This is a genomic window from Secundilactobacillus odoratitofui DSM 19909 = JCM 15043 (assembly GCF_001434895.1).
Taxonomy (GTDB): Bacteria; Bacillota; Bacilli; order Lactobacillales; family Lactobacillaceae; genus Secundilactobacillus; species Secundilactobacillus odoratitofui.
On sequence record NZ_AZEE01000027.1, the window covers coordinates 384,538 to 442,208 of the forward strand.

At 44.5% G+C, this 57,671-nt stretch carries 52 protein-coding genes (1 of these 52 running past the window's edge); 18 read left to right on the forward strand and 34 right to left on the reverse strand.

Annotated features, from left to right (window positions below; genetic code table 11):
• Positions 1-134: 134 nt before the first annotated feature.
• Together FD04_RS04090 and glpK are read right to left on the reverse strand one after the other, a co-directional pair.
• Positions 135-635: a DUF1440 domain-containing protein gene (locus tag FD04_RS04090; protein WP_056947216.1), complete on the reverse strand. Its 501-nt coding sequence runs from the start codon at positions 633-635 to the stop codon at positions 135-137.
• A gap of 188 nt (positions 636-823) precedes the next feature.
• On the reverse strand, positions 824-2,338 hold the full coding sequence (gene glpK, locus FD04_RS04095; RefSeq protein ID WP_056947218.1) for a glycerol kinase GlpK: 1,515 nt from the start codon (positions 2,336-2,338) through the stop codon (positions 824-826).
• 234 nt (positions 2,339-2,572) lie between these two features.
• Between glpK and FD04_RS04100 the strand changes: the two genes are divergently transcribed.
• Positions 2,573-3,136, forward strand: coding sequence for a sugar O-acetyltransferase (locus FD04_RS04100; protein ID WP_054699138.1), 564 nt, complete (start codon positions 2,573-2,575; stop codon positions 3,134-3,136).
• 150 nt (positions 3,137-3,286) lie between these two features.
• On the opposite strand, the gene FD04_RS04105 is transcribed toward FD04_RS04100, so the two are convergent.
• The gene (locus tag FD04_RS04105) at positions 3,287-3,544 is read right to left on the reverse strand and encodes a hypothetical protein (RefSeq protein WP_054699137.1); all 258 of its coding nucleotides are present in this window, start codon (positions 3,542-3,544) and stop codon (positions 3,287-3,289) included.
• A gap of 149 nt (positions 3,545-3,693) precedes the next feature.
• Here FD04_RS04105 and FD04_RS04110 point away from each other — a divergent pair, with 149 nt between their 5' ends.
• Positions 3,694-4,431 carry a gamma-glutamyl-gamma-aminobutyrate hydrolase family protein gene (locus FD04_RS04110; RefSeq protein ID WP_054699135.1) on the forward strand — a complete coding sequence of 246 codons (738 nt, stop codon included), beginning with the start codon at positions 3,694-3,696 and terminating at the stop codon, positions 4,429-4,431.
• Positions 4,432-4,483: 52 nt separating this feature from the next.
• On the opposite strand, the gene FD04_RS04115 is transcribed toward FD04_RS04110, so the two are convergent.
• Positions 4,484-5,356 carry an alpha/beta hydrolase fold domain-containing protein gene (locus FD04_RS04115; RefSeq protein WP_056947220.1) on the reverse strand — a complete coding sequence of 291 codons (873 nt, stop codon included), beginning with the start codon at positions 5,354-5,356 and terminating at the stop codon, positions 4,484-4,486.
• Between the two features lie 7 nt (positions 5,357-5,363).
• The gene (locus FD04_RS04120; protein ID WP_054699132.1) at positions 5,364-6,014 is read right to left on the reverse strand and encodes an NAD(P)H-binding protein; all 651 of its coding nucleotides are present in this window, start codon (positions 6,012-6,014) and stop codon (positions 5,364-5,366) included.
• A gap of 166 nt (positions 6,015-6,180) precedes the next feature.
• Between FD04_RS04120 and FD04_RS04125 the strand changes: the two genes are divergently transcribed.
• The gene (locus FD04_RS04125) at positions 6,181-6,978 is read left to right on the forward strand and encodes a tyrosine-protein phosphatase (protein ID WP_054699130.1); all 798 of its coding nucleotides are present in this window, start codon (positions 6,181-6,183) and stop codon (positions 6,976-6,978) included.
• A 327-nt stretch (positions 6,979-7,305) separates the two neighbouring features.
• Positions 7,306-8,235, forward strand: coding sequence for an alpha/beta hydrolase (locus tag FD04_RS04130; RefSeq protein ID WP_054699128.1), 930 nt, complete (start codon positions 7,306-7,308; stop codon positions 8,233-8,235).
• A gap of 420 nt (positions 8,236-8,655) precedes the next feature.
• On the opposite strand, the gene FD04_RS04135 is transcribed toward FD04_RS04130, so the two are convergent.
• A complete protein-coding gene (locus FD04_RS04135; protein ID WP_056947499.1) occupies positions 8,656-9,639 on the reverse strand; it encodes a GMP reductase in 984 nt (327 codons plus the stop codon).
• A 15-nt stretch (positions 9,640-9,654) separates the two neighbouring features.
• The gene (locus FD04_RS04140; protein ID WP_054699126.1) at positions 9,655-10,953 is read right to left on the reverse strand and encodes an adenylosuccinate synthase; all 1,299 of its coding nucleotides are present in this window, start codon (positions 10,951-10,953) and stop codon (positions 9,655-9,657) included.
• Between the two features lie 305 nt (positions 10,954-11,258).
• Between FD04_RS04140 and purB the strand changes: the two genes are divergently transcribed.
• Complete coding sequence (purB, locus tag FD04_RS04145) at positions 11,259-12,554, forward strand: adenylosuccinate lyase (RefSeq protein ID WP_056947223.1); 1,296 nt, start codon at positions 11,259-11,261, stop codon at positions 12,552-12,554.
• A 76-nt stretch (positions 12,555-12,630) separates the two neighbouring features.
• Here the strand turns inward: purB and FD04_RS04150 are convergent, their stop codons facing one another.
• Together FD04_RS04150 and FD04_RS04155 are read right to left on the reverse strand one after the other, a co-directional pair.
• Positions 12,631-15,348: an FtsX-like permease family protein gene (locus tag FD04_RS04150; RefSeq protein WP_056947226.1), complete on the reverse strand. Its 2,718-nt coding sequence runs from the start codon at positions 15,346-15,348 to the stop codon at positions 12,631-12,633.
• Positions 15,349-15,358: 10 nt separating this feature from the next.
• A complete protein-coding gene (locus tag FD04_RS04155) occupies positions 15,359-16,063 on the reverse strand; it encodes an ABC transporter ATP-binding protein (protein ID WP_054699117.1) in 705 nt (234 codons plus the stop codon).
• 130 nt (positions 16,064-16,193) lie between these two features.
• On the opposite strand from FD04_RS04155, the gene FD04_RS04160 reads away from it, so the two are divergent.
• The 3 genes from FD04_RS04160 to FD04_RS04170 all read left to right on the forward strand — a co-directional run bounded on the left by FD04_RS04160 (position 16,194) and on the right by FD04_RS04170 (position 19,187).
• On the forward strand, positions 16,194-16,805 hold the full coding sequence (locus FD04_RS04160) for a TetR/AcrR family transcriptional regulator (RefSeq protein WP_054699116.1): 612 nt from the start codon (positions 16,194-16,196) through the stop codon (positions 16,803-16,805).
• A gap of 116 nt (positions 16,806-16,921) precedes the next feature.
• Positions 16,922-18,046: a GGDEF domain-containing protein gene (locus FD04_RS04165; RefSeq protein ID WP_056947229.1), complete on the forward strand. Its 1,125-nt coding sequence runs from the start codon at positions 16,922-16,924 to the stop codon at positions 18,044-18,046.
• Between the two features lie 16 nt (positions 18,047-18,062).
• On the forward strand, positions 18,063-19,187 hold the full coding sequence (locus tag FD04_RS04170; RefSeq protein WP_056947231.1) for a GGDEF domain-containing protein: 1,125 nt from the start codon (positions 18,063-18,065) through the stop codon (positions 19,185-19,187).
• Positions 19,188-19,248: 61 nt separating this feature from the next.
• Here the strand turns inward: FD04_RS04170 and nhaC are convergent, their stop codons facing one another.
• A complete protein-coding gene (gene nhaC, locus FD04_RS04175; RefSeq protein WP_420806512.1) occupies positions 19,249-20,646 on the reverse strand; it encodes a Na+/H+ antiporter NhaC in 1,398 nt (465 codons plus the stop codon).
• 401 nt (positions 20,647-21,047) lie between these two features.
• Between nhaC and FD04_RS04180 the strand changes: the two genes are divergently transcribed.
• Positions 21,048-21,437: a hypothetical protein gene (locus FD04_RS04180; protein ID WP_054699108.1), complete on the forward strand. Its 390-nt coding sequence runs from the start codon at positions 21,048-21,050 to the stop codon at positions 21,435-21,437.
• 105 nt (positions 21,438-21,542) lie between these two features.
• Here FD04_RS04180 and FD04_RS12870 read toward each other — a convergent pair whose 3' ends face one another.
• Together FD04_RS12870 and FD04_RS04185 are read right to left on the reverse strand one after the other, a co-directional pair.
• A complete protein-coding gene (locus FD04_RS12870) occupies positions 21,543-21,674 on the reverse strand; it encodes a hypothetical protein (RefSeq protein ID WP_268873319.1) in 132 nt (43 codons plus the stop codon).
• Positions 21,658-22,521, reverse strand: coding sequence for an aldo/keto reductase (locus tag FD04_RS04185; RefSeq protein WP_054699106.1), 864 nt, complete (start codon positions 22,519-22,521; stop codon positions 21,658-21,660). The genes FD04_RS12870 and FD04_RS04185 overlap by 17 nt, the downstream gene beginning before the upstream one ends.
• Before the next feature lie 185 nt (positions 22,522-22,706).
• Between FD04_RS04185 and FD04_RS04190 the strand changes: the two genes are divergently transcribed.
• The gene (locus tag FD04_RS04190) at positions 22,707-23,408 is read left to right on the forward strand and encodes a hypothetical protein (RefSeq protein ID WP_054699104.1); all 702 of its coding nucleotides are present in this window, start codon (positions 22,707-22,709) and stop codon (positions 23,406-23,408) included.
• An 89-nt stretch (positions 23,409-23,497) separates the two neighbouring features.
• Here the strand turns inward: FD04_RS04190 and FD04_RS04195 are convergent, their stop codons facing one another.
• Together FD04_RS04195 and FD04_RS04200 are read right to left on the reverse strand one after the other, a co-directional pair.
• Complete coding sequence (locus FD04_RS04195; RefSeq protein ID WP_056947236.1) at positions 23,498-24,373, reverse strand: DMT family transporter; 876 nt, start codon at positions 24,371-24,373, stop codon at positions 23,498-23,500.
• A 153-nt stretch (positions 24,374-24,526) separates the two neighbouring features.
• Positions 24,527-25,681: an ArgE/DapE family deacylase gene (locus tag FD04_RS04200; RefSeq protein WP_056947239.1), complete on the reverse strand. Its 1,155-nt coding sequence runs from the start codon at positions 25,679-25,681 to the stop codon at positions 24,527-24,529.
• Positions 25,682-25,812: 131 nt separating this feature from the next.
• Here FD04_RS04200 and FD04_RS04205 point away from each other — a divergent pair, with 131 nt between their 5' ends.
• From FD04_RS04205 to FD04_RS04215, 3 genes are all read left to right on the forward strand, one after another.
• On the forward strand, positions 25,813-26,322 hold the full coding sequence (locus FD04_RS04205) for a YbhB/YbcL family Raf kinase inhibitor-like protein (RefSeq protein WP_054699102.1): 510 nt from the start codon (positions 25,813-25,815) through the stop codon (positions 26,320-26,322).
• Between the two features lie 22 nt (positions 26,323-26,344).
• Positions 26,345-26,848, forward strand: a complete 504-nt coding sequence (locus FD04_RS04210; RefSeq protein ID WP_054699100.1) for a universal stress protein — start codon at positions 26,345-26,347, stop codon at positions 26,846-26,848.
• Positions 26,849-27,058: 210 nt separating this feature from the next.
• A complete protein-coding gene (locus FD04_RS04215; protein ID WP_054699097.1) occupies positions 27,059-28,669 on the forward strand; it encodes an APC family permease in 1,611 nt (536 codons plus the stop codon).
• 427 nt (positions 28,670-29,096) lie between these two features.
• Here FD04_RS04215 and FD04_RS04220 read toward each other — a convergent pair whose 3' ends face one another.
• The 9 genes from FD04_RS04220 to nrdD form a co-directional block, all read right to left on the reverse strand.
• Entirely contained in the window at positions 29,097-29,972 is an 876-nt protein-coding gene (locus tag FD04_RS04220; protein WP_056947242.1) for an AraC family transcriptional regulator, read from the reverse strand.
• A gap of 785 nt (positions 29,973-30,757) precedes the next feature.
• Complete coding sequence (locus FD04_RS04225; protein ID WP_054699092.1) at positions 30,758-31,201, reverse strand: universal stress protein; 444 nt, start codon at positions 31,199-31,201, stop codon at positions 30,758-30,760.
• A 77-nt stretch (positions 31,202-31,278) separates the two neighbouring features.
• Positions 31,279-32,394 (reverse strand): GGDEF domain-containing protein, encoded by a 1,116-nt coding sequence (locus tag FD04_RS04230; RefSeq protein ID WP_056947245.1) that lies wholly within the window; start codon positions 32,392-32,394, stop codon positions 31,279-31,281.
• Between the two features lie 29 nt (positions 32,395-32,423).
• Complete coding sequence (locus FD04_RS04235; protein ID WP_056947248.1) at positions 32,424-33,842, reverse strand: PH domain-containing protein; 1,419 nt, start codon at positions 33,840-33,842, stop codon at positions 32,424-32,426.
• Entirely contained in the window at positions 33,829-34,302 is a 474-nt protein-coding gene (locus FD04_RS04240; RefSeq protein WP_054699083.1) for a PH domain-containing protein, read from the reverse strand. The genes FD04_RS04235 and FD04_RS04240 overlap by 14 nt, the downstream gene beginning before the upstream one ends.
• Before the next feature lie 209 nt (positions 34,303-34,511).
• The gene (locus FD04_RS04245) at positions 34,512-36,119 is read right to left on the reverse strand and encodes a putative polysaccharide biosynthesis protein (RefSeq protein WP_056947251.1); all 1,608 of its coding nucleotides are present in this window, start codon (positions 36,117-36,119) and stop codon (positions 34,512-34,514) included.
• Positions 36,120-36,331: 212 nt separating this feature from the next.
• Complete coding sequence (locus FD04_RS04250) at positions 36,332-37,522, reverse strand: MFS transporter (RefSeq protein ID WP_056947254.1); 1,191 nt, start codon at positions 37,520-37,522, stop codon at positions 36,332-36,334.
• 235 nt (positions 37,523-37,757) lie between these two features.
• Entirely contained in the window at positions 37,758-38,345 is a 588-nt protein-coding gene (gene nrdG / locus FD04_RS04255; RefSeq protein ID WP_054699081.1) for an anaerobic ribonucleoside-triphosphate reductase activating protein, read from the reverse strand.
• A 28-nt stretch (positions 38,346-38,373) separates the two neighbouring features.
• Positions 38,374-40,572, reverse strand: coding sequence for an anaerobic ribonucleoside-triphosphate reductase (gene nrdD / locus FD04_RS04260; RefSeq protein ID WP_056947257.1), 2,199 nt, complete (start codon positions 40,570-40,572; stop codon positions 38,374-38,376).
• Between the two features lie 283 nt (positions 40,573-40,855).
• Here nrdD and brnQ point away from each other — a divergent pair, with 283 nt between their 5' ends.
• Positions 40,856-42,184, forward strand: coding sequence for a branched-chain amino acid transport system II carrier protein (gene brnQ / locus FD04_RS04265; protein ID WP_056947259.1), 1,329 nt, complete (start codon positions 40,856-40,858; stop codon positions 42,182-42,184).
• A gap of 222 nt (positions 42,185-42,406) precedes the next feature.
• Here the strand turns inward: brnQ and FD04_RS04270 are convergent, their stop codons facing one another.
• The gene (locus FD04_RS04270) at positions 42,407-42,814 is read right to left on the reverse strand and encodes a DUF2255 family protein (protein ID WP_054699079.1); all 408 of its coding nucleotides are present in this window, start codon (positions 42,812-42,814) and stop codon (positions 42,407-42,409) included.
• 124 nt (positions 42,815-42,938) lie between these two features.
• Here FD04_RS04270 and FD04_RS04275 point away from each other — a divergent pair, with 124 nt between their 5' ends.
• Complete coding sequence (locus FD04_RS04275) at positions 42,939-43,814, forward strand: LysR family transcriptional regulator (RefSeq protein ID WP_056947263.1); 876 nt, start codon at positions 42,939-42,941, stop codon at positions 43,812-43,814.
• Positions 43,815-43,935: 121 nt separating this feature from the next.
• On the opposite strand, the gene FD04_RS04280 is transcribed toward FD04_RS04275, so the two are convergent.
• The 3 genes from FD04_RS04280 to pepI form a co-directional block, all read right to left on the reverse strand.
• Entirely contained in the window at positions 43,936-44,586 is a 651-nt protein-coding gene (locus tag FD04_RS04280; protein ID WP_054699076.1) for a LysM peptidoglycan-binding domain-containing protein, read from the reverse strand.
• A 334-nt stretch (positions 44,587-44,920) separates the two neighbouring features.
• Positions 44,921-46,153, reverse strand: a complete 1,233-nt coding sequence (locus tag FD04_RS04285; protein ID WP_082603117.1) for an acyltransferase — start codon at positions 46,151-46,153, stop codon at positions 44,921-44,923.
• A 697-nt stretch (positions 46,154-46,850) separates the two neighbouring features.
• A complete protein-coding gene (gene pepI, locus FD04_RS04290) occupies positions 46,851-47,729 on the reverse strand; it encodes a proline iminopeptidase (RefSeq protein ID WP_054699074.1) in 879 nt (292 codons plus the stop codon).
• Positions 47,730-47,895: 166 nt separating this feature from the next.
• Between pepI and FD04_RS04295 the strand changes: the two genes are divergently transcribed.
• Genes FD04_RS04295 through FD04_RS04305 form a run of 3 tightly spaced genes read left to right on the forward strand, consistent with a single transcriptional unit; the run spans position 47,896 to position 49,605 of the window.
• Positions 47,896-48,417 (forward strand): GNAT family N-acetyltransferase, encoded by a 522-nt coding sequence (locus tag FD04_RS04295; RefSeq protein WP_191981749.1) that lies wholly within the window; start codon positions 47,896-47,898, stop codon positions 48,415-48,417.
• Positions 48,418-48,436: 19 nt separating this feature from the next.
• On the forward strand, positions 48,437-49,129 hold the full coding sequence (locus tag FD04_RS04300) for a B3/B4 domain-containing protein (protein ID WP_056947270.1): 693 nt from the start codon (positions 48,437-48,439) through the stop codon (positions 49,127-49,129).
• A 17-nt stretch (positions 49,130-49,146) separates the two neighbouring features.
• The gene (locus FD04_RS04305) at positions 49,147-49,605 is read left to right on the forward strand and encodes a MarR family winged helix-turn-helix transcriptional regulator (RefSeq protein WP_056947273.1); all 459 of its coding nucleotides are present in this window, start codon (positions 49,147-49,149) and stop codon (positions 49,603-49,605) included.
• A 513-nt stretch (positions 49,606-50,118) separates the two neighbouring features.
• Here FD04_RS04305 and FD04_RS04310 read toward each other — a convergent pair.
• The 7 genes from FD04_RS04310 to FD04_RS04340 all read right to left on the reverse strand — a co-directional run.
• Positions 50,119-50,967: a MetQ/NlpA family ABC transporter substrate-binding protein gene (locus tag FD04_RS04310; RefSeq protein ID WP_054699071.1), complete on the reverse strand. Its 849-nt coding sequence runs from the start codon at positions 50,965-50,967 to the stop codon at positions 50,119-50,121.
• 19 nt (positions 50,968-50,986) lie between these two features.
• Positions 50,987-52,138, reverse strand: coding sequence for an ArgE/DapE family deacylase (locus FD04_RS04315; protein ID WP_056947276.1), 1,152 nt, complete (start codon positions 52,136-52,138; stop codon positions 50,987-50,989).
• 25 nt (positions 52,139-52,163) lie between these two features.
• Positions 52,164-52,862: a methionine ABC transporter permease gene (locus FD04_RS04320; protein WP_056947279.1), complete on the reverse strand. Its 699-nt coding sequence runs from the start codon at positions 52,860-52,862 to the stop codon at positions 52,164-52,166.
• Positions 52,862-53,947 carry a methionine ABC transporter ATP-binding protein gene (locus FD04_RS04325; RefSeq protein ID WP_056947281.1) on the reverse strand — a complete coding sequence of 362 codons (1,086 nt, stop codon included), beginning with the start codon at positions 53,945-53,947 and terminating at the stop codon, positions 52,862-52,864. The genes FD04_RS04320 and FD04_RS04325 overlap by 1 nt, the downstream gene beginning before the upstream one ends.
• A gap of 31 nt (positions 53,948-53,978) precedes the next feature.
• Complete coding sequence (locus FD04_RS04330; protein ID WP_056947284.1) at positions 53,979-55,352, reverse strand: M20/M25/M40 family metallo-hydrolase; 1,374 nt, start codon at positions 55,350-55,352, stop codon at positions 53,979-53,981.
• A gap of 875 nt (positions 55,353-56,227) precedes the next feature.
• The gene (locus tag FD04_RS04335; RefSeq protein ID WP_056947286.1) at positions 56,228-57,109 is read right to left on the reverse strand and encodes a zinc ribbon domain-containing protein; all 882 of its coding nucleotides are present in this window, start codon (positions 57,107-57,109) and stop codon (positions 56,228-56,230) included.
• A 14-nt stretch (positions 57,110-57,123) separates the two neighbouring features.
• Positions 57,124-57,671, reverse strand: the 3' portion of a protein-coding gene (locus FD04_RS04340) for a zinc ribbon domain-containing protein (protein WP_056947289.1). The gene runs 472 nt beyond the window's last position; the window shows 548 of its 1,020 coding nt (coding positions 473-1,020); its start codon lies off the right edge, out of view; the stop codon is at positions 57,124-57,126.

Consider the following 57,671-nt stretch of genomic DNA (forward strand, 5'->3'; position numbering starts at 1 on the left):
ACATCCGTATAGAAAAACAATAAATAAGTGGTCATCACTTGAAAGACTAAGTTATCGGCTGCATCGCTTAACCCATAACTGATTCGTTCAGGCCACTTTGTTTGCCAAGCCTGTTTCAAAACTGGTCACCAACTTTATTTTGAATTGGTAAGTTCGTGATAGAGTTCATCACTGATAATGTGATTCGTCCACATCCAGGCCATGTGACCCAACGCTTCTGAAAAATGTTCTTCGGCTGGTTGATCCTTAGCACTTGGGACAGTCTGCATCGCAGGCATGATACCGAGATGAAATGCCCCCCACACGCCCAAACCAAATAAGGTTCCTTGAGCCGTCCGAATACTTGGCGCATAGTGACCAGCCACGCTATACAGCACGCCAAACGTTGTTGAAAACCCAAAGTGAATCAAATAGCTTACCCAAGGTAACTTCTCACCCGAATAGGTGTACGTTGCATGGGTCACCGCAGCTGGCACCCCAGCCTGTTCAAGTAACCGCTGAGGCGGATTAGTCTGGTTTCGAGCTGCCGTTCGCGGTGGTAAGATGTTCTCCCAGCCGAGTTTAACGAGTCCCGACACCACACCTGCAGCTGTACCAGCAATAATTGCTGCTTTTAAATTAACTTGTGCCATCATGCATCCCCCTTTATTATTTACGCTTTCTAGCATACCAGTTGTGGACAATTTAGTTTAGTCGAAAGTCTTGTTATTTACCTCACAACTCAAAAATTCATCGGTACCGTTACTCAACTTGCTGTTAAAAAACGGTCGCAGCCAAAATTTCGGCTACAACCGTTTTATTCGTGATCAAGCACCACCATCACTTAATGTTTAACTTTAAACGCCCGCGTCGCGTCAATTGCAACGTGCCAGCCATCGTACAGACGCTGACGCTTCTCTTCTGCCATGTCGGGTTCAAACGTTCGTCCTGCTGCGTGGATCTGGGTAACTTCATCTAAATTCTGCCAGTAACCAACTGCTAGTCCAGCGCAAATGGCGGCACCCAGTGCAGTAGTCTCCTCTTCGCTAGAACGAATGATTGGCAAGTTCAAAATGTCAGCTTGGAATTGCATCAAGTATCGATTTCGGGATGCACCGCCATCAGCTAGCACCTCCATGACTGGCATTTCGGTATCCTGCCGCATTGTTTCGATGATATCGCGAGTCTGATAAGCAATGGACTGCAAAGTGGCCTTCACAAAATCACTGCGATTCGTACCACGAGTCAACCCAAATACTGCACCCCGTGCATCTTGATCCCAGTATGGTGCACCCAACCCGTTAAAGGCGGGCACCACATAGACCTCATCATTATTGGTTGAAGCCATCGCAACTTGTCGAGATTGAGGCACGTTATCAATGATCTTCATGCTCTCATGGAGCCAGTTCACCGCAGTTCCGGCGACGAAAATTGACCCTTCGAGAGCGTAAGTCATGTGACCGTCCAAGTCATAGGCAATCGTCGTTAACAGTTTATGATCAGAAAATTGTGGCTTCGACCCAGTATTCATCATAATAAAGGCGCCGTCGCCATAGGTATTTTTAACTTCACCAGATTTAAACGCCATTTGACCAATTAGGGCGGCCTGTTGGTCACCGACTAACCCACAAATTGGCACTTCAACCCCGTAAAACTGGTAATTTTTAGTCGTGCCGTACACCTCTGAACACGAACGAATCTCAGGTAGTAGTTGCTTCGGAATATTCAGCAATTTTAAAATTTCATCATCCCAGTTTAAATCATGAATGTTAAACATCATGGTTCGACTGGCATTGGTGTAATCAGTAATGTGTAGCTGACCGTCTGATAGCTTCCAGGTCAACCAGCTATCGATGGTTCCCATCAACAGCTCGCCTTTTTCGGCCCGTTCTTGCGCGCCAGGAACGTTATCTAACAACCACCGCACCTTAGTTGCTGAGAAGTAAGAATCAATCACGAGACCCGTATGCTCATGAATGAGTTCCTCATAACCATCTGCCACCATCTGCTTAGCAATGGGCGCAGTCTGTTTAGATAACCAGCCAATCGCATGGTAAATTGGTTGACCGGTTTTTTTATCCCAAATCACCGTGGTTTCACGTTGACTCGAAATACCAATACCATCAATGTATTCCGGGTGCACCCCAGCATCGATCAGCGCAGTCGCAATAACCGACTGCACTGAATTCCAGATTTCGTTGGCATCCTGTTCAACCCAACCGTTGTGCGGATAATATTGTGGGAAAGTCTTTTGGCTCTCAATCACCTTGCGTCCCGAATGGTCAAACAGCATTGCCCGTGTAACGGACGTACCTTGGTCAATTGCGAGAATATAATGTTCCGGCTCCTTCATTGCCATATCGATTCAATACCTCCAGCTTTGTGATTACGAAAACGTTTTCAAAACTAGCTTTACTTTATCACATTCACAAAGTACATGTCATTAACGAGCGTTTAAATTTTACTTAAGCATCTGGTGATATTGACATAATATCGATGTGATTTATATTAAAGAATCAATGCCAACTACTGAAATTTGCTTGACTTAGACCTCAGTTTAAGTGATATCTTTAAACTTGAAAGGACTGGTTAGATGTCTTCTGAATTAGAGAAACTCATTGCTGGAGAATGGTACTGTTTTACTGATGAAGCGGTCGCTGCAAGAAAAGCCCGTGCAGCAAAGCTTTGTCAGGAATTCAACGCCATTCCCGCAACACAACCGGAAAAACAAACCGAAAAGGTACAAGAAATTTTTGGCAGTTATGGTGAAAACATTTCCGTTCAAGCCAACTTTAACTGTGATTACGGCAAAAATATTCACGTTGGTCACGATTTCTTAAGTAACTACAATTTAACGATTCTTGATATAGCGCCCGTCAACATTGGCAATAATGTGATGATTGGACCTAACTGTGGTATCTATACTGTCAACCACCCCATGACGGCTAAAGGACGTCGTCAATACCTGGCACAAGCAAAACCCGTAACGATTGGCAACGATGTGTGGTTCGGTGGCTCTGTCACCGTATTACCTGGCGTTACGATCGGTAACAATGTAGTCGTTGCTGCCGGTGCAGTCGTCACTCACGATGTGCCAGACAATACGCTCGTTGCTGGTGTGCCGGCTAAGGCTATTCGGCAGTTGACGGAGGAGTAAGATTAGTTGCGGCGCTTTGCCATTATCTAGTCGAAACGCGAAAAATGAAACAGCACCCGGCCGTATAACAACGCCCACCATAAAAACCAAGTTCGGGTTTTTATGGTGGGCGTTATTATACTCTGGGTGCTACCCGTTTCATTTTTTGCTCTATCTCTTTATCTTCACCCGCACATCAGCTGGTTTATCCGTGTCCGTTGGGTGGAGTTCTTCTTGATAGTCAAAATCTGCTTTTTGGAAATAGTTCTTTACTTCCGCGTTAACGGTTTCGAGGCTCCGCGTATCATTGTCCTGTTGCTTGATCAACAATGTATATTCGTTGGCGTCTTCGTCAGCGTTTTCAAATTCGTAGATCACTGCTACCGTGTTCAGAATCTCTTGAATTAACTGTCGTTCTGTCATTGCCATTTTTTCTACCTCTATTTAAATTTAGTTACATTACAAATGTAACGCTGATTGCTCCGAATGTTAAGTCAGCCGCGTGCAACAATTGCTTTTTGCGCCGATATCTGCTAACGTTGTCTCATCATAATCACATAATTTAAGGGGGAATTGTTTTGCGACCACGAATCGCTTTACCGGCTGATACACTTGCCGAAGCTACTAATATCATAAATGAACGCAACGCTGCGTTCGCACCACGCCCCGCCATCGAAGCCGTCGTGAAGGCCGGTGGTGTCCCCGTTATTTTTCCCAGTGTCGATCCAAAGGACGTTACCGATTACATGGATCTGTTCGACGGCGTTGCCTTTTTAGGCGGCTATGACGTTGACCCCACCTTCTACGGTGAAGAACCTCGTGAAAAGCTAGGTGTTACATATCGAAAACGCGATTTGTTTGAAATTGAATTATTGAAACAGTCAGTCGCCAAAGGTAAAGCCATTTTCGGCATCTGCCGTGGGCTTCAGTTAATCAACATCGGCCTTGGCGGTACCGTTTACCAAGATCTCTCACAAAACCCGCATGCCACCTTGAAGCACTCTCAGGAGGCGGCTGGTAATATGCCTTCTCATCACGTATCGGTCGCACCGGATAGTCGGTTGTTCAAGATTGTCGGTGAACGACCTTACGTTAACTCTCGACACCACGAAGCCATTAAGGACGTTGCACCAAGCTTACAAATCACCGCTCGTGCAGATGATCAAGTTGTTGAAGCAGTGGAATCAATTGATAATGATCAAATTCTGGCCGTACAATGGCATCCTGAAAACATGTACAAGCACCACGACGACTCAAAGGCACTCTTTGCGGATTTAGTTGCCCGCAGTCTCAAAGTTGCCCAGCGAACACGTTAATCAATTAAGGCACTGTCACGTCACAGCAATTGTGAGGTAACAGTGCCTTAATTTATTTAAACATTTGCTGTAATCGATGAAAAACTTGGTGGCTTTCAGGTAGCCCGTGCCACAGCAAAAAATCGTGCAGCATGTTTTTAAGTTCATGTACGTCGACTTGCGTACCATCCGCCTGTTTCAATTTTTCCGCCAATATCTGGTGATCCGGCAATAATAGTTCAGTAGTCCCATACCACAAACTAATTTCACCCAGATGATCAAGTTCGCCGTTAATTGGACTCACGAGCGGATCTTCTAACACTAAATTACCAGCATAGTTAGCCGCCACCGTGCGCATGGCCTGAAGTGGTAACTCAGGATCACCTTGATTTCGTGCCTCAATTTCTGGATCTCGCATGGCCAAGTCTGCCCACGGTGAAATCAGAAGTGTTCCCTTCGGCATCGGTAACTGCTTAGCACGCAATTGTTGCAGCAATACTAAAGCGAGCCCCGCCCCTGAAGAATCGCCCAGCCAATAAAAGTAATCATCGGGATACGCAAGTTGTAACTCTTGATAAGCTTCAAGCGCTGCCGGCACTGTTTGGACTGCCGTACTCTCCGGTGCCAGCGGAAAATCAACCATTGTTGCAGTGGCACCCAATTTATCCGCAATCAGTTCCATCCACTGACGGTGACTCTCAGTTGTGGGAACAGTGTAGGCACCACCATGAAAAATAACCACGTGCTGATGTGTTGGTTCGGTTGGCATTAATGTCACCAAGCGACTATTTGGCAGCGGCACTGTCCGGACCTGGTCGGGTTGTTTAAATTTACCCGGTGCCAATTCATCCGTGCGCCTGCCAGGATGTAAAAAACTAGTCGCCACCTGCTGCTTTAGACGACTGCGTTTCGTCTTAAATAAGAGCCAATCTCCGCGTAAACTCATTGCTTTGCTAATCCTCCTGATTCCGAACAGTAAACCGTTCTCGTCGATGCTGCGGCGCTTCGATCTCATCTAAGATAGCAAGCGCCATATTGCCGTTTGATAATTCTGATTTGCCAGCCGAATCAAACATGATTTCATCAGTACCCATCACGTACCCAGTAGTTGGACCAGGGCCAAAATTACGTTGTGGGGAAATGGCGACCCAATCCACATTATCGATCATTTGTAGAAAATGATATTCGTAGGTCTGGTTTAGCGGTACACCAATCCAGTCTTCATGTCCCGGTGTTTTTAGTAATTGATCTAACAAGCGCTTGCCATCGGGCATCTTTAGACTAGCAGCGCCGATAATCAAAACCAAACGTGTAGTTGTCGTCCGCAAATCATGAACCAGCTTGGTCAGTAAATCGAGGTGCAGATAGGCAATCGGTGACCCCATCGGTACCGCAAAGGCATCGACAACAACATCAAAATCCGTTAATTCAGCCGCTGTGAGTTCAAAAGCGTCCTTAACGAGTAAACTGGCGTCGTCACCCAACACCGCCTGGCCCTTTTCTGCGTTGCGGACAATCGCCGTTGGCTGATGACCACGCTTGAGCGCTTCTTGATAGACTGCCGAACCCGTTTTACCATTTCCGCCAATAATCCCGATTTTCATGCTGATCAGTCCTTTCAAAACTAAATTGTTGCAATTATTATAGCGCTTTCAAACTTTAAACTAAAGCAAAGCACAACCACCGGCGTGCTCAAATATACACCTTGGCCCCAACTGCGTTACAATAGTTATCAGAGATTTCATTTAATCGACACAAGGAGGCTTTCCGATGCAGCAAACCAATCAACGATTACTAAAGATGGACCATGGCTACAACTTCCGTGAACTGGGTGGCTACCAAACTGCCGACGGTCACACAGTCAAGTGGCAGCGTGTGATCCGCACGGCAACCCTCGCCTTTCTATCAAAACAAGATCAACAATCACTGGTTGACTATGGCGTTAACGTCGATATTGATTTCCGGTCTAACGCCGAAGTCGCCAAGTCCCCGGACCTCATTCCTGCGTCAATCAGTTACCACCATCTGCCCGTTTTTCCAGAGGATCAGACCGAAGTTTCAAAATCTGAGGCTGAAATAAAAGCAGAACTCGCTAAACGCGAGGAAAATGGCTATCAACATATGCTGGATACTTATCAGGAAATGATTACAACTAGCCAATCACATCAGGCTTACCAAGCCTTCTTTGCAGCCTTGCTTGCCAACACGAGTGACAAGCAAACGCTACTTTTCCATTGCACAGCTGGTAAAGACCGTACTGGTATGGGCGCTGTTTTCCTACTATCGGCACTTGGTGTACCTCATGAACTCATTAAACAAGATTATCTACTTACCAACGAAGCACTGTCACCACTTATTACAGATCGGTTAACCAAAGCTCAAAATGAAGGGATTACGGGAACAACTCTCGAATCAATCAAGGCCCTGATGACCGTTTCAAGTGACTATTTTGATACAGCGATGGCTGCTGTTAAGGCACAGTACGGCGATATGGCCCACTTTTTGACGGATGCCTTGGCGCTGTCAGATCAGGACATTGCTGATTTGAAGCAACTTTACCTTGATTGAGTGGCTTGGATAGGTATATACTGGCTAATTATTTGTTCAGAATATTCACCTCTCTGATTTTACATTGACTAAACCCCAGATAGGCTTCCTGACTTCGTCGGGTCGTGCGACAAAGGTCAACACCCGGCCGTGTAGACAACTTAATCAAATATTCAAGTTCAGAATATTCGCTTTTCTAATTTTACATTGACTAAACCTGCGACAAAAATCAACGACCGGCCATGTAAGCAACATCTTCAAATATTCAAGTTCAGAATATTCGAAGATGTTGCTTACACTCTGGTCGTTAACCGATTTTTGTCTCACTCTAAATAATAGGAGACCGCATTGAAAAAATCACTTTTAAAACTTGGTTTACCCCTGACTGCTGTTGCAGCTGGGACACTTTACATGAGCAACAAACTCTTTGACATTGCATTTAAACGCGTGAAAGAAGTACCAGCAACTTCCGAAGAAAAGCAAAAGTATGCTGACCAGTACTACGCGTACGTCGACTGGTTTCGCCACATTCCCCAAGAAACTTGGTACCTCAACGAACACGACCCTAAGAAACGCTTAGTTGCAACGTTTATCCAGCACCCTGATCACCTCAAAAAAACCGTTGTTATTTCTCACGGCTATAAAGGTAATCGCGAAACGATGGCCAACTATGCCAAAATGTTTTATGACATGGGCTATAACGTGTTGCTTCCCGATGATCGCGCCCACGGTGATAGCGCCGGCGAATATATCAGCTTTGGTTGGTTAGACCGATTAGACTACCTTAGTTGGATCAATAAGCTATTGGCCGTCAAAGGTGAAGACGAACGAATCTTGCTCTTCGGCGTTAGCATGGGTGGCGCTACCATGGAAATGCTGTCAGGCGAAAACTTACCGACTCAGGTCAAAGCCATCATCGCTGACTGCGGTTACTCCAGCATCAAAGAAGAGCTGATTTACCTCCTAAAGGAACAATATCACCTGCCAGAATATCCGTTTGAGCCAATGGTCAGCACGATTAATCGTCAACGCTTAGGCTACTATCTCGGTGACGTTTCATCTAAAACACAGTTGGCTAAGAATCGTCGGCCAATTTTATTCATCCATGGCGGTAAGGATACCTACGTTCCCGTCCACATGGCCTACGAAAACTATCGGGCAACCAAAGCACCAAAACAGCTTTGGATCGTCAAAAATGCGACCCACGCCGAAAGCTTCTGGTATAACCCCGAAGCGTACAAGCAACGCGTCACATCATTCCTAAAAACTTATTTTTGAGATAAGTTCACAAATATAGCAATCGTCGTTCACATTTTTATCACATCTAGTTGGTATATTTAAAGCATAGCAAAGGCAACTTGCTATAAGCTTCAACGAAGTACCAACCTTACTTCCTTGATTAATTAGTTTCTCCCCCCTAGAGACTAATTAAATTGCTTGCATGAAGGATCATCCTCCTCCCCTAGATCCGATTGATGCACCACTTCGATTGCTTACCCCCTTAGGTGATCGAAGTATCCAAACTCGAAGTTGTACTTCGATTTCTCATATATAAAAAGCCAACTCGTCGGAGTTGGCTTTTTATATGGATTGGGAAACGCTACTTTTTAAACTCAAGCGAAAACGCCGTCGGTCCCAAACTCTGGAACTGACGGCGTTATTCGTTACATAAAAATTTCTAATCGAAGCTCATCAGTCTTAGTAAGAATCGCCGTTCATCACGGAATTCTTGACGACCACGTAATCGACAAGTCGAATATCCATCAACTTGCGCCCCCCGGCGTAGGAAATGGAACTTTGTAAATCTTCCTTCATCTCTTCAAGAGTGTCAGCAATATCGCCACGATAAGGGACTAACATTTGTTTACCCTCAACGTTTCGGTACGCACCCTTTTGCGTTTCGGAGGCAGAGCCCCAGTATTGCTTAAAGGTTTTACCGTCAATTTTAATCATACTGCCTGGTGACTGTAAGTGCCCAGCCATCAAGGACCCAATCATGACCATGCTGGCACCAAAGCGAATTGATTTGGCAATGTCGCCGTTATAACGGATACCGCCATCAGCAATGATTGGTTTTTTCGCAGCTTTAGCACACAGACGAATAGCAGCTAACTGCCAACCACCCGTACCAAACCCAGTTTTAAGTTTAGTAATGCAGGCCTTGCCAGGTCCAATGCCGACCTTAGTCGCATCAGCACCGGCATTCTCTAATTCACGGACTGCTTCAGGTGTACCAACGTTCCCAGCAATCACGAAACTATCAGGCAGATTTTGTTTGATGTGTTGAATCATGCGAATCACAGAGTTCGAGTGACCATGGGCAATATCAATTGTGATATATTCAGGCACGTCTTTAGCCGCTGCTAATTCGTTAATGAAATCAAGTTCATCTTGTTTAACGCCAACACTAATCGAAGCAAACAAGCCTTGTTCATGCATCATTTTAACAAAATCATGTCGCGTTTCTGGTTGGAAACGGTGCATCACATAAAAGTAATCATTCTGTGCAAGCCAAATGGCAAGTTCATCGTTAATGACCGTCTCCATGTTAGCTGGCACAACCGGAATCTTAAAGGTCCGTGGGCCAAACTTAACGGAAGTATCAGCCTCAGAACGACTGTCGATGATGCACTTATTAGGGACTAGTTGGATATCTTCGTAGTCAAATACTTCTGGGTTCATCATTAACATTACTCCTTACTTTGCGTCGGTATCTTGCCAAGCGTCAATTAAGACGTTGGTTTGTGTCCGATCTGGGCCAACTGAGAACGTTGCAATATCAACACCAACGAGTTCAGCTAAACGTTTCACGTAGTTTTGGGCGTTAACAGGTAAATCTTCAAACTGCTTAACGCCAGTGATATCTTCATCCCAACCTGGGAATTCTTCATAAACTGGTTTGCAGTTATTCAATTCCTTAAGGCTAGCTGGGTAATGATAAATGGTTTTACCATCAAGCTCATAAGCCGTTGCAATCTTCAAAGTCTTGAGTCCGGTTAAAACGTCTAAACAGTTCAGTGAAAGATGCGTTAAACCAGAAACACGTTTAGCGTGACGCATCACGACTGTATCAAACCAGCCAATTCGGCGTGGTCGCTTCGTAACAGTGCCATATTCATGACCTGCTTCACGGATAAAGTCGCCCGTTTCGTCGTTTAATTCAGTTGGGAATGGGCCGTCGCCAACTCGTGATGTGTAAGCCTTACATGCCCCAACAACTTCGTCAATCTTAGAAGGGCCGACACCATTACCGATTGTAACGCCCCCAGCAACAGGGTTCGAACTCGTCACAAATGGGTAGGTGCCGTGGTCGATATCCAGCATGACACCTTGCGCGCCTTCGAATAAGACGTGCTTGCCAGCATCGATGGCATCATTAATAACAACTGACGTATCAGTCACATAATCCTTCAATTCTTGACCGTAGTTATAGTAAGTTTCAAAAATTTCGTCAAATTGAAGTGGCTCATGATCGTACAACTTCGTGATTAACTGATTCTTTTCAGTTAAGTTTTGACGGAGCTTTTCTTCAAACGTATCCTTCTCTAATAAATCAGCAACCCGGATACCGATTCGTTCGGCTTTATCCATGTAAGCTGGTCCAATACCCTTGTTGGTAGTCCCAATCTTAGCTGACTTTGCTTGTTCTTGTAATTGATCAATGAGGATGTGATAAGGCAAAATAACGTGTGCCCGGTTCGAAATTCGTAAATTATCGGTTGGAACATTACGATCGTGTAAGTAGTGAAGTTCTTCCACTAATGACTTAGGGTTAAGAACCACACCATTACCGATTACGCTTAACTTGTCTGAGTAGAAGATCCCAGATGGAATTAAGTGTAACTTATATGTTTCACCTTTAAAGACAATGGTATGACCGGCGTTGTCGCCGCCTTGGTAACGCGCAACAACATCCGCTTGCTTGCTCAAAAAGTCGGTAATCTTACCTTTACCTTCGTCGCCCCATTGGCTTCCTACTACTACTATCGATGACATTAGAACACCTCATATCTAAAAATTGCTAAGCTGTTAAACACGAACAACCCAGCAATTAACATTCTACCAATTTCAAATCACCAATGCAAGCTAAAATACGAATATTTTGAATGGTATAGGAATTAATGTTCTTAAATGTAAGCAATTAGACTAATATCATAACTAATATACAAATTGTAAGCAAATTGTGTTTTCAATCTACTATACAGGGACACTCATAATATGTTATTATTTTAGAGGAAATTCAACCAAGAATTTCAATTAATGTTCGTAATTTGACGATAAAATCAGAAATGAGGATGAAGATGCTCGAAAGATATACACGTCCAGAAATGGCAAAGATTTGGTCACTTCATAACCAATACCAATCATGGTTGGAAGTTGAGATTGCAGTTGATGAAGCCTGGGCTAAGCTGGGGGTTGTTCCCCAGGCCGACGTTGATCTGATCAACGCTAACGCCACCTTCGATGAAAACCGCATCGCCGAAATCGAGGCTGTAACGCATCACGACGTTGTCGCCTTCACACGAGACGTTTCCGAATCACTTGGTGAAGAACGCAAGTGGATCCACTATGGTATGACGAGTACTGACGTTGTTGACACCGCTCAAGGCTACCGTCTTAAGCAGGCTAACGAATTGTTACGAGCAGATTTACTTCATTTAAAAGAAGTTATTAAAAAACAGGCACTTAAGTATAAAGATACGGTCATGATTGGCCGAACCCACGGTGTTCAAGCTGAACCAACGACGTTTGGCTTAAAATTGGCCCGCTGGTATTCAGAAGTTAACCGGGATATTGAACGTTTCGATGCTGCCGCTGCTGAAGTTGAAGCTGGCAAAATCAGTGGTGCCGTTGGAACTTTCGCAAACGTGCCACCTTTCGTTGAAGAGTACGTGTGCGAAAAGTTAGGCTTGCGGGCCCAAGAAATCACTAGTCAGGTCTTACCGCGCGACTTGCACGCTAATTACATCGCAACCTTGGCTTTAATTGGCACGAGTCTAGAGGAATTCGCCACTGAGATTCGAGCACTGCAGCGTTCTGAAATCCATGAAGTAGAAGAACATTTCAACAAGGGCCAAAAAGGGTCATCCGCTATGCCACATAAGCGTAACCCCATCGGCTCTGAAAACATCACTGGATTGGCCCGTGTCCTGCGTGGCCACGTCCAAACCGCCTATGAAGATGTGTCACTATGGCACGAACGTGATATTTCACATTCATCTGCCGAACGCATCATTTTACCTGATACGACAGCAACCCTGGACTACATGCTGAACCGTTTCAGTCGCATCGTTGAAAACTTAACGGTTTTCCCTGAGCGCATGAAGCACAACATGACGTTAACTTACGGCTTGATTTATAGCCAACGCGTGTTGCTTAAGTTAATCGACAGCGGTTTAACTCGTGAAACAGCCTACGACTTGGTACAGCCATTAACCGCTCGTGCCTGGGACGAAGGCTTACAATTCCGACCACTTGTTGAGGGTAACGAGACCATCATGTCACACCTTTCTCAAGCTGATATCGATGACGCGTTTGACTACCACTACCACATCCGTCACGTTGACGAAATTTTCGACCGGATCGGTTTAAAATAACTTAATAGGTCACACAAAAGGAGCTCACGCCAGTTACATTGGCATGAGTTCCTTTTAATGTGGTTAATTGTAGCGCTTAATCCACCGACTTCAACGCTTCTAACATATCCACGCTTTGAATCTTGTGGTTCATCATCACCATGATCACCAGCGAGAAAAGCACGGTTAATCCGACCGAAATGCCGACGTTTAGCCAGGTCAACCCTGGTGCCACCATCGCAGTTGACGGTGGCAGTAACCCCATAATGTAGGCGTGAAAGGCGTACCCGACACCCACACCAACGAGGATCCCGACCCCAGTCAAAATATTAGTTTCACGATAAATATACATCAGAACTTCTTTTGGATAGAAACCTAGCACTTTCAGGGTTGAAAGTTCCCGAACCCGTTCTGACACATTGATATTTGTTAACGTATAAAGTACTACCAGTGACAGTAAGGAAGCACTTAAGACCAACACCAAAATTAAGTTGTTGAGGTTACTCAAAATATTAGTAATCGTTTGTTTAGCATCTTGTGACCGGACCGTTTGAACGGCCGCTTCGTGCTGATTAAACTGCTTTGCAAAATCATTAACCTTGCTCGTTGTTGATTTCTTCAAGCTGACTAGGTAAGCATTCATGGTTGCTGCGTGACCATAAACTTTCGTGTAGTACGTTTGATTCATGTAGACATCGTGACCGGCATACATTGTCGTAATACCTGCCACTTTAATTTGATGAGCAGTACCATCGGTATCCTTAAGTTTAAAGGTATCGCCCACCGAAACACCCTGTAATTTGGCTAATTTTTGGGAAACAATCGCGCCATGATTAGATAGCTGACTTCGTTTACCAGATGAAACGTCCCGTAATTTGATGTATTGATCTAACTGCGAAGGTGTTTTAGGGACCATCAGTGACACCGACTCACGCGAATCTGAATTAGCAGTAGTTGCATAAACGTTCTCAAAATAAACGGCCGTTTGCCGCTTAACAGTCGAAGCATCAGTCACTGATTGCTGAGCCTTTTTCACCGCCGTTTGAGTCGCGTTCGGATTATACACTGCCACCAAATCATACTGACTAATTTGACTAAACTGGCGATTGACGATGGTATTCAGTGAGTCCCGAATACCAAAGCCAGTAATCATCAACGCAGTCGCACCGGCCACGCCAATAATGGTCATTAACATTCGACCCTTGTACCGAAACAGATTGCGGGCAGTCACCTTATACGAAAAACTTAATTTGCGCCAAATTGGTGTGACGCGTTCAAGTAGAATGCGTGAACCACTCACTGGTGCCTTAGGCAACATCAGTTCAGCTGGCACTAACTTAAGTGATTGCCTTGCCGCTAACCAAGATGCTAGCACTGTGGAAAGAAGCGCTAGCAGCAATCCCAATCCGACCAGGCCTGGATGTAGGGCTAACTTTAACGTGCTGAAATTAAAGTTGGCCGTATACGCCCGAAAAATGATTCGAGGCAAAGTTACAAGTCCTAGGTAGCTCCCAATGATTGTCCCAGTAAGCGCAGTTCCCACACTATAAATCAAGAACTCGCGCATCACTTCACCCTTGGTATATCCTAAGGCACGCAGCGTTCCCATCTCAATCCGCTTTTCTTCAACCATTCGTCTCATGGTTGTAAAACAAACCAGGATTGCAATCAAGAAGAAAAAGGCTGGGAATGACTTACCAAGTGCGTCGATTCGTGAAGCGTCTTCACCATAGTTGTTATAGCCATCATTGTAGTTGTTTCGACTCTCGATATTTAGAGTCACGTCGTCTAACGTTGCCTTTTGTGCACGAGCGTCCGCAACTTTTGACTTAGCCGTCGTTAACGCCGTCTGCTTTGTCTTTAACGCCTTTTTTTGTGCAGTAAGCTTTTGTTGTTGCGTCTTCAATTGCGTTAAAGCCGTCGAACTGTTAGCCGCTTGGGCTTGTTTAAGTTGTGCCGTTAGTTGTGTTTGGGCCGTTGTTAGTCGCTTTGTTGCAGCTGTCAGGGCGCGCTCATTACGTTGAATTTGCGCCTCAGCAGTTGAAATTTCATCATTTAAATCATTTCGTAAGCTTGTCACCCTGGCACAATTTCGTCGATTGAGCGTCTTTTGCAACTTATCCGTGAGCGTTGCGGCATGGTGCTCATAAGCCGTTGAATATGCCTCACCCTTAGTTTTCGTGAAGGCTAATCGAGCAACGTTTGGCTTCGTACTTTTAAAAGCCGATGCCTTGACATACGCAAAACCATATAGGCTACCATTACCAAGACTGGTGCTCCCTAACTTATCCTTTTTTAAATACTCAGTTGAGGTCGCGAATCCGACAATGGTGTACGTTTTGTGATTCAAACCACTTGTTTTGCCAGCTTTACCAGTTGCTAAAGTAATCGTATCCCCTAGCCGGTAACGGCCTCGCAGCTGGTTACTCAACACGATCTGGTCATCAGTCTTAGCTTGGTGCCCCTTTGTCAGAGTCATTTGCGATAACTTGTCAGGATTGCTTTGAATTCGAAGTGCGTGTGAACTATTTTTGATCACCATATCAGTGGTGTGACCAAATTCAACCGTTTTAATGCCGTCCAAGTTTTGAATTGTTGAACGATCCTTTGCATTTAAGGCAACTGTTGAGCTAACCTCAGCGTCGGCCAGATGTTCGGCCGTATAGGCTTGCTGCGCGGTGTGTCGCATATTGGGGCCAGTTGCATTTAAGCCAATTAAAACGAAAACGCCTAGCATCAGTAACGCCGAGACCGAGATAAACCGCGCCCGTGACATCTTAAATTCACGAGCAATATTTTTAGATAACATTTTCATCGTCGTTCGCCTACCATTCAAGTTCTGCCACTGGTGTTGGCCGATTATTATGAGTGTCAGCCTTAACACGACCATCCGCAATTTCAATCACATGATCTGCCATCGGGCGAATCATCGAGTTGTGCGTCACGATAATCACATTCTTACCGGAATTTCTCGTAAAATCCTGAAAGAGCTGGAGAATTTTCTTACCAGTCTTGTAGTCAAGCGCCCCAGTCGGTTCATCAGCCAGCAATAAATCCGGGTTTTTAGCAATCGCTCTCGCAATGGCAACCCGTTGCTGTTCGCCACCGGATAACTGAGCGGGAAAACTTTGTGTTCGGTCTGATAACCCGACCGCCGTTAACGCCTCATCAGCTGCCATTGCGTGATCAGCAATTTCAGAGGCTAACTCAACGTTCTCCGCAGTCGTTAAATTTTGAACGAGATTATAAAATTGAAATACAAACCCAACCTGTTTACGTCGATAAGTCGTTAAGCCTCTAGCATCGAGTTCACCCAATTCAACACCATTTACAATTACCGAGCCACTTGTCAGCGGATCCATACCTCCAAGTACGTTTAATAGCGTTGATTTGCCCGCACCTGATGCACCTAAGATGATGGTTAGTTCGCCTGGTGCAATCTCAAAGCTAATATTCTTGTTTGCAGTTACCGCATTAGCCCCCGTGCCGTAGGTTTTGGTCTCATTTTTAACGGAAATAAAATTAGTCATTGCCTTCTCCCTCCAAACGATTAATAATGAACAACGTGTTAATTAAATTACTCGTTCATTAAACCACATCACTTACTTTTTTCTATGCACAAAATCACTGAAAAGTGTTTAGTAAACTTAGGAGGTCCACATGACAACCCATGAAGAACAGGTTGCGCAAACACACGCGGCCATAATTGACGCACTCGTAACTGTCGGCAAGACTAAACCACTCAACCGCATCACCATTAGTGACATTACAAGGACCAGTGGCATCAGTCGTGGCACTTTTTACCTCCACTATCTCGATAAGGATGATTTGATCAACCAGCTCACAGATCAATTTATTGACCGTCTTCAAACGTTGTTAGATGAAGAGATGCACGGCGCAATGGCTTATCAAAACCTCGTTACTGGTCAGCCATACCCAGTTGTGATTGACGTCCTTGATCTCGTCGCAGCAAATAAGCCCCTGCTTCGCTTTTTACTGGGGGTTAACGGTGATCCTGCTCTATACAGGCACATCATCGAAATTCTGCAATCTGCCATTCTGGCCGAGCTTTCCAACGTTAAAGGTCGGCCAAACTTTCGCAAGGATATTCCGCAATCCTACGCGTTAAGCCTTGTCACCAACGCCATCATGTCAATCGTCACCACCTGGCTGATGGGTGATGACACTCTAGATAAGCAGGCGGTCGCAGCCATCATCATGCGAACATTGTACTTATCGCCATATGAAATACTTGGTATCGAACGGCAATAGTATCAACTCACAAACTATTTATCATCTTATCAATCAAATTCGAAAATCGGCCCCAATTCTATTTCCTATTTGCTATACTTGAAGTAGTAGCAATGTTTACGAAAGCAGGCTAGATTATGGGTGGTAACGCCGTCTATTATTTTTTAATGCAGGTCTTTTTCACACTGGGATTCACCGTTGTCTTCCAGCACTTGTTTCAGACCTCTGAAAAACGTTTGATGAAGCATCATTGGCTGCAACGTTCGCAACTCGAACTTTACGTGGCACTGTTTGTTTGCTTCACTGTCGTGTTACTGCGAGCTTTTTCGTTCCACCTTACTGGCCAGGTCTATTGGGTTTTGATGAACTTACACCTCATCACGATCAATTACAGCGCTGTGATGCTGGAATCACCATTTAGCTTTGCCTTAGTCACGGTTGCCTCTGCCATCGTATTGGCAAGCACCGGCGTTCTATCTTCGACCATTGCTTGGGTAATTTTCGCAGCGGTCATGCTCTTACTTTTCTTCCAACACCTACGCATTCGCCAATTTGATCAACACCCTGCACTATATTTGATCTACCCGAGTATCTTAGGCGCGCTCGTCTGGTTCGGTGTCACAACCATTTTTGGCAGTCAATACTACTTAACTTGGCCACAGACGTTTATGCTCATGGTGAGTTACACCATCTCGATTATTGCAGCGATGCTTTATACCCTTCAGGTCCACCATGCCAGCCAACTCAACTCAAAGTTCGCACGGGCTGCTAAATACGACCGGTTAACTGGTTTTAAAAATTGGAATGCCTTTCGAAATGATATTGAGAGTCGATTTTCAAAAATCAAATCGCCGACAAACTTAATTATTGCGACGTTTGATATTGACCACTTTAAGCAAATTAATGATCAACACGGTCACTTAGCAGGTAACCAGGCTCTCATTGCATTGACGGACAACCTAAGCGCCTTTTTGGCCACGACTGATTTAACTTATAGTTGCTATCGGACCGGGGGCGAAGAATTTACGATTTTGTTCGAAAATTCGACACTCCCGCAAGTACAAACCCTATGTCATCAGTGGCAGCAACAAGTTCGCGAATTACGTGTCCGCTATGCACAAGCTGATATTCATCTCACCGTGTCGATTGGGCTGACTCAAAGCCGGCCACACGATCGCAATGCAACCGCCGCTTTTCAACGTGCCGACAAAAACCTTTATCAGTCAAAAAACAATGGCCGTGACCAACTCACGACCAGTTAGAAAGGAGAACCCCAACATGCTACTTTATTGGATTGGTTTTTACATCACGATAGCAACCTGCATGTTATTGGGGTTCATCATGCTGTTCCAACGTCTCTTGTATCAAACCCGGCAATACGGTATTCGACATCATTTGCTTAAACTTGACCGTCTGGAAATTGCGGTGGTTACAATGTCAGCCCTTTCGCTACTGATTTTGAGATTAGCTGCAACACCCAGTCTGCCGAACATGGGGTTTTGGTTCGCCATCAACCTCCAATTGTTAGTGTTGATCTATAGCTGTCTTCATCTCAAAACACTAATGAGTTACATTGTCCTCACGCTTGTCAGTTTTATTTGCTTTGTGACCACGGGTAACTTAGGCATTCTGCTCTTCATGGAAGTCTTTCTCATGATTTTGGCGGTGATTGCGCTGCCTGAATTCATTCAGCTGTCAGCCAAGTACACCCTGCTCTTCCACTTAGCTATGACCGTTTTGATTGGGACAATCTTCTGGTTTACCCTGCAGCTTTTATCAATTACCACGGTACACGTCACGATTACAATGATTGCGACTTTTATTGTTGCGTCAGTTTTTGCGCAACTCTACAACCGCTTCGCAAGTAGCGATAGCCAGCCAAATGAAACACTCGCGTACGCCGCTTACCATGACGCACTGACCAGTGTGAAGAACTGGTCGGCTTTTCGTGACGAATTCAACCGAAGCTTCACAGCCAACGCCTCAACCGGATTGGTCATTGCGACGCTTGATATTGACCATTTCAAAGCCATTAATGATCAATATGGTCATTTAGTTGGTAATCAAGTACTCGTGGTGTTTGCCAATACCATGATTGAGGCACTTCGGCCATATCACTTCGATAACTATTTTTATCGGACCGGCGGCGAAGAGTTCAGCATCATTTTCCCAAGAACTGATTTAGCCACTGCCAACATGATTTGCGACGTTTGCCAGGCTCAGATTCGACAACTTAAAATTCCGTTGCAGGGCAATATTATCTCACTCACAGCGTCAATTGGCCTCACCGAGAAACAAGCCCATGATCGTGATGCCACGGCCACTTTCCAACGTGCCGACCACTACTTATATTTATCAAAACAGCACGGTCGCAACCGAACAACCAACACAGAATTTTGCTAATGAAAAACGTGCCAATCGATCCTCAATAACTTGAAGACTGATTGGCACGTTTTTTGACACGTTATTGCGTAACTGTTTTTGTGACTGTCATCTTTTTTAGACCGATACCCGTGTAGCCACTTAAGATTGAAAAAACGGGCGATAGTAAACTAAAGAAACAAAATGGCAGGAAGGCTAACGTACTAACACCAAGCGTACCGGCCGCAAAGGAACTGGCCACACCCCATGGTACTAAGTAGTTAATCACGGTGCCACCATCTTCCAACACTCGACTAAGGGCAAGGTTATCAAGGCCGTGATCGTTAAATGCCTTTTTAAACGCCTTACCAGGCAAAATAGTGGAGAGGTACTGCTCGCCAACAAACAAGTTAACCGCAATACCACCTAAGACGCCGGCCGTAACAAGGTCGCCATTACGGTGAAGCCGTTTGGTTAAGGGCTGCATTGCAATTTGAATTAAATCGAATTTCATTAACAAGCCACCCAACGACAAGGTCATAATAATCAATGATACAGTACCCATCATGGACGTGATCCCACCACGACTTAACAGCGCATCGACCGCCTGATTACCAGTGTGTGAGACGAACCCCGACTCCATCATGGTAACCAGCGGCTTAACTTTCATCGTTGGTTGTTCAATAAAGATCATCACAACGGCAATCGCAATGTTTAACAGTAGCGTCGCAATCGCCGGAATTTTTAAGAAGGCACACACGAACATGACGATGATTGGTAGGGCCGCCCACCAACTGATGGTAAAGTGGGTTGTCAACACGTTAACGGTCGTTTGAACCTTGCCTAACGCGTCTCCGCTGGCCGTACCGTAGCCCAAAATAGCGTACAAGGTCAGCGATACTAAGAACGCTGGAATCGTCGACCACATCAGATTTTTAATGTGTTTAAACAAATCAGCACCAGCAATCGCTGAAGCTAGGTTCGTTGAATCAGACAGTGGCGAGGTTTTATCGCCAAAGATGGCACCAGATATGATTGCACCGGCCACTAACGCTGGATTTAAACTCATCGTCGTGCCCATCCCAAATAACGCAATACCAACCGTGGAGATCGTGGTAAAGGCACTCCCAATTGAGGTCCCAATCAATGCGCAGACCAAGAATACTGATGGCACAAACCACTGCACGCTCAACAGCTTAAACCCCGCTACCATCAGTGATGGAATAATCCCAGCTGCAATCCAAACACTAATCAGTACCCCAATCAAAATAAAGATAAAGAGTGGCACGATTCCCGTTGTTACACCCTCTGTAATGCCTTGATGAATTGCATCCCAGGAAAAGTGACGAATCTTCGCCCATAAAATAACCAGCGCAATCACCAGTAAAACTGGAATCTGTGGGCTAATGCCAAACCCAATCACGCCAACCCCCATTACAACTAACATCATCAGTAAAACCGCAATTGCTTCACCGAATTTAACTTGCTTTTGTTTTCCCATCGTCATTCATCCCTTCAATCAAAAAATCGCCCCTGCTACGTTCAAATAACGCAACAGGGACGATTGGACTAACCGTGGTACCACCCAGCTTAGGCGCACTACACGCCTCACTCACTAGATGATAACGGTTCTAGTTATTCTCCGATGGTGCACCTCAGTAATTCACGTGTTAGCCCTGATCGGTTCGCAGCAACCACCGACTTCCTGACACCCAGACTAGACGCTACTTAAGGTGAAGTGCAATTAGTAAGTGTATGGTAGCATACATTAGTTTGCGGTGCAAGCAACGCAATAACGCTTAAATAATGGTGAGACTGATTTCAGATTGCAAAATCAAGATAATTCGCTAAAATGGACGTATGTCTATGAACGAAAAATGAGCCACTAAAAGGAGCGATTTTTTGACACATCGAACAAAATGGCAACTGATTTCAACCCTCATCTACATTGTCTTTGTAATTGCCGCCGTAGTCTTTAAATTCCTGGATCCAGCTAGAATTGGCATTGCTTGGACCATTTTTTGGTACGTTGCCGTTGCCGGTTTCATGTACTACTTCTACTTCAAGAACATGGCCTATCAAGAAGTAATCTACTACGCGCACCAATTCCATCTCACACAACGGGATTTAGAGGAAATGGTGCCTGACCGTAAGAAGACTGCTGAGGTGCCTAATCCGGAGCATCCCAACATCTTAAGTCCGCTCATTCAAGTACCTTTAGCGGTTACGAATCCGCTGACGGATATTTTAGAAGCACGGGCTAAAGAAGAGGACGTTGCACCATTTAAATAATATGAACCCGAAAGTTAAAAGACGCGTTCACCGTTTTGGTGGCGCGTCTTTTAATTGATTTAAATGTCGTTTTTACGTTCACACTGTCGTTGATGACCACTACCACTACGACGAACAGTCTTGACCCGTTGCTGCGGGACCAGTTTCAGCCGTTCCCACAGCTACCACCCGCGAACCAAGCGACTGGCGGCCAAAGGCGGCATCCTGCTCACAAAGTAATTTATTTACGACCATCATAACTCTGAGACTGCTTCAACCAGGCTTCATTTTGTGGGTCAGGTCCAACCCGTTTGCCTTGATCCAACTGTACAATGGCCTGCATCTCATCTTCGTCTAAACCAAACGCAAAGATATCACGGTTCTGCTTCACGCGGTCTTCATGAATTGACTTAGGAATCACAACTTCTTCGCGTTGGATGTGCCATCTTAAGATAACTTGAGCAGGTGTGACATCATGCGCAGCCGCAATTTTGGTAATCACTGGATCATCGAGCGCATTGTTCCTGCCGCCACCGAGTGGACTCCAGGCTTCATGTTGAATACCCTGTGATTCCAAGTAAGCGTGCAGCGCTGTTTGCTGGAAGTATGGGTGGGTTTCGATTTGGTCGACCATAGGCTTAATATCAGTTTGTTGCATGAGGTCTTCAAGTTGATTTTGTTCAAAGTTAGAAACACCGATGTTTTTAATTTTGCCTGCCTTATAAAGGTCTTCCATAGCTCGCCAAGTATCCACGTATCCTGGTGCTGGCCAGTGAATGAGATAAAGGTCAAGGTAATCCAGGCCTAAACGATCGAGGGTTGCCTGAAATTCTTGCTTTGTCTCGTCATAACCACGGACATTATTCCAAATTTTGGACGTGACAAATAGGTCTTCGCGCTTAAGGCCACTTTCACGAATCGCTTCGCCAACCCACTGTTCGTTACCGTAGTATGCAGCGGTATCAATGTGACGGTAGCCAGCTGCTAATGCCCACTTGATTGAATTTTTAACATCCTGTGCGTTATCAACTTGAAACACGCCTAAACCTAATTGTGGAATCGTGTTACCATTGGCTAACGGAATTTGAGGAATATCATTATGCATCATAAAACCCACCTTTCAGTTTTGTTCTCCAGGTCCATTTTACCACAGTGAGCAGTTAGTTAAATTCACGCCATATTTTACAAAACCGCAAAAAAATAGTAAAATCTAGTCCTAAATGAGTTAAAATGGTTTACAGTAGTATCCACTGGCAGGCTCGCTTGTTCTTGATATTGGAGGGTATTTACGTGAATAATCAAGAACCGCAATCGCGCATGCAGCGCTACAACTTCAACACCGACAACAACCCATCGCCTAACCGGAAACGGCCGAAGAAGCCACATCGGATTCGACAGATTCTGATTAGTTTCTTCGTCACATTGGTTTTAATTATTGGTGTTGGTGTGTGGCTTGCTAACCGCTCGACAAAAGTCGAAAATGGTACCGAGAGTACCGAACAAACTGTTAAAGATAGTAGCTCAAGTGATAGTAACAATTCGGACTCCAGCAGTGATTCAGAGTCCGATTCAACCGACTCAGACACCACGAGTTCTAACGATGATCAACAAAGTGGCGCAACGTATGGTGATTCGGGGATTACCCAATCACAACGCAGCTCTTTGCAAAGTTCGATTAATCAGGAATCAGACGCAACCGTTAAGAACAGCGAGCAAAAGAAGTTAGACGACACGAAGTCAAAATCATCGACAAACACGTCGTCTAGCTCCGCCAATACTACTTCTAATTCATCAGACTCATCTTCCAAGGAAACCGACAATAGCAACAACTCCGATTCCATTACCTTTAGTCAGTCTCATTCCTTCTCTTCCGTCAGTGACGCCAAGAGTTGGGCCCAAGCCACGAAATCGCAATGGCTAAAGGATGGCTATTCTACCTATACGATTACTTCCGACGCACAAGGCAACTACGTGTTAAAGTTCGTGAAGTAAACGAGTCGCACATTATCTAGTCGAACTTGATCAAAAACCGCGTTTGGTACATCTCAACTGAGATGTATCAGACGCGGTTTTTGAGTGGCTTAATGTTGTTTAAAATTCAATTGCATAATTAAAAGGGCCACGATAATGAGTGAACCACCAATCAGTAAATTACTTGTAAACGGCTCAAAGCCCAAAACAACCGAAAAAATGCTACCAAACATCGACTCAGTCATCAATATCACTCCAGCTGGAACCGGATCGGTGTATCGCTGACCAACAATCTGAAGGGTTTGGGCGCCGAATGACGATAAGATCCCCAGTACAATCACTGGCCATAACCCAGCCTGCCAGTTAATTACACCATACGTGGCATGTTCAAACAGTAGTGACCAGATCAGGCCAAACGTCCCCTGCGTTAATCCCAACATAAATGATAAGCTGAGCGGGCTGGTACTCGTGGTTCGCATGCTAAAATAAACGATTTGTAACGCGTAGAAAAAAGCCGAAATAATTGTTAATAGATCCCCGATGTGCAACGTAAACCCATGCTGTAACACGTTGGTTAAAAACATCATGCCCACCATAGCAATCAAAATGGCAACGTAACTCTTCAACTCTGGTCGACGGTGAAACAATACCCAAACGATGAAGGGAATCATCACAACGTAAATTGCTGTTAAAAAGGCGTTATTGGATGGTGTCGTGGACTTTAACCCCCAGGTTTGAAACTGGTAGCCTAAGAAGTTGATAAAACCGGCTGTTAACCCAATCCGAAAGTCCACTCCCGTCATTTTAAAAATGGCTTTATGAAAAAAGATAAATGCTAGCCCGGCGTAAACAAAGCCACGAATGGCGTTGATTAAGCCAGCTTGCATATGGGCGTTGGTAGCCATCTTGGAAAAAATATAACCAGCACCCCAAATAATGGCGGCTAATAACAGCATTAAATTAGCCCGTGTTTTTGTGACCCGCATAAATTTTTCTCCGTATCTTTATTGATTCAGTTCGTCACAACATTAAAAAATCTGCCGAATTCGATTTTCTGGAATTCAACAGATTTTAGCGAATCGTGACTTTATTTAATTAACTCACACATGATAGCTAAGGTAGCCTACCAGCACGTTACCCTAGTCTTCTTCGAAGAACGCTAACGCCAGTTGCTGATAAAGCCGCGTGGCATTCAAGAACTGTGGCAAATCAACGTACTCGTCAGATTCATGTGACGTATCAGTTCCTGGACCATAAACGATACTGGTAAAGTTACCCTTGGCCCGTAGGAATTCAGCGCCATCGTTAGCACCACCAGAACCAACTGGTGTCACTTTTTCACCAGTAATTTGGTGACCGATTTTTTGCGCTAATTTCACTAACGGTGCATCTGGACGGCCTGGAATGGCCTCCTCTGGGTAGCTATAGGTTAACGTAAGGTTGAACCCAGGACGGTCGTTTAGTTTAGCAACGAGGCCCTCCAAGGCATCGTAGATCACTTGATTAGGATAAGCCGGAATCGTCCGCATGTTAGCTGACAACCGTGCTTTAGCTGGAATACTGTTGATCTGCTCACCACCACTGATCAAGTCCACGTTGTGCAATAAGCCGCCCAAAACAGGGTCAACCTTATCAAACTGCTTCATCAGTTCGTTGACTTCGTTATAATAGACCATCACGTTGTCAATGGCGTTGATACCCTTTTCTGGTCGAGCACTGTGCGATGCCTTCCCAATTGAATCCAAGTGATAATCAATGACGCCACGCGCCGTATACGTAATTTTATCCAAGCCACTTGGTTCAGCAATCACCAAACCATCGAGGTTATCGGCATAACCAGCATCCGTTAGTTGAGCCGCACCGTACTCGCCAGTTTCTTCACCAACTGTGGCTAAAAGTCGAATAGAGCCCTTCAATGGTTCACCACTTTCAAGCAGTTCCAACATGGCAATCGTGGCTGCTGCTAAGCCACTCTTCATGTCTGACGCACCCCGGCCGTACAAGTTATCGCCTTCAACTTCACCACCAAATGGATCGTGATGCCAAGCTGATAAGTCACCTGGATCAACCACGTCTTCGTGACCAGAAAGGCCCAAACGCTTGCCTTCGTCATTACCAATCGTAACAATCAGGTTGTCGCGGCCAGGTGCGAAGGTTAAATATTCGACTTTAGCGCGGTCGCCGTATGGTTCAAATAGTGACGCAATGTACGCTGCCACTTCGGCCTCGTTATCATTGACAGATTTAATCTGAATTAACTTTTGTAAAATTGCAATTTTTGCTTTATCTTCCACGTTATTCCCACCTTAAACATCATTTAAGAACAGCATACTCCCCGATTAGATAAGAATGCAATGTGGAAAATAAATGATTTTTTAATTTTTGAGTTATAATATAAGAAAGTCTGTTCAAGGAGCGTGACAATATGCAAATTAATGTGCCTATCGAAAACGGCTATTTACCGGATATTTATGGTAAATTTGCGCCAGCAGAATACCGAATCGACGACGGTCCAGTGCGGTCATTTCCAATCGCAATCACTGACGCACCAGGTGGAACTAAAACCTTTGCAGTAACAATGATTGATCACGACGCTATTCCAGTTGGTGGTTTCACTTGGATCCATTGGGTAGCGGCTAACCTGCCTGGTGACCTGACCGAGATTCCCGAAAATGCAAGTCAAAGTGGTGCCGTAGACATGACCTATGGCAAAAATTCTACGGCGGGTGGTTTAGTCCAAAATCAAAATCCACAGACTAATCAACACTACACTGGCCCTCTACCGCCAGACAAAGATCACCGCTACACCGTCACGGTTTACGCTTTAGATGCGCAGTTACCACTTCAGGACGGTTTTTGGCTTAATCAACTACACGATGCCATGAACGGGCACATTCTTGCCGAAGCAACTCAAATTGTTTTAAGCCGCGCATAAGCGCATCAGAAGGAGAATTCACATGTTAAAATACCAATCAGTGGTCGTGCCACTTGATACGTCCCAGTTTGCGGAACTAGCACTGGCCAAAGCAGTCGCTGTTGCGAAACGTAACAGCGCTCACCTAGACTTATTAAGTGTCATCGACACCCATCAAACCAACTACTACGGTGGCCTTGCCAATGGCGATATCGTCAACAAGTTAGTTCAAGACGCAACCGAATACCTGGCAGAATTAGCAGATCAAATTAAAACCAACGACGGCCTGACCGATATCAGCACCCACATTCGGTTTGGCAATCCCAAGACAGTGATCTCACTCGAATTTGTTAAAGATCACCACAACGATTTAGTAATGATGGGCGCCACTGGTATGAATACATTAGAGCGGATGATGACTGGATCCGTTACTGACTTTGTCACCCGAAATGCCAAGTGTGATGTTCTGGTTGTTCGAACCAATCTCGAAAACGTGCCTGGCGGTAAAATTGAAAGTCCGTTTCGAACGAGTATGAACGCAGAATAATTGACGTCTCGCCATCTGTACTTTGCCTTCGGGTATGACATTGTTAGCCCGTTGACTAAATGCGCGTGGACGTTGACCTGGTCACGCCCATCAGCGTGACACTTCAGTGCAACTGATATCATTAATTGACAATAAAGCGGTACTCGCCGTGATTGGCAGGCCGCTTTTTTGCACACTCAATATCGCATAAACTACTTAAGGGGGAAGCCTATGGCACAACCGAAGTTTAAAAAAATCACCCTATTCCAGCTAATCATGTTGGCACTGGGGTCACTCATTGGTTCCGGCTGGCTATTCGGCTCATGGGAAGCCACGAAAATTGCCGGACCAGCCGCCATTATTTCATGGGTGATTGGGGGCTTAGTCATTGGTTCTATTGCCTATGACTACGTTGAAATTGGCGCAATGTTTCCAGAATCTGGCGGGATGAGTAAGTACGCCCAGTATTCTCATGGCTCGCTGCTCGGCTTCATCGCCGCCTGGGCCAACTGGGTCTCGTTGATCACACTGATTCCGATTGAAGCCGTTGCGGCCGTTCAATACATGAGTACCTGGCCATGGTCGTGGGCCAAGTGGACGCATCGCTTTTTAAGTAATGGTGTGATTACAACAACCGGCCTATTCGTTGTATTTGGCTTTATTATCGTCTTTACCCTACTGAATTTTTGGTCGGTCACGATTTTGACGCACTTTACGAGTCTGATTTCAGTTTTCAAAATCGGGATCCCAATTCTTACCATTGTGATGCTCACTATGTCAGGTTTTCACCCAGGCAACTATGGACATTCACTGCACGAGTTCATGCCATATGGCTCAGCGCCAATTTTCACCGCGACTTCAGCAGCTGGTATTATTTTCTCATTTGACGCCTTCCAAACCGTGATCAACATGGGTGGCGAAATTGAGCATCCTAAGAAAAATATCGGCCGTGGGATTACGATTTCACTCCTGATCAGCGGCATTCTCTACGTCATTTTACAAAGTACCTTTATTACTGCCATTCCACCTAAGATGATTGCCGCCACTGGCTGGCACGGTATCGTATTCAACTCGCCATTTGCTGATATGGCCATCCTGCTTGGCATTCACTGGCTATCCGTGCTTTTATACATGGACGCCTTTGTCTCGCCATTTGGGACCGGCGTTTCCTTCGTCGCTAATACCGCACGGGCACTCTTTGCCATGGAGGGTAACCGTCACGTGCCACACTTCCTGGGTAAAATTAACCTCAAATATGGCATCCCACGAGCAGCGATGCTGGTTAATACGCTTCTCAGTATGGTCATGGTTTCCGTTTTCCGGTCATGGGCCGTCTTGGCGACCGTGCTCTCCACCGCCACCCTCATTGCCTATTTGACAGGGCCGGTAACAGCCATTTCGTTACGGAAAATGGGGCCCAATTTGTTCCGACCAATTCGCTTGAAGTGGCTTTCCTGGATGGCACCACTCTCATTCGTACTAGCCTCGCTAGCAACCTACTGGGCGATGTGGCCGACCACGGTACAAGTCATTTTAATTATTCTATTGGGCCTGCCGTTTTACTTTTACTACGAATGGAAAACCAATTTCGTATCGACCAAGGCAGCTTTTAAAGCGAGTGGTTGGATGATTGGTTATCTGATTTTCATTTCAATTATGTCTTACATCGGTAGCCACCAATTCAACGGTCAAAACTGGTTACCATATCCGCTGGATTTTGTCGTGATCATCGTTGTCTCACTCCTGTTCTACTATTGGGGAATCAAGAGCTACGTTGTGACCGAAGATTTTCATAAAGCGGAAAAACTAAATCAAGCTGCGAAGAAACTTGCAGACGAGTAAAACCTTTAAAAGGTGAGTGGGCAGAAAATCGTTTAGGTCCCAGAATATAAGAAGACCAGCCCGTGGATTCCTGGTTTTGGAATCTACGGGCTGGTCTTTTTATATGGCCGGGACCTGATTTTTTGCGCACGTTTAGACCAGATAACAGTCCTGAGTTAAAGTGAAATTTTTTACTCACTTCGAGTTAAGAAATAAATTCGATACTTACCAATATGGACTTTTTTCCCAGTCCCCTTTTGAAGTTTCGGGCATTCATATGTCAATTATGCTCAATTAATTGCAACTAATGTTCTTTTCGAAAACTGATGTCTTAAAAAAGCTAGTCTTTAAAAGTAACTAAATTAATTTAACGTGATTCGTTTGCCTGAATAACGCACATTGTTTCAACATTTTAAGCGAATTTAATTTCATTTCAAAGAATTATTATTCATTTGTTTGAGAGTCGTTTGATAACTTGCCGCTGATACTTGCTTGGTGTGAGACCCGACCACTTTTTAAACTGCTTGCTAAAGTTAGACACACTACTGGCACCCATAATCGTGGCAACCTTTTCAATTGAAAATTCAGGCGATCCTAGCAGCGCCCTAGCCTTGCGGTACTTTTGCTCTTCGATAAAGTGAAGCGGCGTCACCCCATACACTTTTTTAAAGGTGCGGTGGCCATATCCACTACTAATTCCTAGCGCTTCACAGATTTCGCCAAACGAAAACTCTGGAATTTTACCCTGTTCAATTTTTTCTTCAATGGCAGTCGCAATTTGACGACTGATTTCAATTTCTCGATCTGAGAACTGATCATCCGTTAACTGCTTACTTTCAAAGTTAGCCATGAGACCGTCTAAAAAATTCAACAGTGACATCTGTAGCTTAACCTTTAACCGTTCCCGACTTAAATGAACGGCGCGACTATCGCGTAACATCTGTTGTACCGTTGAAATGGCTAGCTGTGCCACTGTCGTTTCACGCGAAAATACCTGATTAGTCAATTTATTAATGCTCATTCTAAGGTCCAAACTGCCACTATTAAAGCGAAACGTCACGTAACTCATTGGTTCGCTGCGATCATTATTATGTAGTGCGTGAGTCATGCCTGGCGCAACGATCATTACATCACCCGGATGGCAGACATACGTTGCCACACCTTTAATCTCAATTGCTTGACTGCCTTCAAGCACACCAATCACTTCAAACGCCCGGTGTGTTTGTTCTGAGAGCGTCCATTCTCCCGAAACAGTTCGCTGAAGTCCACCAAATAAATACAAATTCGATTCAATCACGGGAATTGAGGTAAATTGCTCTTCCATGATAGCCACCATCCTCCAAAGGATCAATTTCATCCAAATCATGTTATGTTATAACGTTTTGTTATAACCCTATAATATGCAATATTTATTCAGCCGTCAATCTTTTGTTTACAATCGTAACCTTTAATCAATACTATAATCATACATATATTTAAATAAGTATTATAATTTCAATTTATAAATGGCGTTGACGGTTATCTAAAGCAAATATTCACAAGGCTTGAGCAAATCAATATAATTCAGATTGGAATGGGAATGCAGTAGTTACTACATAGATGACGCTAAAACCGCTATCGCTCAGCCTTCGGCCAGCGGTGGTTGGGACCTGAAGTGGGGACCGGGTCGAGCCAAGGTCTCGCCCCTCGCATTTGAGCCTCACCCAGGACCGTTGTGAGTCTCAAACGTCGTCCCGTGATATCAGGAAAAGCACCTGACATCACCGCCACCACAGGTCCCCAACCACCGCTGGCGCTACGGCTTTACATAGTTTAAAACTGACATGTTACGTTGTTCATCCGTATTAATTTGAGGTTAGTAGACAATTTTCTTCACTGAACTGATAAGCTAATCTATTCCAGGTAATCACGACAACATTACTCGCTTCAATTTTGATTATTCTAATTTGACAGCTAAGTTAACGACAGATAATTGAGTATCGTCCTTACTCACCAAATTGATACAATTTCCATCGTGAACATTCACAACAACCGTAGTCGGAAGTCTCAACAATTTTTTTCGCATTAAAAAACCACACAGAAATCTGTGTGGCCTTTTATCATGAGTTTCTAGCGAATAACAAGTACTGACACTGGCGAATACTTCGCCATATACGCTGCTTGAGACCCAAATCGCTTACGGAATCCGGTCTTGGCAAGAGAACCAATGACCAACAAATCAGGGTTAACTTCTGGAATAATCTCCTTAATGATCGTCTCGCCGGGATCACCCTCAGAAACAATTGCGTTCACATTTTGGATACCAAATTGCTTCGCTAAGTTAACGTAACCCAAAATATGCTTCTCAAGCTCATCTCGTTGACCATGCACAAAGTCCTTACTCAGTGCCTGATAGACGTTCATGCCCTCAGATTCAAGAATTGACGTAATCGTCAATTCAGCCTGATCCGCTTTCGCACGGTTCATGGCGTACCGAAATGCCAATTGAGCATCCGGCGAATCATCGACCCCCACCAAGATGTGCTTAAACTTCTTTGGATCAAATTCTCCCATCTCAAGTCGCTCCTTTGTGCTACAAACTCAAATGCTAGGTATGACGAACTTTGACTTCTTTTCTATTGTACCAAACCTCAAATCATCTCATCAACTGTAATCTGGTCACGACCGTTACGCTTGGATTTGTACAACAGGTGGTCTGCGCGTTTAAACATCGTCATTGCACCCGCATCCGTTTGTCGTTTAACACTCACACCAATTGAAACAGTGATGCTAAAGTGACCGCCATCAACCGAGCTGACACCAAGTTGTCGAATCGTTGTTTGAACATCACGGGCCAGCTGATAGGTCTCTGCTGGTTGCGTTTCAGGCAGTAAAATCGTAAACTCTTCGCCACCGGTCCGATATAACCTTGCGTCGGGCATCCACTTGGCGAGTTGTTCTTCGACGTGATTCGTCATTTGAATTAAAACGGCATTCCCTACCAGGTGTCCGTACGTGTCGTTAATTTGTTTAAAATTATCAACATCCATCGCAATCAACCCAAGCACTTGATTGGTGGCAAAATACTGCGCCAAATCGTTTCTAAAACTCAGCCAGTTTCTAGCGTGTGTAAGGTCATCAAACTGCACGTTACGCGCATCTCTGATCTGGACTAAATGCTCTCGTCTTAGTAACAGCATGTAGCCATACGATACCACAGTCACGATTAAATAGACGATGTACATCGCCACAACGTCATTAAACGCTAATGACTGGGCAGCTTGCATTAAAAGCCAAGCAACCAGTCCCAAAAGCGCCTTACCACTTAAAATTGTTTTGGGATATCGGTCAAATGGAAAAAAATAGTGCCGTTCAACCAGCAACGCAGCAATTGCAACCACCAATAGTATGCATAACCAGAGGCTGTACACACCCAAAATAACCGCAAACAGCAGTGCAGCAATCCCAACTGCTAACATAATGTTGAGTCTGGTCTTTAATGCATCAGCATAACTTAGCATCATAATCAGCAAAAAGTTGATCCACATGAGCTGAATAATGTGACTTGGTGCAACCTTAGCCAGTGTCAAAACGCCACTGGCAACCAGAATAAAGTAAATCGTATAAATTAACTCAGTTCGCCAGGGCTTATCATTAGTGCCCTCAATGTCTAAATCCAGCACATGCATGAGACGCTGGAGGACGCCAATAAAGCCAATGTTCAAAAAACTCAGTAACCCAATTGAAGCAATCATGACCGTCCCCAATTCAACACGCCTCCTCCATTAATGTTACTTTAATTATACTTTGTTCGATACCACTGGTAAACGTCTTTAGCCGTTTGGAGTGGTAAATACCGGACTTCAACCATTTCTTTACCGTCACCATGTCGGATATTGACCTGTAAGTGGCATAATCCAACCCGCCGCATCCAGTATGTCTGTTCAATCGTCACTGATTGAATACACCGTTTAGGCACAATGGTCGTATCACGTTGAAAATGATGACCAGTTTGTAGAACCAATAATTGATGATCTAATCGTTTCACACCCATATAACGGCCGGCATACCAACCCATTATGAGGGCAATTGGAAGTAATAGTAAACTCAACCACCCCCAAGGTCGTAACCAATACACCAGTGGGATGATTGGAATCAAACTCAGTAGGACTGCATTGCGCATCAAACGATATTTTCCTGCTACTGTAAGCCGAGTTAACGCTGGTAGTTTAGCTGGCACCCAACTCACAAACTGATTGACGATTGCCACTCTACTCTGATCAATCACGGGTAGCATGACTAGGTTGTCCTGATCCTCTTCCTTAGCGGCACTGGAAACGAGGACTAACTGAACGGATATCAAGCCTAACAGTTGTCGCAATACCGTTTGTCTCATTACAACCGCCTGAATTCGACTCTCTGAAGCGGTGATCGTATTACGCTGAAAAAAGCCCTTTTCTGTGTGGAGTCGATCACCTTTTTTCGTGAGAATGAAGTGATAGTAACGTTGCACAATCGTCAAATAACTGACCAATAAACCGGCAATAATCAGCAAAACCGCTAAACCGACAATTACGAGCACACCAAAGTGCAGCACAACGTTAATTGTTTCATCCATCACTGACTTGGACACTAAATCATCCAGCTTACCGTATAACCACAGTAAGCCCAGTAAGATTGGAATGATGCCCATCGAGGTCAATGCGTAAGTATTTAGATCAGACCAACTGATTTGATAACGATTATCAACGACTTCAGGTACTTCATCACTAAGTGGCTGTTCACCGTTGACCAACAGTTGTAGTTGGTCAACCACGTGCTGACTCACAACGGGCAAAACTGCTTCAGCCTGATCATGGGACTGTCCCGCCGTTTCGAGCTGAACGGATACCGCGTGAAACGGCTTTAGGAAAAGCCACTGCTGTAGTTGCAACGTCTGAATCCGATTATAGGGGACGTGGCGCTGCTTTCGAAAGATAACGCCGGTATAAATTGTAATGGCCTGGTCCCCGATCTCGTAGCGGTACCACCAATACTTAAACACCGCAAAAAGCAAGATTACCAATAAAATAATGACCACCACCATGGCCGTCTCATTCCACTCACCGTGATCGGTAAAGAGCGACAGCAAAATAATGATAAACCAACTAATAATGTACCGGCCCCAGAAAACTAAAATAGCCAGTGGGTGAAGATGTCGCTTAGTCGTCTTCATCATTAGCCTCCATTGCAAGGGCCATAATCTGCTGTTTCAATTGATCAGCCGTTGCCAGTGTTACTGATTCGATTTTATGCGTCGTTGCGGCGGTTTCAATATTAACGGTCTGTAAATGTTGCCATTGTAGAATTGGCCCAGCTTCAAGGGTTACATTTTGAATTCTAGAAATTGGAATCGCCGTGAGTTCATGGAAAAAGAACCCCGATTCGATTTCAACTGATTGTGCCATGATTCGGTAACGCCAAAATCGATATCGATACGGCACGATTGCCAGCTCAACAATGGTGGTCAAGATAGTCAGCACGGCCAGGCTCACCCCTAGCCAAGACCACCAGTGCCAAAAATGAATGGCTAATTGTAGCCCTGCACTAATGAGTAACCCAAAGATTAGCGTCCCTGCAGCGCTAATTCGCCACACTGTTTTAATCTGTTGTGGTAATGCATCACCTTTAATCATTTATCTTCCCCTTAAAGTTTGATGTTTTAAGTCTAACTGATTTCCGACCGAAAACAAAGGGCGCTGGTTTCAGCAATCAATCCGCAAATGTTTCAACAAACGATGCACCCGCAAGTAACTATCAGCAAACAAAGAAAAGCCGCCTTAAGGTTTAAAACTAAACCTTTAAGTCGGCTGATAGCAAACGGTTGAAATCCGATTATTCTGAGTTATTTAAAATGTTTATATCTAAAGTACTTATACCCAACGTTGCGATTAAAGACTGCCTGAGACAGCCCCAAGCGATTGGCAGCAGTTAAGTAGACAAATAGGGCGACTAAGCCAAAGATGGCGGCGTAAACCAACGCCCCGAGTTTTGAAGTCGGTAATATGAAACGGTGCAGCTCGCTTGAAACGAGGATTGCCACCGCAAAGTAAACCGCGTTCGTCAACCAGAGCTTACCTAATTGACCAAATTGAACACCAAACTCACGTCCCACTCGATGTAAGCAAAGGTAGCAGATTAGACCAAAGGAAACTGAGGTCGCTAAAATAGCCCCAAAGCCTTGCAGCCAAGCAACTAGTGGATACTGAATCACTGCTTTAACGGCAAGTCCGATCAGCAGGTAATTCATAGCCTTCTTGCTGTAATGTAACGCCTGTAAAATGGTCAAGCTATTAATCGCCATACCAAGTACCAAGCTTTGCAAGATATTCCAGAACAAGTACTCGCCACCTAAGCGACTAAACGAGAAAAATATCCCATTTGTTTCATAAGCCAGTGCAGCTAAAATCGTTACGGCTGGCAATAACGCATAACTCAGTAATTTTAAATTCTGTAAAACCAGTTCACTGACACGCTGGCGCCCTTCACCCCGTGCACTTGCTAAAATTGGCAATGAGGATTCTGCCATAGCGATTGCCAGGGATACGATCACAGTCGTAATTTTGGTGGGATTTGCCGAAAAAAGCGTGTACAGATACTGAATCGCATTCGCCGACAAATGAGTCGTTGACTGAACAATTTGTTTAAAGAACAGCTGATCGACCAGCTGACTCAACGTGATACCTGACCCAACGATGACAAATGGTACTGATTCATAGGCAATCAGAGCCAAAATGTGCTTTAAGCTTTCCGGTGCTAATGGCTCACTTTGTTGGGCAGCCAACCGATACTCATGGCGCTGCTTACGGTAATAAAGGCCTAAGTAAATGTAGCTGGCAATCGCCCCCACAACTGCGCCGAGCACACTGTAATACACAGCGACAACGTAGCTAATATGAAAGACTTCGATGATTAAGTAGGTCGACACCAGGATCATAATAACTCGAATGAACTGTTCCCAGAGTTGTGAGACACCAAACGGTTTTAAATCTTGGTTACCTTGAAACCAACCACGCAAAATGCTCATTGAAGGCAAAATAACGATGGCAGGCACCAGCACTCGAATCGCCGTTGTAGCGTGGCTAATCGACACCACCGGGCTATTCCGCGCAATCAGTGGCGCTAAGCCAAAAAGTAAGACGCCACACACAACACCGGAAGCGAGCATCACCATAAACCCAACCTTGGTCAGTCGTTTAGCGTTTAAAAAGCGGTTTTCACCATTATAAAAGGCAACCCGTCGAGCAATCGCCGACGGAAAGCCCGCCGTACCCAATGAGATAAACAAGGCATAGGGCGTATAAGCAGTATTGAACAGCGCCTGCGCAACACTTTGACGCTGTGGGTTACCCATCATGTAAAGCCAAGGAATCAGGTATAAAATTCCCAACACGCGAGAAAAAATACTCCCGAACGATAGCCAAAAGGAACCCGACATTAATTTTTTATTCACAGTAGTTCTCCCAGTCAATTCCGTTATCTTACTATGATAGCACCTTTAGCAGTTGACCCCAACTAAATATTGAGGTGACGAAAAACCCAAAAATCAAACAGGCAACTCACAGATTCCCAATGCCTGGAATCAGCGAGTTGCCTGATTTTGATAACTGTTATTCAATTATTGATTGAGCTTATAGAAAATCAATCTAACTCAATCAATCTATTTTATTCAGACACCTTTGCTTGGTTAACTTTACCATTCCGAATGGCGCGATTTAGCACAATAATCAATCCTAGTGCAATCAACGCATAAATCGCTGAACCCAGACTGATTTTGTCAACACCAACCACCCCAACTAAGATGGAAGCTGTTGCTGACCCTAATGAAATTCCAAAGTTAAAGAAAATTGAGCTCAGTGAAGAAGCCAAGACCATCGATTGTGGATAATCCCGCTCGGCCGTGTTTAAGAAGTGTAGTTGAATTGGTGAATTCAGCAACGTCACAATCAAACTTAGGATCAAAACGATGCCAAACCCAATTACTTTACTATGCAAACCAACCGGTAACAGCACCAGTAAGACGATGTCTGCGATATAGTACTTTGGCATCTTATTAAGTCCACCATTTTCAGCGATGTAGCCTGACCAGCGGTTACTCAAAATGCTCATAATCCCAATCACAAATAACAGGATGTTCAAGCTCCCGGTGCTGAAGCCCATCCCCGTTGTTAATAATGGTCGAATATAGGTATAGTATGCGTACATCGTGGCCGCCGTAAACATCACTAGAATAATCGCAATATAAATTCTTGGATCCTTTAATAGGCTTAACTGACCGCCAATTGACCCCTGCACCTGCTTAACGTTGCGGGGTAAAATCCAAATCAACAAAATAAAAATAATGATGGTAATGACGGATACCGCAAAAAAAGCGTAACGCCAACCATACGTCGTACTAATCGTTGTCCCAATCGGCACACCAAAGACGGAAGCAATACTGAATCCAGCAAAGATCCACGAAACCAATCCAGCCCGCTTCTGAATTGGTGCAATCACGGTCGCAAACGTCATGACCAACGAGATAATGGCGCCGGAAACACTCGCCGAGATGATCCGTGACAGCATCATGAACCAATAATTAGTCGCAACACCACTTAAGGTATTACCGACCAAGAAGATGGCAATCAAAGCCAAGAGTGTTTTACGGCGGTTAAACTTACTCGTTAAAACGGTGATGAATGGCGTACTAATTGCATAAACTGTCGCAAAAATCGTGACTAAATACCCCACGGCCGCAATCGATACGTGTAAATGGTTGGCAATATCGGACAAGATTCCGACTACCATGAATTCATTACACCCAAGCATAAACGCAACCAACACGAACATAGTTGCCTGTAAACGATACTTACTCAAAACAATCCTCCCTGTTAACATAAACCGAATTTCACTGTTAGTAGCGTACACTATTTTTCACAAGTGCGCTAACACACAACACTTTTGTCAAATTAATTGCCAAATAAAAAAGCGTCAGAAGTGGCTTTTACGGATAAAAGCTTACTTCGACGCTGTTTCATTGTGAAAGATTCATTTATTTTGAAGTCACTTGCCAGAACGTGGCGTGACTTGAATCATCGCTAGTTGTAAGAATCTACTTAACCAGTTTATCCCAGATTACAACTTCGCCTGACTGCAGTGAAGCCGGTACGTTAATAATCCGTTGGTTACCACTGCCACGGAACTGTAGAGTTAGGTCCATCTGAGCTTGTAAGAAACGCCCATCAACTAAGATATCTAGTAAGGACAGTAATTCTTGCTTGTCCTCTGATTCTTGTTTCAGTTCATCCCATGTATAACCCGTCCAACTCCAGATATCTTTGTCGTGACCGAATTCTTCACGCACTCGTCGACACAGTTTCAAGCAAACCTGGGTGTTTAAGAATGGCTCACCACCCAGTAGCGTTAGCCCCTGAACGTAAGACTGACTTAAATCGTCGATAATCTGGTCTTCTAATTCTTGCGTGTAAGGTGTCCCAAAGTGGAAGTTTTGGGCAACTTTGTTGTAGCAACCGGGGCAGCTGAACTTGCAGCCACTCACATACAAGCTACAACGAACACCCTCGCCATCAACAAAATTAAAGGGCTTATAACTGGCGATGCGTTGCTCACTGAGGTCATCCGCCAGCCACTCTTGTGGTTGTGGATTCTTCGGTAATCTTGGTTCCTTTTTGGTTGGCATTTCACATCACCTTTATTTTTTCTGTTAATTACTGTCGTGCAATATCGTTACTGTCGTTGCCTAAGCTCATGTGCTTGACCCGACTAGCAATTTCAACGTGACGACCGTGCACCATTGGTCGTTGGTTAGGGTTCCCTAAGTAACCACACGTCCGCTTAACCACGTCACAGGTTGCTGGATTATGATTACCACATTGTGGGCACTCGAAGCCACGGGCCGTTGGTTTAAATTCACCCTTGAAGCCACATTCGAAACATTGATCGATTGGTGTGTTGGTGCCTAGATAGCCGATTCGATCATAAGCGTAGTCCCAAACGGCCTCAAGTGCCTTCGGGTTTTGCTTCAAATTAGGATATTCGCAGTAGTGAATAAAGCCACCAGCACTATATGGCGGGTATTCCTTTTCGAAGTCGATTTTTTCAAACGGAGTTGGCGCTTTACGAACGTCATAGTGGAAACTGTTGGTATAGTATTCCTTGTCCGTTACGTCCTTAATCCGGCCGAACTTCTTGATATCAGCTTGGCAGAAAGTGTTCGTTAAGCTTTCAGCTGGAGTTGCGTAAACGCTGAAATGGTACCCATACTCGTCTTCCCAGTCTTGACAGCTATTGTATAGCTTCTTAACAACATCGACGGTAAACTGCTTAGCAGCCGGGTTGTGTTCCCAAGTTGGCCCGAAGAATACCGTGCCAACTTCATAAAGGCCAATATAGCCGAGTGAGACCGTTGCACGCTTATTCTTGAACAGTTCATCAACACTCTCATCGGGCTTTAGTCGTTTGCCAAAGGCGCCATACTGGTACAGAATCGGCGCGTTTTGGGGTGTGGCTTGTTTGGCGCGGTTAACCTTAAATACTAACGCTTCCTTGCAGATAGCTAAGCGTTCCTTTAAAATAGCCCAGAATTTATCCTGATTGCCCTTTGACTCTAAGGCAATTCTCGGCAAGTTAAGTGTCACAACACCGAGGTTCATTCGACCGGCGTTCACTTCTTGGCCGTTTTCATCTTTCCAGCCCTGCAAGAAGCTACGACAGCCCATTGGTGCTTTGAAGGAGCCAGTCAACTCAACTAATTTATCGTACATTAAAACGTCAGGGTACATCCGTTTAGTGGCACACTCAACGGCCAGCTGCTTAATGTCGTAATTCGGGTCCTCTGGCTTTAAGTTCAAGCCCCGTTTGATGGTAAAGACTAACTTAGGAAAAATAGCGGTCCGTTTTTCCTTACCGAGTCCTTCAATACGAACGTTCAAAATGGCTTTTTGAATTTCACGTTCAACCCAGTTAGTGCCTAAACCAAAGCCCAGCGTGGTAAACGGTGTTTGGCCCTGTGATGAATACAGGGTGTTGATCTCATACTCGAGTGCTTGCATAGCATCATCGATATCTTTAATGGTCTTTTGCTTAGCAAAGGCTGCTTGGCGTTTTTCACCATCAATCCAATTTTGTGCATCGATCAAGTGCTTTTCGTAGTTCTTCATCGCAAACGGCGCCAATAACTCATCAACGCGATCAGCTGAACAGCCACCGTATTGGCTTGACGCCACGTTTGCAATAATCTGTGACATCTGAGCGGTCGCCGTTTGAATTGAGTGAGGTGGTTCAACTTCAGCATTACCAATCTTGAAGCCGTGATTAAGCATTTCTTTGAAGTCGATCAGACAACAGTTCGTCATTGGACTGTATGGTTGGTAGTCTAAATCATGCCAGTGAATATCGCCCTTTAAGTGCGCATTAGCAACCTTGGGGGGCAACATCTTTAACCCCATCGCCTTAGCCACAGTGCCTGCGGTCAAATCACGTTGTGTGTTAAAAACGTTACTATCCTTATTAGCGTTTTCGTTCACAACCGTGGCATCTTTTTTCAATAACTTTTGAATCGTGAAATTGATGTCGGTTGCTTGGTTACGTTTCAAATCCTTTTGGGCCCGGTAATTAATGTAGGCTTGGGCCCACTCTAACTGCTGGCGTTCCATTAATTCGTGTTCCACGATGCTTTGAATTTCATAAATTTTGACATCGTCCTTAAACCGACTGCTAATTTCGTCGAGAACGGCCACCATCACATCTTCAATGTCTTGATGGTCTGCTTCGGTTAACTCTGTATCAACTGACTTGGCAGCTCGAACGATTGCGCGTTCAATTTTAGTCGCATCAAATTTTACGTTTCGGCCATCACGCTTCACAACTGTAAGCGTTTCGATGGTTAATTCTTTAGGCTCTTGCATATAATCAACTTCCCTTCGATCTATGTACAATATCTACATGATATAGAGATTTAGTCCGTCTGACAACCATATATTGTGTGCAATTTGAAAGAATTTTGAATTATAACCACAATATATAGTAGGCGTCGTTGACATATTCCGGAATCATGTCCAGCTCAAGAATTAAGGGAATGCCCTATATTTTGTTTTTAGGGCTGGTAACTCTAAGTGTTTTCTCAGGGTCGCTAGACCAATTTTAGATACAATAAAGTCAGTTGAATTCTTTTAAGGGGCGAATAACAACATGAACACACAAAAACTCAGCATCAAGGACCATTTTGTCATTGGTATGATGCTCTTTGGCCTATTTTTTGGGGCCGGTAACTTAATTTTTCCAGTCTTTGTGGGTCAACAAGCGGGGACCCAGTTCTGGCCGGCATTAATTGGTTTTTTGGTATCAGGCGTTGGTTTACCGTTACTGGGCGTGACCGCAATTGGGCTCACACGTACCGATGGCGTCTTTCACCTGGCTGAAAAGGTCGGCCGCTTCTATGCCTTTGGTTTTACGATTCTCCTTTACCTCTGCATCGGTCCACTTTTTGCGTTGCCACGACTCGCTTCCATCTCCTATGAAGTCGGTTTACAACCGTTTGTTGGATCAGCGCATCAGACCAGTGGACTATTAGTTTATTCCATCTTGTTTTTCTTGATTGCGTGGTTATTTGCGCGCAAACCAAGTCAAATTATGGTCTACGTTGGTAAAATTCTGACACCGGCTTTTCTGATTTTATTAGCCGCCATCCTGATTATGGTGGTCATTAAACCAATGGGTAACGGGGGCGCAGCCGTTGGTGACTACGCTAAAGTACCACTAGTCACTGGCTTTACGGCCGGTTACTCGACGATGGATGCCCTAGCCGCACTGGCCTTTGGCATCATTGTGGTCAACGCAATCAAGGCATTGGGAGTGTCTGAACCCAAACGAATTGCCAATGATACGATTCGTGCTGGTAGTCTGGCGGTCTTTTTGATGGCCATTATTTATGGACTCCTGGCATTGCTAGGTCGAAACGCGCTCAGCGTCTTTGCTCGCGCAAAGAACGGTGGTCCGGTTTTGGCAAACGTTGCCCACGCCTACTTTGGTAGCTTCGGTAACGTCTTACTCGCGTTATTGGTTATCATCGCATGCCTCAAGACTGCGATTGGTCTCATTACAGCGTTTGGTGATACCTTTAAGGAACTTTTCCCACGAGTGCCATATGGCGCACTGATTGCCTTCGCTAGTGCAGTGCCGCTCATTTTTGCTAATGTTGGTTTAGACCGACTATTGGCCTTCTCGACGCCAATTCTCTACTTTATTTATCCGTTGGCCATTACATTAATTCTAACTGCGCTGCTTACGCCGATGCTTGGAGATTCGCGCTGGTTATTCGGGACCGTCACCATTTTCACACTCATTCCAGCATTACTCGATGGTCTGAATGCCATGCCAGCTAGCCTACACACTGGTATCGTAGCGTCACTATTAAACCTAGGGCAATTTCTACCTGGCTTTAGCTTCGGGTTAGGCTGGACGGTACCTGCCTTAGTTGGGTTAGTGATTGGTTGGGTGCTCAGTCAAGTACGTCATTAATTCTAATCACCATTAAATCAATCAAACCGATTGTTAGTTAAATCATAAAACAGGCGCTCACCGCGATGTATAACGTGCGGTGAGCGCCTGTTTTAGCTTTAATTATTTAAGATATTTTGCAAAAAAATCGTTTAATTTATCAAACGGAATTAAATCAACTCGGTCATATAGATCGACGTGACCGGCACCTGGCACCTAATATCATTACTGTCGTCATAAGTTTTATTTCCTTTCGCTTCTAGGCAATACTTGCATTGTCGTACTTCTTGGGCCGTTCGCTAACATCGGCAATAGGTACGGGCTATTGCCATACTTCAATTGGTAAGCCTGATCAATTTGTCGATTTAAAGTCTCATTTTCCACGCATTTGAACGTCGTCAGATAATTTTGACCAGCAATTGTAATCTTGCCGCTTCCTTGTGTCACCGCTGAACGATACCACCGTGATTTTTGACCGTGCCAGGCTCGAATATATAACTGGCCGTCAACCACTACGGACCAGATCCACGTTGGCGTTCCGAAAGTTTTCCCATCTTCATAGAAGGGCGACACTCGCAAATCATCCGCAACGCGAAACTGTTGCGCTTGACTTGCAGACCAATTCAGTTGATGTTTTCCCTCTTCAATCATGCTGTTTCCTCCACTTGATTAACGATTACATTCGATATGGTTAGCATACTGCTTGACTGATATCATGTCTAATATCTATAATTAATATATTGATATACAAAATAGCTATATAAGAGGCGATATGATGGAACTTCGAGTGCTCAGGTACTTTCAAACCGTTGTGCAACAGCGAAATATTAGTCAGGCTGCTGCCAAATTACACGTTTCTCAACCAACCATTTCTAGACAATTGCGCGATTTGGAAGCCGAACTAGGAACTACCTTGTTAGAACGTGGCAGTCGTGCCATTACGTTAACTGAAAGTGGCGAATATTTCTATCACCAAGTTGAACAGATTCTGGCGTTAGCTGATAAGACGGTTGATAACCTTTATAATCAAAACGACATTCAGGGGTCATTTGTGATCGGTGCCGCTGAAGCAAAGTCGTTTTTAAACGTTGCCCATGCGTTAGCCCATGTGCAACAAGACTATCCTAAAATCCAAGCTAAAATCTTTAGTACCAACGCTGATGAAGTCCGTACAAACTTAAAAAGTGGCGTTTTCGATTTTGGTGTGGTCATGGAACCAGCAATCAAAACCGACTACGATTTTATCCACCTACCTGGTGAAAGTCGCTGGGGCTTGCTCGTGCCTAACCGTTCACCACTGGCACAACAAGATCACGTCACTTTGGCTGACTTGCAGCAGCAAAAGCTGATTATTTCTCACCAAAGTGGCATGCAAGACCTCTTACAGGACTGGTTTGGCGACAGCTTTTCGCAAATTCAAGTTGTTGCGACCTACAACTTACTGTATAATGCGTCGCTCCTAGTCTCAGCCGGTGTCGGTGCTGCACTTTGCCTCGATGGCATCGTTAACACCAACCAGTCTGATCTGGTTTTTGTACCACTTACACCCCGTCAAACTGCCGGATCTAGTTTAGTTTGGTTGAAACACCAGCATTTATCAACTGCAGCAGAGACTTTTTTGAAACAGCTTAAAAGTGATTTAACCATGTAAAAAATTGATTTATTCGCTCAAGATTACTTTAAAAGTACTGAAACAAAAAAAACGCATCACAGCGCTAAGCGTCGTGATGCGTTTTGGGATTGATCGAAATTAATTGGTTAAGGGCGGTTGTTTAGTAACCCCAAGCACCTAAACCTTGTGAGTTGTACAATGAAACGGCCGCGTTAACTTGGCTCGTTACATCGCCACTACTAATGTGCATGTTTTGGAATAAACCATATGCACCACTAGTACTGTTCACAATTGATGAGTTCCAACCAGATTCACGGGTGATGATAGCATTCCAAGTTGAAGCTGAAACACCAGTCCGTGAAGCCATTTGGTTCAAGACGTAGCTCTTCATGTTGCTACCAGTGTAGCTGCTTGATGAGCCGGTCGTTGAACTCGTGGTTGAAGCAGTATTGTTTGAAGTTGTTGCCTGACTGCTTGCAGCTTGGTTGCTATAACCTGAAGTTGATTGTGAAGCAGTCGTTGATTGACTAGTAGTTGCTGGTGTCGTAGATGCAGCAGCAGTAGTTGTTGAGCTAGTCGTTGAGCCATCAGGAATCGTCAACTTTTCGCCAACCAAGATTAAGTGGTTGCTGATGTTGTTTGCGTTTTCGATGGCGTTAATGGTCGTGTTGAACGTTTGCGAGATCTTCCATACTGAATCGCCTGACTTAACGGTGTAAGTCGTGGAAGCACTTGCGCCAGTTGCGCTTGCGAAGAATAAGCCAACGGCGGCTGCAGATGTTGCTAAAATTGTAGTAACGAATTTTTTCAAGTAAATACACTCCTATAACTTTAAACCTAAACGGTCTGTCAATGTGTCGATCCGATCAATCAACACGACAAAGTCTACAGGCTAGGTATTACTCTGACGTATCACACAATTTAAGAACACAAGTCGAACTGCAACAATAAACTCGTTTTCTGTAATAATTGTAATATTGCTGTCTCACACAATTGTTGTGTACAAATTCGGTCACGTCGAGTACGAAACCGGTTTATTAAAGATTATCGACCCGAACATGAGATTAAATATATTACTAAATTTCAGCTTTCAGAAACATGATATTTCGCTAAAATTGTGAGGATTTTGACTGATTTAACTCATTTTAGCCGTTTTCTGCCTTTTGAAGGCGTCGTTTTTCAGCACGTTGCTGTGCTGCCACCCGATTTTTTTTAAGGATATGCCACTGTGGTCGACCGATAAAGATGCCGAATGGCGGTACTTTATAGCAAAACCAAGCCACTGCGAAGGAAAAGCCAATGACAAATAAATAACCAACGGGTAGAGCAATGAAAAACACCCAATCTGGTGCATGGACAATCGTCAGAAATCGGCTTAAGACATTTAAGCCAAGGGTTTGATCAAGGTAAATCCCAAAACTGATGATTGCGCCATTTTTAATGAAGGTCTCAAGCCATGGCCAAATACCGTGTTCACGCCAATACGCGTATGCCTTACCAATCCAGAATACCAGGATAATCATCATCGTATCGTAAACTAACATATATGGTTGGTGTGGCGAAACCGCTGCGCCACCATCAAGGCCCAAAAACGACTCGTTATAACTTAGATAGTAAGGAATCGTCCCCAATCCAAGTAAAATTGTGACGGGGGCAATTAACTTAATGTGTCCTTGAATCCACCCCGTCACATCGTCATAGTGCAGCATCGCGTACGTACCAAAGATAAAGTAGAACTGATAAGTGAAGACGTTAACGCCATAATTTGAAAACCACCAGAGCCAATTTGAACGATCGACGTGTGGTAATCCGTATTTAATGATAAACATCAACACCAACTGAATCGTAAAGCTAATCCCTAAAATCCAGTTATGCTTTTTCGGCAAGGCCTTAAACAACTTCACAATAAATGGGAATAGTAGGTAAAGTTGCAGTGTGATCAAAATATAGTATAGGTAAAAACGGTCACCGTGGATAATAGCATCCCAATAAGTTTGCGAAAACACTGAGAGGTTAGCCAAGTGCGAATCAGAAAAAATCATCATTGCAAGTAACAGGAAAAAATTCCACAGTAAATACGGCCAACCAGAGCCTGCAAGCCGCTTCTTAAAGAACGTTGGCCAATCGTTTCGGTTATAGTAACTTAGGGTCAACACTAGGCCAGTCATAAACATGAAGCCCATTCGGGTAAAGTGCAACATTAAGTGGGTTGAGACTAAAGTCATGTGTGCCCAACCAGTTGCGTCGGTCATACGATTAGCGAAGGCGGTGGTTGTGTGATTTAACAACACCCCAAAGATGAAGAAAATTCGCATAAAGTCCACCTCATAAAGGTGTCGACGCTTCTTAGGCTTGGTTGAGACAGCTGATGATTGCAACGTTTATCACTCCGATCAAAGATAGTTAATTGAATTATTCTATCAAGACTAACTTAAATCGGACTTAAGTATTGGCGTGCTTTGGCACATAATCGTGTAATTGCTGTTTTTATTATTAACCAACCATTGGGGATGCCACTGCCACTCCAGGTAACGCCCTTTTTCGGTTACTGTGGGACCAGCTTCAGCCACGAAAAACACGTGTCTTCCGCTTCGTCTGTGAGCCTTCACAAACCGAAGTCTCACAAACGCCCAGTTCGAGTAAGCGGCAAACCGCTAACTCGAACTTGTCACTGCAACCGAAAAAGCACGTTACCTTCCGTTCTCGTTACTACGCTGTAAAGTTCATCATTAGTATCATTCTTGAATCACTCTCAAGAAATAATGTTGCACTAGCCTTTGCCTCGTACGTTAGCCGTAGCGCCAGAAGCCAATTGTTTGTCGGGTAGCAGTGACTAGTACCACTTTGTGCGTAGCGCTTAGTGGTACTGGACGTTTCTGAGACTCGTGAATTTCGAGGCTCAGAGACGAGACGGAAAACGCGAAGCGGTTGAAGTCGGTCCCACAGCTACCAGGCAAACAATTGGCTGGTGGCCGAAGACGGAATCATCCCACGCTCTGGCATATACAAATAGAACGATACCCCAAAAAGGCATCGTCCTATTTTTAAATATTTAGCAGCTTCCTGAATCACACTTTAATCATTTGATTTCAACCAATGATCCAACACCGAGATGAATTCATCGTGTTGATCAAGCAAAGCTAAATGCCGACTATTCGCAAATAAATGCCACTTAGCACCCGGAATATGATCATAAACTGACTTAGCAATCAGCGGTGTGCACAGGTCATCGGTTCCATTAGTCACTAGCACTGGCACGTGAATTTTGTGTAGATCATCCGTGACGTCAAAGTCACTGATCGTCCCATTTTCGGTAAATTCATTAGGCCCTTCCGCTATCAAGCTAGCGCGCTTACCGTTAGTTGGCCGCCGCAATGGTTCTGGCGAATTTTCATCGGGATCATCCCAGCAATAGCGCTCCATATAACGGTCGTTGGCTGCTAAGTACTTAGGCCCACTAAAGTTACCCGTTCGTTCAGCCTCAGCAATCGCAGTCCGATCTTCATAACTTAAATAAGAAATTAAACGGTGTTGCTCTTGCGTCCAAAGTTTAATTGAGGCTGGTGAGCCGTCAATCATCACACTTTTAATCCCCTTTGGATCATATTGCGTGAGATAAAACATTTCGAGCATACCGCCCCACGATTGACCCAGCATATGTACTTGGTCAAGGTGAAGATATTGGCGCAGTGCAATTAACTCATCTGCCCAAGTTTCCTTGACATAAACGCTCTCATCTTCTGGCAGCGATGACTTACCGCAACCCACTTGATCATACATAATCAATTGTCGACCCGTATTAGCATAGTCATCCATCAATTCAAAGTAATTATGAGATGAACCTGGTCCGCCATGAATGAGTAAGAGTGGTGCTTGACCTGGTTGTGCCTCGCCCACAATTCGATAATAGGTTTGGTAGCCGCGAAATGGCATATAACCTTCTTCAATTTTCATAAATCAATAACTCCCTTCCACAACGTTACTTAAATTGTACGCCTTGTCGCAGAGATTGAGCGACTAGATTAATAAGTTCTTGCAAGTATTTAACGGAAGCGTTAGAATGAAATCAATTATTAGTTGCAATTGCAACAAGCAACTTTTTGAAGGAGTGAAGCTATTTATGACAGATAAGTTAGTTCAGTTATCGATTGCGGATTTAACAGCATTACAAGCTATCAGCCGTGAGACGTTTGCTGACACCTTTGGTAAGTACAATACCCCAGAGGACCTACAGCGGTACCTTGATAGTGCCTACAGTGATTCTCAATTGACGAGTGAACTTAACAATGAAAATTCAAGTTTTTACGCGTTATATCATGACAATCAAATCGTGGGTTACACCAAGCTCAATATTGATGACGCTCAGAGCGAAGTGCAAGGCCCAGATGCACTAGAAGTTGAACGAATCTACATCCGACCAGCCTTTAAACGCATGGGCTTTGGTCGTCAACTCATGGATTACGCCATTAAAAGTGGCTTTCAGCTTAACAAAAAGCGGGTCTGGTTAGGCGTTTGGGAACGCAACCACGCGGCCCAGAAGTTCTACGAAAGTTTTGGTTTTGTGCCCTTTGATGATCACGTATTTACCCTGGGACAGTCACGACAACGCGATATTTTAATGAACAAAATTTTAAAAAAATAATTAATAAGGACGTGAGCATATGACAGCATTAGTTGTAGATTCAGCATTTTGGGACTTATTTCCAGATGCCCAAATTAGTATCTTAGTCGCCCATGGTTTAGATAACAGCGTGGATGAGTCACAAGACCCACACTACCAAGCGATACTCGACGAAGCCATGAAGCAGTCTCATCAGTACCTCACCGAAGACACCTTCCGTGATAACGCCGTTGTGAGCCAGTGGCGTGATGCTTATAGTAAATTCAAGAAGAAAAAGGGTGCCCGTTCTTCAATTGAAGCATTGCTAAAGCGTGTTGATCAGGGCAAGCAGTTGTCGCCAATCAATCCACTTGTCGACGTCTATAACAGTATTTCACTCACCTATGGCGTGCCTTGTGGTGGCGAAGACTTAGCGACTATTGACGGTTCAATGCACTTAGGTGTTGCTGAAGGTGGCGAACCATTTAAGCCTCTAGGCGCAGATGAAGACGAACCTGCTTTACCTGGCGAAGTAATTTACTATGATAAAATCGGTGCGATTTGCCGCTGCTTCAACTGGCGTGATGGCGAACGAACCATGTTAACTGAAAAGACCACAGACGCTATTTTAGTTATCGAAGCGATTAATGCTGAACAACGCGAACGTCAAACCGAAGCTGTCGCTGAGTTAAAAGCCCGTTTGAAGACTGAATTTGGCGTAGATGCCGAAATCAGTAACTTTACCGCCGAATGATAGAAAGCGTGATGCACATGCCGGGAGATGATCCTTTGCGAGCAATCGGTGTCATTGCTAAGGCCTTAGATGGCATTGCTAACATTGAATTTAAACAGTTTGATTTAACCCGCGGCCAATACATGTACCTGAGCCGAATTTGTGAAGAACCTGGCTTGACACAAACGCAACTGGGTGAACGTATCAAAGTAGATCGCGCTACGGCTACCCGGGCAATTCAGCAACTTGAAGCGCACGGTTTTATCCGTCGTGAAAATGACGATCAAGATCGGAAGCAAAAACACGTTTGGCCAACCGAAAAAGCCAATCAAGTTTACCCGCGAATTCGTGCGGAAAATGAGCATTCTACCCAGATTGCGTTGCAGGGCTTCTCAGCAACTGAACAACAACAAGTTAAACAACTCCTGCTACGCATGCAGCAAAATGTTAGCGATAACTGGGACTTTGTAAAACGAGGTGGCGTTCGAAAGTATTAGGCATCAAACCAGTTAATGGTTATTCAATCACTAAATCAACGTCGTGAATTTCTTCGGATTTCACGGCGTTTTTTAACGTAACTGAACTTTAACATTGAGCTTTCATTTTGCCTCCGGCTCCCGGTAAGGGTGGACTTGCTGTGGGGCCGGTTCGAGCCAAAAAGCGGTCTCGAACCACGAAGTTGCCCAGTCGTTTCACTGCATGTCCACCCTTACCGTCCGCACTACGGGTAACATTGCACAACCATTCTCCAAGACAATCGAAACCGTCAGCTACCTAAATAATAACTACACCGGTTAAAGTTTTTTGGTATTTTTTGCTACATCGGCAACCTAATTATTTCACCCAGTACGTGAGCCGTAGCGCCTCCAGTCAGTTTTGGGGCGGGTAGCAGTGACTGGTACCCGCCCCAAAACTGACTGGAGGCCGAAGGTGGACGATAAAAACCTAAAAAAACTAGCTCAACGATTTTAAGTCGTGAGCTAGTTTTTTAATGTCACTTACGGTTTAACTTAGAACTTAACGTCCCAAGCTGAACGTTCGATTTCACCATATGCTTTAGTGATGGCCTTCTTAACGGCCTTAGTTTGGTATGCTTTAACAACATCTTTGTAAGCTTGTTTGTTCTTGTTCTTCTTAGTTGCGGCAATAATGTTGAAGTATTGTGCGTTCGTCTTGTTCAGTGGTTCAGTGAAGATAGTGTACTTGCTAGGAACTTTAGCAGCAAGGGCAAAACCACCGTTAACGATTGCGGCATCAACACTTGATAATTGACGAGCAGTCTGGTTTGAATCGATTGGGGTAATCTTGAAGTGCTTAGGGTTTGAAGTAATGTCAGTTGGTGTTGGCGTTGCGACCTTGTTGTTCAACTTGATCAAACCAGCAGTTTGTAACAATTCAAGTGAACGCGCTTGGTTAGCAGCATCGTTATCAATCACAATGGTGGCACCGTTCTTCAAATCTTTGACGCTCTTAACCTTTTGTGAGTACAAACGAAGTGGTGTGACGATCGTGTTACCAATTGAAACGATGGTACTCTTAGGATACGTCTTGTTCCAAACGTTTAAGTATTGTTGTGTTTGAAAAGCGTTCAAATCAATTTCGCCGTTTTGAAGTGCCTTGTTAGGTTGTACATAATCGGTGAAGTCTTTGAATTCAATGTTAACGTTGTACTTGTCTTTAGCGGTCTTCTTGATAACTTTCCAAATTGCTTCGTCACCCTTAGATGGTGCAACTCGACCAACGGTAACGGTCTGAGCAGCCTTCTTACCGCCCAATGAACCGCCAAAGCTGAAGAATCCAGCAATCACAATCACAACAACAACGATAATTCCAATAAGCCATTTCGTAGAACGTTTCATAATAATATTCCCCTATTCTTTAGTTAAAATAATTGCTAACAATGGTTTTATAAGTGTCAATGATACTCAAGTAACTACTGATGGTCGTGTACTCATCCGTTTGATGAACCACCGTTTCCTCGTCGGGTCCCAACACGATAACATCCATATTAGGGTTACTCTTCGTGAAGACGCTGGCATCGGTCGCACCGTTATAGGTCTTAAGATCAACGTCACGACCTTCAAAGTTAGCCTTTACTGAAGTTAACGCCAATTGAACGAACCGTGATTGCGGGTCAGTTTCAACTGGATGCCAACTATGAATAACTTTAAATTCCAACTGATAATCCGTCGTCTTATTGATTTCAGCGACCTTAGCTTCAATGGCATCCACTACATGCTGGTTATCAAATGCCAGCGTTGGTCGAATGTTACCATACAATTCGGCGTATTCCGGAATGATGTTAACCTGATCACCACCCTTAATGAGGGTCACACTGTGTTGGACTTTACCCAAGTAGTCATCAACTGGCGCTTGATCAAACAAGTGTGCCTCGGCATCGATGTAGGCGTTCAGTCCCGAAATTGCGTTTATCCCTAATTGTGGGGTAGAACTATGGGTTGATTTCCCGTGAGAAATGATTTCGTAGTTAAAACTACCTGAGTGCGCGTAGACCACGTTACCATTTGACGACTCACCGACTACCATGGCGTTAACATCCTTAGCAATGCCCTGATCGTTCAACCGGTTAGCGCCTGGTGTCCCAAACTCCTCGCCGGCAGTTGCAATGAAGCGCACCGTGCCGGGAATTGAGACGCCCTCTTTTACCAACTCAATCAAAGTCAATATCTGAGCAGCTAAGCCGCTTTTCATGTCAGCGGCGCCCCGACCATACAGCCGGTCACCCACAATTTCTGCACCAAACGGATCATGTTGCCACTGTTCCGGTCTTGGAATCGTCACCGTATCTTGATGCCCCGTCAACACCAAAACATCATCCGTTTGTTTGTCACCAATCTCAGCAACTAGGTTAGCGCGACGATCACCAAACGAATCGATGTGATAGCTGATGCCAGCTTGATCAAACAATTTACCAATGTATTGTGCAACTTCAATTTCATTGCCGTTTGGCGTATGAATCTTCAATAAATCTGTCAGTACTTTGAGTCTTGCTTCCTTTGATTCACTCATAACACAAGTGCTTCCTTTCTCAAAATTAACGACTTGAATGGCTGGTTGCCTTGGCTAATAAATCACCACATAGTTGTACGACAACCACTAGAATCAAGACTAGGAACGTGGCCACAAACGTGACGTCGTTCGAAAATTGATTGTATCCGTAAGCAATTGCGGTGTTCCCAAGGCCACCACCACCAATGGCACCAGCCATGGCAGTCAACCCAATTAAACTAATCAACGTGACGGTTGTGACCCGAATCAATTCGGAACTGGCCTCGCGAAGATAAACATCAAAAATCAAATCAGTGGTTGTTGCCCCAACTGACTGAGCCGCTTCGATTTTGCCTCGATCCACACCAGCGATAGCGGCCTGAACCTGACGCGCATAAAACGGAAAGACCCCTAATGATAATGGCACCAGTGCCGCGGTCGGGCCAATTTGCGTCCCAACGATTGATTGAGTAACCGGCGCGATAAAGGCCAATAAGATGATAAATGGAACCGCCCGGAAAAGCGACACCACTTTATCAAAGAAGTTGAACCAGAAACGGTTCTCTGCAATACCGCGCTTATCCGTCAACACTAGGCCAACGCCAAAGATCAACCCTAAAATACCACCGAAAATTGCGGCCCAAAACGTCATGTATAGCGTTTGGCCAATTGATGTTAACCAGCCATTTTGACCGAACCAGCCTAAGTGAACCACGTTAGGTAAGTTTTTTGCGAACCATGTCATTAGCCAATCACCTCTCTTGAATTAAACTCTTCAACGTCGACGCCGCTATCCCGTAAGTACTTCACAGCGGCTTGTCGATCAGCTGTACTGCCTTTTAACGTGACGAACAAGGTACCAACTGGCGTCTCGCGCAACTCATCAACGTTACCAAAAATGATGCTAACTTCAACGCTGAAATCCTTGTATAATTTGGCGGCAATTGGTTCAACAACTACCCGCCCCGTATAAGTTAGGTGCGCCAATTCCCATTCTTCATGGTTAACGTTTTGAATGGCGTCTCGATCCAGCAAATGAATCGCCTTGTTCAACTCACCATCCGTACCGATCAGCTCCTTAGTAAGCTGCTGCTTTGGATGAGTAAAGACATCGACGAGATCTCCACGTTCGATTACTTCACCCTCACTCATCACAGCGATCTTATCAGCAATTTGCTTCACAGCTTCCATTTGGTGAGTAATGAGCACAATCGTTAAGTTCAACTCGCTGTTTAGTTTCTTGAGTAGATCCAAAATTTGAACCGTACTGTTCGGATCCAGTGCAGAAGTGGCCTCATCAGAAATCAAGATTTCAGGATCGTTGGCTAACGCTCTGGCAATAGCTACTCGTTGCTGTTGACCACCCGATAGTTGAGCCGGATAGAAGTCCTTGCGATCCTCCAAGCCAACTAATTTTAGTAGTCGTTCCGCTTGAGCAGTAACTTCAGCGGGCTTCTTCTTGCTGTGTTTTAAAGCAAACTCAACGTTTCTAATCACCGTTTTTTCTTCTAACAAATTAAAGTGTTGAAAAATCATGCCGATGTTACGTCGCTTCGTTCGCAATTCCGTCGCGCCAATTTGTTTGGCTTGACCGTCCTTGGCCTTTTCAAAGAACACTTCGCCATTGACCACCACTTTACCGGCAGTTGGCATTTGCAGTAAGTTGATGACGCGCACCAAGGTTGATTTCCCGGCACCTGAATAACCAACTACACCGTAGATATCGCCCTTCTCGACTTCGAGCGAGACGTCTTTGACCGCCTGCACAGTCGCACCGGCTTGGTCGAACGAGACATCAATATGCTCTAAACTAATTACCTTTTCTACCATTATTTACTACACCTCATTACTCTCATTTAAGTTACCGTGCTGCACCAGAAAGTCTAACTTGCTGATGAAGGCTTTCAAAAAATTGTTCTAAGAAATCGATTCCTTGTAGATAATCACTTTCATAAACGTTTTCGTTTGGCGCATGTGGTCCAGAAGCCGCATGACTAATGCCAAAAGCGGCGATAGGTGCATTGAGATAGTGGTTAAATTCCCAGGCAGGACCTGTTCCGGCTGATGTTGGCAACACCTCAACTTGATCTTCACCACCGTAGACACTTTCGGCCGTCTGAATCAATTCCTTGATGATTGGTGCGTCCATATCAGAGCGATATGGCGTAACACCCATAGTGAACTCAACCTTGATATCATCAAAACCATTTTTAACGAGTTGTGCTTTGACCTTTTTGGCAATGTCTTCAGGAACTTGGCCCGGCACCAACCGTGCGTCGAATTTCGCCACGCCGTGCTTTGGTAACACCGTTTTAACGCTCTCACCTTCATAGCCACCGCTAATGCCCTCAATGTTTAGGCTTGGTTCAAATAAGTAGGCTTCCTTGATGGCATCCAAATCATCGCCCTGTAAGAAGGGATAGGCTAATTGATACTTGTCAGATAATTCAGCTGGTGAAAAATTCATTTTACGCGCCAGTGATTTGGCTCGTTCGCTAGGCGCCTCAACACCATCATAGAAACCATCGATGGCAATTTTGCCGTCTTGCTTCAAACTTGCAATACCCTGAAGCAAGTGCCAAATTGCACCGTCTACAATTGCCGCGTTAGAAGAATGGAGATCACTGTTAGCTGAATCAGTCGATAGTTCAAAACAACTGATGCCCTTATTGCCACCGGTAATCCGAAATTGTCCAAGTTCGTTTTTTGCACCGGATTCCCATACGATCAAATCGGTACTGAACAACTCAGCGTACTTTTTGAAGTAGGTCTCCAAACCCTGACTGGCAATTTCTTCAGCGCCCTCAACCAAAAACTTGATGTGAACGGGTGGCTGACCATTTTCATCAATATAATTCTTAAGTGCTGTAAGTCGAACAAATAAGTCGCCCTTACAATCTGCAATCCCGCGAGCAATCAACTTGCCATCCTTACGAGTCAACGTCCAGGGATCTGATTCCCAAAGATCATACGGTTCAGCTGGCTGAACATCATAGTGGTTATAGAACAAAACCGTCGTTTGATTACGAGCCGCATCTTTAGCAGGAAAGTCAGCAAATACCAATGGGTACTTTTCATCGGTAAAAATCTGTGCTTGACCGCCAAGTGATTCAAACGTTGTTTTCAGAAATTCAGCTGTTTCGGGAATGTTTTGATACTGTGCCGAAACAGAACTGAGGTGAATGTACTCAGCTAATTTTTCCTGAAATGTTTCAATGTTGGTCTGTTTGCTCATAGTCTGATGTCCTTTCTGTTGTCCGTCTTTTTATCGTTGTACGAAAAAAAGCATCTCCGTCTCTTCTCATTTAGAAAAGGACGAAAATGCTTTCGCGTTACCACCTTAGTTCGAATACCCCTCACGAGATATTCCTCGATGGGTACAACTAACGACGGTAATTAAGTACTTACTAGTTAGTGCATACCCTTGCTCTATAACGGGAGTTCCCGCCACAACTTTGCAACTGCTCAGCTGTGGAGCGATCATCAAGGCCATATTCAGTCGCAGATTGACGTAACCTCTCACCAAATGGTTACTCTCTTGGGACAATCAAAGGACTTACTCACCTTGTCGCTACGTTCGTATTTAACAACTTGATGATAAGTATGAGACTTGGGTGAGTAAAAGTCAAGCATAATTTAATTTTAATGCAATTATCCGGTACAATTGCTAGTTTATGTGGCTTTTTTGAATTGTTCATTAATTATAATGGTACATTCTACGATTCCTCAACACGGTCACTACCACTACGTGCTAGCGGCTTTTTCCAGCTATGTGGGACCGGCTTCAGCCACGTAGAACCACGTGTCTTACGCCTCGTTGCTGAGCCCCACCCAGCCCGTGGGTCTCAGCAACGTCCAGTACCACTAAACGCATCGCGTTAAGTGGTACTTTTCACTGCAGCTGGAAAAAGCCGCTAGCCCTTCGTTATCGTTACATTCAGGAGAATTTTTAAATAACAAAATTTCAAAAACGATATCATTATCAACTATTCTACTGATTTATCTGCTTAATATAACTTTGATTAATCGAACTGACAAAATTTTCCACAAAAAAACACCAGCTCCAATCAGGAATTGATGTTTTTAATCGTTTTGTTGTTTATTTGTAAATTAGAATAAATCACCAAGACTAGAAATTGCACTTGCACCTAAGATACTGAGTAATAACGTGTACAAAATGACCCCGGCAATACCCATTACAATCAGTCCAACAAGGTAGGCATACACACGATCAAAATTGTTGGTTGGGTGTGCTCTAAAAATTAAAGCCACAAATGAAATTGAATTCATGATGCCATAAAAGCCCACACAAATTGCAACCAAAGGAATGGCGAATGAACCTAAAATCGACAGGATGAAGCCCACTGCTAAGACCATTAAGCCAAGACTTGATATGTGATAATAGCGGGTCATATCTTCCATATAGTTGGCAGTTTTATCACCCAAAAAGCCACGGGTAACTAAGTGGGTCATGCTATACGTAAAGAACGCCGTAATAATTGTTAGGATGAGTACACCCATAAACATGCCAAACCCCACTCGACCTTGAACACTGTCGGTGTTGGTAAAGTTAGCGATATCAGAGAAAATACCACCTGCCAGATGAATCTCGACCATTAGTAAGGTCAACGCCAACAATAATGAGCCAGTTAATAATGAGACTAGGCCAAAGTATTTGTGGAATGGCACATCGATATCTGAAGGATGCTTCACACCGTGTACGAGGTAAGCCCAATAGTTCTTAGCGTACGCAGTTGTTTGTTCCATTGTCGGATTGGGTTGTGCTGATTGATTAAACGACTGTTGGTTGTTTTGCGCAAAATTAGGTTGTTGGTTTGTGTTATCAAACTGAGCTTGGCTAGGGCCAAACTGAGGTTGAACCGGCTGTGTGCCACCACCATTGGTTGCTTGAACTTGTGGGATTTGGAAGCCACAGTAGGTACAAAACTTAGAGTTGGCTGGAATTTCTTTTTGACAATTTGGACATTTCATAATTGGTCGCTCCCTTAGTTAGTTTCAGTGATAGCTGTCTGGTTGTAAGTTCTGGTCCCTGAGGTTGGCAATACATCCTTGCTATGGTCAGGCCCCACAAACTTATAACCCACGATGGTGTAATTGGACGTCTTTTCCTTCACCGAGTAAGTATAATCATTGACGTTACCATGATAAGTTGCCACCATGTCGCGTAGATCCTGTTGAGTGGTATTGGGCAGCTTCTTAAAACTTTTAGCATTGCTGGTACGTTGCGCTGCAACCTGGGTCTTTAAAGCACTGGCTGTATGGTTTTGATAGACCACCGTGCCACCGATGATGGCTAAGATAACAACAACGATTCCAGCGATGATTGCAATTTGTTTCGTCCGTTTGCCATTGGCCGCTTTTTTGACCTGTTCAGCAGCTTGCATCCCCGGTAACTTAGCCTGCAATTGTCGCATCTGTTCACTGGCGTCTTTATAGCCAGCAAAATTATTCAGATCAACTAACGCACTTCGCAAATCAGCAGACCGTTGTGCTTGATTAGCTCGTGTTAACGCAGTTTGATAGGCCTGCTCGT

Bases quoted from the DNA above. Each gene is read 5' to 3' on its own strand.
- brnQ (WP_056947259.1), top strand. From the start codon at position 40,856: ATGAACACACAAAAACTCAGCATCAAGGACCATTTTGTCATTGGTATG.
- FD04_RS04240 (WP_054699083.1), bottom strand. From the start codon at position 34,302: ATGATTAAAGGTGATGCATTACCACAACAGATTAAAACAGTGTGGCGA.
- FD04_RS04310 (WP_054699071.1), bottom strand. From the start codon at position 50,967: ATGAAACGTTCTACGAAATGGCTTATTGGAATTATCGTTGTTGTTGTG.
- FD04_RS04300 (WP_056947270.1), top strand. From the start codon at position 48,437: ATGACAGCATTAGTTGTAGATTCAGCATTTTGGGACTTATTTCCAGAT.
- FD04_RS04315 (WP_056947276.1), bottom strand. From the start codon at position 52,138: ATGAGTGAATCAAAGGAAGCAAGACTCAAAGTACTGACAGATTTATTG.
- FD04_RS04225 (WP_054699092.1), bottom strand. From the start codon at position 31,201: ATGGGAGAATTTGATCCAAAGAAGTTTAAGCACATCTTGGTGGGGGTC.
- FD04_RS04235 (WP_056947248.1), bottom strand. From the start codon at position 33,842: ATGAAGACGACTAAGCGACATCTTCACCCACTGGCTATTTTAGTTTTC.
- FD04_RS04215 (WP_054699097.1), top strand. From the start codon at position 27,059: ATGGCACAACCGAAGTTTAAAAAAATCACCCTATTCCAGCTAATCATG.
- FD04_RS04275 (WP_056947263.1), top strand. From the start codon at position 42,939: ATGGAACTTCGAGTGCTCAGGTACTTTCAAACCGTTGTGCAACAGCGA.
- FD04_RS12870 (WP_268873319.1), bottom strand. From the start codon at position 21,674: ATGATGGTCGTAAATAAATTACTTTGTGAGCAGGATGCCGCCTTTGGC.
- FD04_RS04295 (WP_191981749.1), top strand. From the start codon at position 47,896: ATGACAGATAAGTTAGTTCAGTTATCGATTGCGGATTTAACAGCATTA.
- nrdG (WP_054699081.1), bottom strand. From the start codon at position 38,345: ATGCCAACCAAAAAGGAACCAAGATTACCGAAGAATCCACAACCACAA.
- FD04_RS04185 (WP_054699106.1), bottom strand. From the start codon at position 22,521: ATGCATAATGATATTCCTCAAATTCCGTTAGCCAATGGTAACACGATT.
- FD04_RS04140 (WP_054699126.1), bottom strand. From the start codon at position 10,953: ATGTCATCGATAGTAGTAGTAGGAAGCCAATGGGGCGACGAAGGTAAA.
- FD04_RS04335 (WP_056947286.1), bottom strand. From the start codon at position 57,109: ATGAAATGTCCAAATTGTCAAAAAGAAATTCCAGCCAACTCTAAGTTT.
- FD04_RS04165 (WP_056947229.1), top strand. From the start codon at position 16,922: ATGGGTGGTAACGCCGTCTATTATTTTTTAATGCAGGTCTTTTTCACA.
- FD04_RS04115 (WP_056947220.1), bottom strand. From the start codon at position 5,356: ATGAGTTTACGCGGAGATTGGCTCTTATTTAAGACGAAACGCAGTCGT.
- FD04_RS04120 (WP_054699132.1), bottom strand. From the start codon at position 6,014: ATGAAAATCGGGATTATTGGCGGAAATGGTAAAACGGGTTCGGCAGTC.
- FD04_RS04090 (WP_056947216.1), bottom strand. From the start codon at position 635: ATGATGGCACAAGTTAATTTAAAAGCAGCAATTATTGCTGGTACAGCT.
- FD04_RS04220 (WP_056947242.1), bottom strand. From the start codon at position 29,972: ATGGAAGAGCAATTTACCTCAATTCCCGTGATTGAATCGAATTTGTAT.
- FD04_RS04325 (WP_056947281.1), bottom strand. From the start codon at position 53,947: ATGGTAGAAAAGGTAATTAGTTTAGAGCATATTGATGTCTCGTTCGAC.
- FD04_RS04125 (WP_054699130.1), top strand. From the start codon at position 6,181: ATGCAGCAAACCAATCAACGATTACTAAAGATGGACCATGGCTACAAC.
- FD04_RS04320 (WP_056947279.1), bottom strand. From the start codon at position 52,862: ATGACATGGTTCGCAAAAAACTTACCTAACGTGGTTCACTTAGGCTGG.
- FD04_RS04155 (WP_054699117.1), bottom strand. From the start codon at position 16,063: ATGACTAATTTTATTTCCGTTAAAAATGAGACCAAAACCTACGGCACG.
- FD04_RS04305 (WP_056947273.1), top strand. From the start codon at position 49,147: ATGCCGGGAGATGATCCTTTGCGAGCAATCGGTGTCATTGCTAAGGCC.
- FD04_RS04210 (WP_054699100.1), top strand. From the start codon at position 26,345: ATGTTAAAATACCAATCAGTGGTCGTGCCACTTGATACGTCCCAGTTT.
- glpK (WP_056947218.1), bottom strand. From the start codon at position 2,338: ATGGCAATGAAGGAGCCGGAACATTATATTCTCGCAATTGACCAAGGT.
- FD04_RS04270 (WP_054699079.1), bottom strand. From the start codon at position 42,814: ATGATTGAAGAGGGAAAACATCAACTGAATTGGTCTGCAAGTCAAGCG.
- purB (WP_056947223.1), top strand. From the start codon at position 11,259: ATGCTCGAAAGATATACACGTCCAGAAATGGCAAAGATTTGGTCACTT.
- pepI (WP_054699074.1), bottom strand. From the start codon at position 47,729: ATGAAAATTGAAGAAGGTTATATGCCATTTCGCGGCTACCAAACCTAT.
- nrdD (WP_056947257.1), bottom strand. From the start codon at position 40,572: ATGCAAGAGCCTAAAGAATTAACCATCGAAACGCTTACAGTTGTGAAG.
- FD04_RS04105 (WP_054699137.1), bottom strand. From the start codon at position 3,544: ATGGCAATGACAGAACGACAGTTAATTCAAGAGATTCTGAACACGGTA.
- FD04_RS04170 (WP_056947231.1), top strand. From the start codon at position 18,063: ATGCTACTTTATTGGATTGGTTTTTACATCACGATAGCAACCTGCATG.
- FD04_RS04330 (WP_056947284.1), bottom strand. From the start codon at position 55,352: ATGAGCAAACAGACCAACATTGAAACATTTCAGGAAAAATTAGCTGAG.
- FD04_RS04205 (WP_054699102.1), top strand. From the start codon at position 25,813: ATGCAAATTAATGTGCCTATCGAAAACGGCTATTTACCGGATATTTAT.
- FD04_RS04195 (WP_056947236.1), bottom strand. From the start codon at position 24,373: ATGCGGGTCACAAAAACACGGGCTAATTTAATGCTGTTATTAGCCGCC.
- FD04_RS04100 (WP_054699138.1), top strand. From the start codon at position 2,573: ATGTCTTCTGAATTAGAGAAACTCATTGCTGGAGAATGGTACTGTTTT.
- FD04_RS04135 (WP_056947499.1), bottom strand. From the start codon at position 9,639: ATGAACCCAGAAGTATTTGACTACGAAGATATCCAACTAGTCCCTAAT.
- nhaC (WP_420806512.1), bottom strand. From the start codon at position 20,646: ATGGGAAAACAAAAGCAAGTTAAATTCGGTGAAGCAATTGCGGTTTTA.
- FD04_RS04160 (WP_054699116.1), top strand. From the start codon at position 16,194: ATGACAACCCATGAAGAACAGGTTGCGCAAACACACGCGGCCATAATT.
- FD04_RS04150 (WP_056947226.1), bottom strand. From the start codon at position 15,348: ATGAAAATGTTATCTAAAAATATTGCTCGTGAATTTAAGATGTCACGG.